This window comes from Streptomyces sp. NPDC048612, assembly GCF_043199295.1.
In the GTDB taxonomy this organism is placed as follows: Bacteria; Actinomycetota; Actinomycetes; order Streptomycetales; family Streptomycetaceae; genus Streptomyces.
The window spans coordinates 68,093-123,990 of record NZ_JBICVV010000024.1; the positions used below are offsets into that span (position 1 = coordinate 68,093).

Here is a 55,898-nt window from a genome sequence, read left to right on the forward strand (position 1 = left end):
GGGCGAGACCCGTACGGACCTGGTTCTGGATCAGCTCACCGACGTTGCGCAGACGACGGTTGCCGAAGTGGTCGATGTCGTCGGTCTCGACAACGATGGAGTTGCCGTTCTCGCCGATCGTCTCGGTCTCGCCCGCGTGCAGCTTGACCAGGTACTTGATCGTCGCGATGACGTCATCGGTGGTCAGCACACCGGCGTCGAGCGGCTCGTCGCCGCCGAGCTTCTTGTTGACCTTGTAGCGGCCGACCTTCGCGAGGTCGTAGCGCTTCGGGTTGAAGTACAGGTTCTCCAGCAGCGTCTGCGCGGCCTCGCGCGTCGGCGGCTCGCCCGGACGCAGCTTGCGGTAGATGTCCAGCAGCGCGTCGTCCTGGCCCTGGGTGTGGTCCTTCTCCAGGGTGGCGCGCATCGACTCGTACTCGCCGAACTCCTCGAGGATCTGCTCGGTGGTCCACCCGAGCGCCTTGAGCAGGACGGTCACGGACTGCTTGCGCTTGCGGTCGATGCGGACACCGACCATGTCGCGCTTGTCGATCTCCATCTCCAGCCAGGCACCCCGGGACGGGATGATCTTGGCGGAGAAGATGTCCTTGTCGGACGTCTTGTCGATGGAGCTGTCGAAGTACACGCCCGGCGAGCGCACCAGCTGCGAGACGACGACACGCTCGGTGCCGTTGATGCAGAAGGTGCCCTTGTTCGTCATGAGCGGGAAGTCGCCCATGAAGACCGTCTGGGACTTGATCTCGCCGGTCTCGTTGTTCGTGAACTCAGCGGTGACGAAGAGCGGAGCCGCGTACGTGAAGTCGCGCTCCTTGCACTCGTCGATGGAGTTCTTCGGGGGCTCGAAGCGGTGGTCGCGGAACGTCAGCGACATCGACCCGGAGAAGTCCTCGATCGGGGAGATCTCTTCGAAGATCTCTTCCAGACCGGACTTGGTGGGGACTTCCTGCCCACTCTCCAGCGCAGCCTCGACGCGACCCTTCCATGCGGCATTGCCGAGCAGCCAGTCGAAGCTTTCGGTCTGCAGCGCAAGGAGGTTAGGAACCCCGAGGGGCTCCTTGATCTTCGCAAAAGAGATGCGCAGCGGGGCGGTGCTGTCGCCGTTGTTCGTATTGGCAGTCGAGGCGTTGCGCGAGGCGGCCAAGAGGGGGTCCTTCCGAGGGCTCGGACTCACTACGCGCGTACCGGTCCCGAATCGAGCAGACTGAGGGAAAGCCCAGATCAGGGCAGATCATTCAGCTTTGCTCGGGCTCGGGTATGCCCCTGGTGACGGGCAGGGAGCAGCTAACAGGCAGCGCAAAGGGTCAGTGTAGCCACTTGGCACACTGATGTCCAGAGCGAGTTTCCGGAGACCGGTTCAGCACCGTGATACCGATCTTCTCCCTCCGGGAGGTCACGCCCTCCGCACCGGAGGAAGTCCTCGTTGTTTGTTCTTCTCAATGCCATGCGCCTGCCGAAAGCCCTGCGCCAGTGGCGCACACCGATGCTTCCCTCTTCGTCCGCGATCCATGCCTCGAACCCTGGATCGCTTCTGCGTCGCGTCCCGAGAATTGCGCGCCGCGTCCGGTTCGTCAAGGCCCCCCACCTCAGGGAGATCGTCACATGGGGGCACGTCCGGGCAACGAAGATCACCATACTCGCACTCAGGCGCGAGGCAATGCAGCCGTGGCGAGCACGCCGAAGGGCGACCACCCGCATGGGTGATCGCCCTTGGCTGCTGTCCGGCGCGCCAGCGGCGCTGTGGACGTGAGTCAGAGACTCAGTGGGGTCACTTGACCTCGACGGAGGCGCCGGCGCCCTTGAGGGACTCGGCGGCCTTCTCGGCGGCGTCCTTGGCGACCTTCTCGAGGACGGGCTTCGGGGTGCCGTCGACGAGGTCCTTGGCCTCCTTCAGGCCCAGGGAGGTCAGCTCACGCACGACCTTGATGACCTGGATCTTCTTGTCGCCCGCACCGGTGAGGATGACGTCGAACTCGTCCTGCTCCTCGGCCTCGGCGGCGGCCGGGGCGGCCGGGGCGCCGGCGGCGGCAACGGCGACGGGGGCGGCGGCCTCGACGTCGAACTTGTCCTCGAACGCCTTCACGAACTCGGAGAGCTCGATGAGGGTCATGCCCTCGAACTGCGCGAGCAGGTCTTCCTGGCTGAGCTTCGCCATGGTGGCGGTCCTTCCACTAATTCGGCTGGTGCCGGATGTACATGTCTGGCGGGCGTACTACGGGCCCGCTGGGCGTCCGAGTGATTACTCGGCAGCCTCGGCGGGAGCCGGCGTACCGGCACCGCCCTGCTCGACCTTGCTGCGAAGCGCGTCCGCGGTGCGGGCGAACTTCGTGAGCGGGGCCTGGAAGGTCGCCGCGGCCTTGGCCGTGGACGCCTTCATGCCACCCGCCAGCTTGGCGAGCAGAACCTCGCGGGACTCGAGGTCCGCAAGCTTCTTGATGTCGTCGGCGGACAGCGCCTTACCCTCAAGGACACCGCCCTTGATGACGAGAGAGGGGTTTACCTTGGCGAAGTCACGAAGACCCTTCGCCGCCGTGACCGGGTCACCGGTCACGAAGGCAACAGCGGTCGAGCCCTCAAGGTGCTCGTCCAGCTGAATCCCGGCCTCCTTGGCCGCGATCTTGGTCAGCGTGTTCTTCACCACACGGTACTGAGCGTTCTCGCCGAGAGAACGACGCAGCTCCTTGAGCTGCGCCACAGTCAGTCCGGTGTAAGAAGTCACAACAGCTGCGTTGGAGTCACGGAGCTTAGAAGTGATCTCCTCAACGGCTGCGATCTTGTCAGACGTCGCCATGAGCCTCGGCCTCCTTCCGGGTGATGAGGACCGCGCAGAAGGGGCTGGGCAAAACAAACGCCCCGGCGCAGGCGCGCGGGGCGTACTCGACCTGGGCGGAATCCGCTCGGGAGTTCATCCATACACACCTGCGCAGGCCGTCCGCAGCTAGCGGATCCTTCGGCCACTGCCCGTCCGGGTTCGGACGCACAGAGACAACCAGCGGTCTTTGGCTTCCGCATACGGTACGGGAGAGCCCTGCGTCAGGCAAATCGACCGCGAGGGGGTGCCTGACGCGCTCCGGGCCGCAGGAGCGCCTTCCCCGAACCGGCCCGCCCCGGAGGTCACATGGGGCGCCGGAGGGCGGCACAGCATGCGTCGGGCCCCGCTCTCCACGTGGGAGAGCGGGGCCCGACAACAGTGGTCACACGCCAGGCGCGCCGATCCGGGAGATCAGACGGCCTCGTCCTCGACGAGGAGGTTGCGGGTGCGGTTGGCGTCCAGCGGGATGCCGGGGCCCATCGTGGTGGTGATGGTCGCCTTCTTGATGTAGCGGCCCTTGGCGGCGGACGGCTTGAGGCGGGTGATCTCCTCGAGCGCCGCGGCGTAGTTCTCCACCAGCTTGGTCTCGTCGAAGGAGACCTTGCCGATGATGAAGTGGAGGTTCGCGTGCTTGTCCACGCGGAACTCGATCTTGCCGCCCTTGATGTCGGTGACAGCCTTGGCGACATCCGGGGTGACGGTGCCGGTCTTCGGGTTCGGCATCAGACCACGGGGACCGAGCACGCGGCCGAGGCGGCCGACCTTGCCCATGAGGTCCGGGGTGGCGACGACGGCGTCGAAGTCCAGACGGCCCTTGGAGACCTCGTCGATCAGTTCGTCCGAGCCGACGATGTCGGCGCCGGCGGCTTCCGCGGCCGCAGCACGGTCACCGGTCGCGAAGACCAGGACCCGGGCGGTCTTACCGGTGCCGTGCGGGAGGTTCACGGTGCCACGGACCATCTGGTCGGCCTTGCGCGGGTCGACACCCAGACGCATGGCGACCTCGACGGTCGCGTCGAACTTGACGGACGTGGTGTCCTTCGCGAGACGGACGGCCTCGAGGGGGGCGTACACGCGCTCCCGGTCGATCTTCGCGTCCGCGGTGCGAAGAGTCTTGCTGCGCTTCACTTCTGCTCCTGGTGCAGTGGGGTGGAGTCGTGGTGCGGACCAGCGCCTGGTCCTGCCACGCGGTGCCGAAACAGGCTGAGGATCAGCCCTCGATCGTGATGCCCATGGAGCGGGCGGTGCCAGCGATGATCTTCTCGGCGGAGTCCAGGTCGTTGGCGCTCAGGTCGGGCATCTTGGTGCTGGCGATCTCGCGGACCTGGTCGCGGGTGATCTTGGCGACCTTGGTCTTGTGCGGCTCGCCGGAGCCCTTCGCCACGCCCGCGGCCTTCAGGATGAGCTTCGCGGCCGGCGGGGTCTTGGTGATGAAGGTGAAGGAACGGTCCTCGTAGACCGTGATCTCCACCGGCACGACCATGCCACGCTGCGACTCGGTCGCGGCGTTGTAGGCCTTGCAGAACTCCATGATGTTGACGCCGTGCTGACCCAGCGCGGGGCCGACCGGCGGAGCCGGGTTCGCGGCACCGGCCTGGATCTGGAGCTTGATAAGCCCCGTGACCTTCTTCTTCTTGGGAGGCATGCTCTCTCCGGGTCCTAGTGAGAGGTGTTTCGCCGATCCACCCGGTCATCCGGATGGAGGCATACCGCACTACGATAACGGGTATGGTCGCGCGGCCAAAAACCGAGCAGGTCAGACCGGCTGTGAGCCCGTCTGACCTGATCGATGTGGCTGGTGTTCCGGAAGAACCTAGTTCTTCTGGATCTGGTCGAAGCTCAGCTCGACCGGGGTCTCGCGGCCGAAGATCTCGACGAGGCCCTTGACCTTCTTCGAGTCGGCGTTGATCTCGTTGATCGTCGCCTGCAGCGTCGCGAAGGGACCGTCGGTGACGGTGACGGAGTCGCCCACCTCGAAGTCCAGCACCTGGACCTCGACCTTGCGGGACGGCGCCGGCTTGCCCTCGGCCGCGGCGGCCTCCTTGGCGGCCTTCTCCTCGGCCTCCGGGGCGAGCATCTTGACGATCTCGTCCAGCGTCAGCGGGTAGGGGTCGTAGGCGTTGCCCACGAAGCCCGTGACACCCGGCGTGTTGCGGACGACGCCCCAGGACTCGTTCGTCAGGTCCATGCGCACCAGCACGTAGCCCGGGAGCTTGTTCTGGCGGATGGTCTTGCGCTCGCCGTTCTTGATCTGGGCGACCTCTTCCTGCGGCACCTCGGCCTGGAAGATGTAGTCCTCGACGTTCAGCGAGACGGCGCGCTGCTCAAGGTTGGTCTTCACGCGGTTCTCGTAACCCGCGTAGGTGTGGATGACGTACCACTCACCGGGGAGGCCGCGGAGTTCGTCACGGAGGGCGGCGACCGGGTCGACCGGCTCCTCTTCCTCCTCGGCGTCTTCGCCGGTGACCTCGTCCTCGTCCTCGACGTGCACCGCCGCGTCCTCGGCGGGCTCGCCGTCGGCGGCTTCCTCGGCGTCCAGCTCGTCGACCTCGTCGGCGGCCTGGACGGTCTCGAGTTCGGTGTCGTCGCCCTGGACCTCGGCCGAGGCAGCCGCGTCCACGTCGGCCGCTGCCGTCTCGGCGGAGTCGGCGGCGTCGTTCAGGTTCGGGTCAGACACGGTGGCTGCTTCTTCCTGGCTTCAAGGGGTTGAACATGCGAAACGGGCGCCCGCTGAGGCGCCCTCCGCGGGATCAGCCGAAGACGTACCCGACGACTCGGTTGATTCCCAAGTCAATCACGGTTACGAGACCGATGATGATGACAACGAAGACGATCACCACGGTGGTGTACGTCGACAGCTGGCTGCGCGTGGGCCAGACGACCTTGCGGAGCTCCGCCACGACCTGGCGGTAGAAGAGCGCGAGGCGGGCGAACGGGCCCTTCTTGCCGCGCTTGCCGCCGCGGCGGGGCTTCTTCTGGGACTCTGCGGTCTCGTCCTCGGAACGACCGCGCTCAGGCATGTCGATGGAGCCCAGGGCGTCCGTCACTCGTCCTCACCTGAATCCGGGTCGTGGCCGTGCCGCGCCCGGTTGAGCCGCACGGCGGTGCATTTCATACGTACGCGTGCACGCACTGTGATGACGAAGTGCGTGTAGCAGGGCCGGAGGGACTTGAACCCCCAACCGCTGGTTTTGGAGACCAGTGCTCTACCAATTGAGCTACGACCCTTTGTGGTTCCCCCAACCTACCGCATGCGGCCGACTGCACTACGTGCGTGCACCGCGGCGGCCTGTTGGGAGCCAACGGTCAGCGAGTGTACGTGTTTCGGAGCCAGGCGTCGAACAGAAACGTGCCGGGTGGTGCCCGCCGACAATGTGCCGGGCCCGTCAGAGGTCTGGGACGATGCGGATATGAGCGCTGCCACTCCTCCCGTTTCGTCCGCCGGTGACCGCCGGGTATCGGCCCGCGTCGGGGCGATCTCCGAGTCCGCGACCCTCGCCGTCGACGCCAAGGCGAAGGCCCTCAAGGCCGCCGGGCGCCCGGTGATCGGCTTCGGTGCCGGTGAGCCCGACTTCCCCACGCCCGACTACATCGTCGAGGCGGCGACCGAGGCCTGCCGCAACCCGAAGTACCACCGCTACACCCCGGCCGGCGGCCTCCCCGAGCTGAAGTCCGCCATCGTCGCGAAGACCCTGCGGGACTCCGGCTACGAGATCGAGGCCGCGAACGTCCTGGTGACGAACGGCGGCAAGCAGGCGATCTACGAGGCGTTCGCCGCGATCCTGGACCCGGGCGACGAGGTCATCGTCCCGGCGCCGTACTGGACCACCTACCCCGAGTCGATCCGTCTGGCCGGCGGTGTGCCGGTCGACGTCGTCGCGGACGAGACCACCGGCTACCGGGTGACCGTGGAGCAGCTGGAGGCGGCGCGTACGGACCGCACGAAGGTGCTGCTCTTCGTCTCGCCGTCGAACCCGACCGGCGCGGTCTACACCCGCGAGCAGGTCGAGGCGGTCGGCCGCTGGGCCGCCGAGCACGGCCTGTGGGTGCTGACCGACGAGATCTACGAGCACCTGGTCTACGGCGACGCCACGTTCTCGTCGCTGCCGGTGGTCGTGCCGGAGCTGCGCGACAGGTGCGTCATCGTCAACGGCGTGGCGAAGACGTACGCGATGACCGGCTGGCGGGTGGGCTGGGCGATCGGCCCCAAGGACGTCATCAAGGCCGCCACGAACCTCCAGTCGCACGCCACGTCCAATGTGTCCAACGTCGCCCAGGCAGCGGCCCTCGCGGCGGTCTCCGGGGATCTGGCGGCCGTCGAGGAGATGAAGGTCGCCTTCGACCGGCGCCGGAAGACCATCGTGCGGATGCTCAACGAGATCGACGGGGTGCTGTGCCCGGAGCCGGAGGGCGCGTTCTACGCGTACCCGTCGGTGAAGGAGCTGCTGGGCAAGGAGATCCGCGGCAAGCGCCCGCAGACCAGCGTCGAGCTGGCCGAGCTGATCCTGGAGGAGGCGGAGGTCGCCGTCGTCCCCGGTGAGGCCTTCGGCACCCCCGGCTATCTGCGGCTGTCGTACGCGCTGGGCGACGAGGACCTGGTCGAGGGCGTGTCGCGCATCCAGAAGCTGCTGGCGGACGCCAAATAGGCGGCTGTCCCGTCCACGGGCCCCGGAAGCGCTGCCGGGGCCCGTACGCGCATTCCACCGGACACCCCTTCGGGAAAGGGCCTACCGGCGCCCGCCCGCATACGGCAAGATCTTCGGATGGAGAGCGTTCGTGCCCGCGGCGGAGCCGCCAGTCGAGACCTGCGCCGACTGCCGAAGGCCCATCTGCACCTGCACTTCACCGGTTCGATGCGGTCCGCGACCCTGCTGGACCTCGCCGACAAGTACGGCGTGCACCTGCCGGAGGCGCTGCGCAGCGGTGAGCCTCCCCAGCTGCGGGCCACCGATGAGCGGGGCTGGTTCCGTTTCCAGCGGCTGTACGACATCGCGCGCTCGTGCCTGCGGACGCCGGAGGACATCCAGCGGCTGGTGCGCGAGGCCGCAGAGGAGGACGTCCGCGACGGGTCGCGGTGGCTGGAGATCCAGGTCGACCCGACCTCGTACGCCCCGCGGCTGGGCGGGCTGATCCCGGCCCTGGAGATCATCCTGGACGCGGTGCGCAGCGCCTCGCGCGACACCGGTCTCGGCATCCGTGTCCTGGTGGCCGCGAACCGGATGAAGCACCCCCTGGACGCCCGTACGCTGGCCCGTCTCGCGGTGCGCTACGCCGACCACGGTGTGATCGGTTTCGGGCTGTCCAACGACGAACGCCGGGGTTTCGCCCGGGACTTCGACCGTGCCTTCGCCATCGCCCGGGAGGGCGGCCTGCTGGCGGCGCCGCACGGCGGCGAGCTGTCGGGGCCGGCCAGCGTCCGGGACTGCCTGGACGATCTGCACGCCGGCCGGGTCGGGCACGGCGTACGGGCCGCCGAGGACCCCGTGCTGCTGCGCCGGCTGGCCTCGCGCGGGGTGACCTGCGAGGTGTGCCCGGCGTCGAACGTGGCGCTGGGGGTCTACGAGAAGCCGGAGGATGTGCCGCTGCGGACGCTCTTCGACGCGGGTGTGCCGATGGCGCTGGGCGCGGACGATCCGCTGCTCTTCGGCGCGCGGCTGGCCGCGCAGTACGAGATCGCCCGCAGCGCGCACGGCTTCTCCGACACCGAACTGGCCGAGCTGGCCCGGCAGTCGGTCCGCGGCTCCTGCGCCCCGCAGGACGAGCAGCAGCGGCTCCTGGCGGAGATCGACGCCTGGCTGGCCGCCTGACGGGCCGGCCCGCGCCCGGCGGGAGGCGGCGCCCCGGCCCGCTTCCTAGAGGCTGACGCCGACCGTGACCGGTTCGTTGACGAGGGTGACGCCGAAGGCCGCCCGTACCCCGTCGCGGACCTCGCGGGCCAGGGCGAGCAGGTCCTCGGTGGTGGCCGTGCCGCGGTTGGTGAGCGCGAGGGTGTGCTTGGTGGAGATGCGGGCGGGGCCGCTGCCGTAGCCCTTGGTGAAGCCGGCCCGGTCGATGAGCCAGGCCGCCGAGGTCTTCACCAGGCCGTCGCCGGCCGGGAAGGCGGGCGGGGCGACGTCGGGGCCGAGGCGGTCCTGGACGCGGCGCAGAAAGGCGGTGTGCTCGGCCTCGGTGAGGATCGGGTTGGTGAAGAACGAGCCCGCCGACCAGGTGTCGTGGTCCTCGGGGTCGAGCACCATGCCCTTGCCGGCGCGCAGGGCCAGCACGGTCTCCCGGGCGACGGTGGCCGGGACCCGGTCCCCCGCCTCCACGCCGAGGGCGCGGGCCGTCTCGGGGTACTTCAGGGGCGCGGAGAGGCCCGCGGCGTCCTCCAGGGCGAAGCGCACCCGCAGCACCACGAACCGGTCGGGGTGCTCCTTGAAGCGGCTGTGGCGGTACGAGAAGCCGCACTCCGCGGCGGGGATCGTGACGGTCTCGCCGAGGCGGCGGTCGTAGGCGACGACCTCGGTGATCGTGGCGGAGACCTCCTGGCCGTACGCGCCCACGTTCTGGATCGGGGTGGCGCCCGCGGAGCCGGGGATGCCGGCCAGGCACTCGATGCCCGCCAGTCCCGCCTCGACCGTACGGGCGACCGCGTCGGACCAGTTCTCGCCCGCGGCGAGTGTGAGGGCCGTGCCGTCGAGCGTGAAGCCGCGGGTGGCGATGCGCAGGGCCGTGCCGTCGAAACCCTTGTCGCCGATGACGAGGTTGCTGCCGCCGCCGATGATCAGCAGCGGGGTACCGGCGTCGTCGGCCGCGCGGACGGCGGCGATCACCTCGTCGTCGGTGGTGGCCGTGATGAGGCGGGTGGCCGGACCGCCGAGGCGGAAGGTGGTCAGCGGGGCGAGGGGGGCGTCGTGGAGTTCCTGCACGCGCCCAAGGGTACGGGGGCGGTCCGGCAGCCCTCGGCCGGACGCCCCCGGGCGGCTCCGCTCAGGCGAGGCGGACCACGGCGCGGGACATGCCCAGCACCTTCTGGCCGGCGCTCATCGCGGTGAGGTCGACGCGGACCGTACGGTCGTCGTCGTCCAGCTTGGCGGCGATCTTGGCGCTGACCTCGATCTGTGCGCCGGTGTCGTCGTTGGGGACGATGACGGGCTTGGTGAAGCGCACCCCGTACTCGGCGACCGCGCCCGGGTCACCGGCCCAGTCGGTGACCACCCGGATCGCCTCGGCCATGGTGAACATGCCGTGGGCGATGACGTCCGGGAGCCCGACCTCCTTGGCGAACTTCTCGTTCCAGTGGATCGGGTTGAAGTCGCCGGAGGCGCCCGCGTACCGGACGAGCGTGGCGCGGCTCACGGGGAAGGACTGCGCCGGGAGTTCCGTACCGACCTCGACGTCGTCGTAGGAAATCTTCGCGGTCATCTCAGGCCTCCTTCTCGGCGCGGGCCACCAGCTTGGTGAAGGCGGTCACGACGTGTTCGCCCGCCTCGTCGTGCACCTCGCCGCGGATGTCGATGATGTCGTTGCCGGCCATGGTCTTGATGGCCTCGATGGTGGAGGTGACGGACAGCCGGTCCCCGCTGCGCACCGGCCGGGTGTAGGCGAACTTCTGGTCGCCGTGCACCACCCGGCTGTAGTCCAGGCCGAGTTGGGGGTCCTCGATGACCTGTCCCGCGGCCTTGAATGTGATGGCGAACACAAAAGTCGGCGGGGCGATCACATCGGAGTATCCGAGCGCCTTGGCCGCTTCTGCGTCCGTATAAGCGGGGTTAGGGTCACCGATCGCCTCGGCGAATTCGCGGATCTTTTCCCGGCCGACCTCGTACGGGTCGGTGGGCGGGTACGTGCGTCCGACAAAAGACTGGTCGAGCGCCATGGGCTCGCAACCTCCCTGTACTGATGGTGATAACGCCGTGAGGCCGCCCCCACGAATGGGGACGGCCTCACGAACGAGCCTGTGTTATCGCGTCTCGCGGTGCGCGGTGTGCGACTTGCAACGGGGGCAGTGCTTCTTCATCTCAAGACGGTCCGGGTCGTTACGCCGGTTCTTCTTGGTGATGTAGTTCCGCTCCTTGCACTCCACGCAGGCCAGCGTGATCTTCGGGCGGACGTCGGTGGCAGCCACGTGAGTGCTCCTTGGACGGACGGGTGGTCGGATTAACGCATAAAAGAGTAGCCGATCGGAGGACCGACCCCACAATCGGCTACTGTCAGTAGCGGTGACCGGACTTGAACCGGTGACACAGCGATTATGAGCCGCTTGCTCTACCGACTGAGCTACACCGCTGTGATGCGAGGGGACCCCGCCCGAAGGCGGGAACCTCACACATCAGAGCCCCAATACGGAATCGAACCGTAGACCTTCTCCTTACCATGGAGACGCTCTGCCGACTGAGCTATTGGGGCGAGCGATGAAGACATTACACGGCCCGCCGCCAAACGTGAAATCCGTATCCGGGCCGTGCCCCAGCCGCCCCGCGCACCACACCGGTACGACTATTTCGCGCCTGCGCGAAGCTCTCCCGGCCGCGGCCTAGGCTCGGAAGAACGCTGCGTGATCTTGCACGCCGGGTGCCTTCGAGGAGCGCGATGTCCGACAGCAGTTCGCCGCAGCCGCAGCCGGGAAAACCCGGCGGGCCCGGCCGGTTCGCCAGGCCGGAAGGCGGGGCGCTGGTGTTGTGCGGCGCGCGGCTCGCGGACGGCCGGACGGTGGACGTACGGCTCGGCGGCGGACACATCGAGGCCGTCGGGACGGCCGGCAGCCTCGCCCCACAGGGCGCCCGCGTCGACCTCGCCGGCTACCTCCTGCTGCCCGCCCCGGCCGAGCCCCACGCGCACTGCGACACCGCCCTGACGGCCGACTCCGACGGGCCCGCGTCCAGTTCACCCGAGGACGTCCAGCGGCGGACGACCGAGGCCGCGCTGCTGCAACTGGGGCACGGCGCCACCGCCTCGCGCAGCCACGTACGGATCGGCGACGTCCAGGGCCTGCGCTCGCTGGAGGCGGTGCTGCAGGCCCGCCGGTCGCTGCGCGGGCTGGCCGATCTGGCGGCGGTCGCGGTGCCGCGGGTGCTGACCGGGGTGGCCGGGGCGGACGGGCTGGCGATGCTGCGGGACGCGGTGAAGATGGGTGCCTCGGTCATCGGCGGCTGCCCGGACCTGGACCCCGATCCGGCCGGGTACGTCGAGACGGTGCTGGAGCTGGCCGGGGAGCACGGCTGTCCGGTGGACCTGCACACCGACGGCGACGATCCGGCGCGGCTGGCACGGTTCGCGGCGATGTCGGGCGGGCTGCGGCCGGGCGTCGCCCTCGGGCCGTGCGCCGGGATGGCGCGGATGCCGCGGAGCGTGGCGGCGCGGGTCGCCGAGCAGCTGGCGGCCGCCGGGGTCGCCGTCGTGTGTCTGCCGCAGGGCGACTGCACCGGCCTGGAGCGGTACGGCTCGCGGGTGTCGCGGCCGGCGCCGGTGCGGCTGCTGCGGGCGGCCGGGGTGCGGGTGGCGGCGGGCAGCGGGGCGCTGCGGGACGTGGCGAACCCGGTGGGGCGCGGCGACCCGTTGGAGGCCGCGTATCTGCTGGCCTCCCTGGGGGAGGCGACGCCGGAGGCGGCCTACGGGACGGTGAGTTCGGCGGCGCGGGCGACGCTGGGGCTGCCGGAGGTGCGGGTCGAGGCGGGCTTCCCCGCTGAGCTGCTGGCGGTGCGCGGGGAGCGGATCGCCGGGGTGCTCTCGCTCGCGTACAGCCGGATCGTGATCCACCGCGGGCGGGTGGTCGCCCGGACCAGCGCGGTGCGGGAGTACTGCGACTCGGCGGCGGACGTGGCGCTGGAGCTGCCGCGGCAGTCGCAGCGCTGAGCCGCGGGCGGGGAGTAGGGCCGCTCCCCGGCCGGTCCCGTACGCCGCGGCGGCGGCACCGCGTACGGTCGGGATCATGCGCATTGTCATCGCAGGTGGACATGGTCAGATCGCGCTGCGGCTGGAGCGGTTGCTCGCCAAGCGCGGGGACGAGGTCGCGGGCATCATCCGCCGGCCGGAACAGGCCGGTGACGTGCTGGCCGCGGGAGCCGAACCGGTGGTCTGCGACCTGGAGTCGGCGTCGGTGGAGGACGTCGCCCGGCACATGGACGGCGTCGACGCGGCCGTCTTCGCGGCGGGCGCGGGGCCGGGCAGTGGCATCGAACGCAAGGACACGGTGGACCGCGGCGCGGCGGCGGTCTTCGCGGACGCGGCGGAGGCGGCCGGGGTACGGCGCTTCCTCGTCGTCTCGTCCATGGGCGCGGACCGTGAGCCCCCCGAGGGCACCGACCCGGTCTTCGCGGCGTATTTGCGGGCGAAGGGCGCGGCGGACGCGGACGTACGGGCCCGCGCCGGGCTGGACTGGACGATCCTGCGGCCGGGCCGGCTGACCAACGACCCCGGCACGGACCTGGTGACGCTGGCCGACGCGACCGGCCGCAGCGACGTGACCCGGGACGATGTGGCCGCCGTTCTGGTGGAGCTGCTCGACGAGCCGGGCACCATCGGCCGGACGCTGGAACTGATCGGCGGGGACGTCCCCGTCCGGGAAGCAGTACGGGCGGTGGCCGGGGGCTGAGGGGCAGTGGCGCCCGCGCGTTGCCGCGGGGGCGCGGCCGCGGTGCCGCGGCTGCCGTGACCGGCGTCGCCGAACTCCGGCGCGGCGGCGGGCCGTCCGGCCCTCGGTGCGCCGCCGGCCGGCCCGCTGTGGGCACGCGGAGTCTGACGGCCAGGACGGCTCCCCGCTTCCGAGGCGGGGAGCCGTGCCGAGGCGGGGCGCTACCGGTTGATCAGGTCGACGCACGCCTTGGCGCTGGAGCCCTTGAAACGGGCGCAGAGCTTGCCGTCCATGAAGGGATTGCCCTTAGGGGTCCAGCTGCCCTTGATCTCGTCGCCGTGGCGCTTGGCGGTCATCGTGTGGGTGCCAGCGGCCCAGTTCGTGATGTAGACCGTCGCCTTGCTGCGGTTCCCGGGCGGGTTGGTCCAGGTGGCGGTGATCGTGCCGGGGTACGTGTTGCCGCTCTCGCCGGTGGTCTCGATGCAGACCTGCGGGCCGCTCCAGTTGTGGGTGCACCCCGAGGCGGCGGCGTGCGCCGCCGGCGCGGCGGTGAGGGTGGCGAGGGCGACGGTGCCGGCCAGGGTCAGTATCCGGGTGCGTGCACGTGATCGCACGGTCTTCTCCCTAAGGGACGTGGGGGGACAGTGGGGCAGAAGCCACGGCCCGCCGCTTTGGCGCGTTCGCGTCAGCGGGCCGGGTAGCGATCACCTTAATGATCTTGGTTTCGTGGACGAAACGGAGCCCGGGCGGGACAGGCGGCGCCGCGCCGCCGCGACCGGCCTCGCCGGACCCGGCAAACGAAAAATCCCCTCCGACCTGCTGTGTCAGCAGGTCGGAGGGGATTTCCTCCACTGTGGCGGCGCCAGGATTCGAACCTGGGAAGGCTGAGCCGGCAGATTTACAGTCTGCTCCCTTTGGCCGCTCGGGCACACCGCCTGGGATTGCTGCCGGGAGTCCCGCTCTGGGCGGTGCTCCGTGGCAACGACGTAAACCATACCTGATCGCCGGGGGTGGTTCGCCACTCGATTCGAGAGCGCTGGATCTTGGGCGGGTGGCTAGGCTGGGCAGGCGGTCCGGGACGGGCCGCACCCCTGATGGATCTACGTACGAGGAGCCAACTCAACATGGCCGACTCCAGTTTCGACATCGTCTCGAAGGTAGAGCGGCAGGAGGTCGACAACGCCCTCAACCAGGCCGCCAAGGAGATCTCGCAGCGCTACGACTTCAAGGGCGTGGGCGCGTCGATCGAGTGGTCGGGCGAGAAGATCGAGATGCGGGCCAACGCCGAGGAGCGGGTGAAGGCCGTACTCGACATCTTCCAGTCCAAGCTGGTCAAGCGCGGGATCTCGCTGAAGGCGCTGGACGCCGGCGAGCCGCAGGCCTCGGGCAAGGAGTACAAGATCTTCGCCTCGATCGAGGAGGGGATCTCGCAGGACAACGCCAAGAAGGTCGCCAAGATCATCCGCGATGAGGGCCCGAAGGGCGTCAAGGCGCAGGTGCAGGGCGACGAGCTGCGGGTCAGCTCGAAGAGCCGGGACGACCTGCAGGCGGTGCAGCAGCTGCTGAAGGGCAAGGACCTGGACTTCGCCCTGCAGTTCGTGAACTACCGCTAGGAGCCCGGTTCTCCGGGTGCCACAGGATGGGGCGGCGCGCTGCGGCGTGCCGCCCCACCTGTGTGCCGGGCGGCGCGAGCGCGCCCCCGAGGAGCGCTTGACCTCAATCTCGGTTGAGCTTGCAGGGTCGTGGCATGACTTCTTCACATGAGGCGCCGGCTCGCTCCGGCGCGTTCCGTACCGATGTGTTTCCGCAGGTCCGGCGGGCGGACGCCGGTGCCGTACTGATCAGTGAGTGGGATGCCGGGAGCCCGGCGGGGCAACGGGCCGTCATGGACGGGGTCGCCCGTGCCTGGGAGGAGACGCCGCTGCCGGCGGGCTTCCTGTCGCGGGTGCTGTTCGCCGGGACGGACGGGCGCCATGTGCTCAACTACGCGCAGTGGACGAGCCACGCGGCACATGAGGAGTTCGTACGGACCGAGAGCACCGGGCTGAGCGGGCGGATCGCGGCCGTGCTGGACGGCGTGGGGGACGTCGGCGACGCCGGTCCCGGGCGCTTCCGGCTGTACCGCAGCATGCTGCCGCACGGGGCGCCGCGGGAGCCGGGCTGTGTCGTACGCGTCGCCTTCCGGACGGCGGGGCACGAGGCGGCGCGGGAACTCGTCGACGGCCTGCTGGAGCTGCTCGGTGAGATTCAGCGGGGAGAGGGCGGGATCGCCTCGCACTTCCACATCGCCGAGGACGGCGACCGGGTCGTCAACTACAGCGAGTGGACGGACCCGGAGTCGCACGAACGGGAGGCCGGCGCCCGGCTGCGGCCCGACGGGGAGGTGCTGCGCTTCATCGGGAGCCTGCCGGGCGTCGAACCGCTGGGGTTCCGCCGGTATGTGGCCCCTCGGGGGCTCGTACGGGTCTGAGGCGAGGGGCCGGGCGGGGGCGGGCGGTCAGCGGGCCGCGAAGGGCTCGTCGGTGGGGACGATGTCGCGGCCGAGCGGCATGAGGGAGATCGGGATCATCTTGAAGTTGGCGATGCCGAAGGGGATGCCGATGATCGTCACGCACAGGACGAGGCCGGTGACGATGTGCCCCAGGGCCAGCCACCAGCCCGCGAAGATGATCCAGATGACGTTGCCGATCGCCGAGCCGGCACCGGCGTCCTGGCGTACGACGGTCGTCCGGCCGAAGGGCCACAGGGCGTAGCCCGCGATCCGGAAGGACGCGATGCCGAACGGGATGGTGATGATGAGGATGCAGCAGATGATGCCCGCGGCCAGGTAGCCGAGTGCCAGCCAGAAGCCGCTGAGGATCAGCCAGAGGATGTTGAGGATGAACTTCATGATCAGCAGCCTTCCACGGGCGCGGCGTAGGACGTAACTGCCGGGTGAGACGCTCGGGACCGGGTGAAGCGTTGCGTTCATGATGCGGCGGCCGGCGGGCGGCGGCCACCGCGGCGGCCGTCCGGCCGGAGAGGCCCGGCCGGAGGGCGGCCGCGGCCGTCAGGGGCGGCGGCCCGCCATCTGTTCCAGCCGGGCGATGCGTTCGCGCATCGGGGGGTGGGTGGAGAACAGCCGGGACAGGCCCTCGCCCGCCCGGAACGGATTGGCGATCATCAGGTGGCCGGCGGTCTCCAGCCGCGGCTCGGGCGGCAGCGGGAGCTGCTGGGTGCCCGCCTCCAGCTTGCGCAGGGCGGAGGCCAGGGCCAGCGGGTCGCCCGTGAGCTGGGCGCCCGAGGCGTCCGCCTGGTACTCGCGGGAGCGGCTGACGGCGAGCTGGACGATCCCGGCCGCGACCGGCCCGAGGATCATGATCAGCAGCATGCCCAGCAGGCCGGGGCCCTCGTCGTCGTCGGAGCGGCCTATGGGAATCAGCCAGGCGAAGTTGACGAGGAACATCACGACGGAGGCCAGCGCGCCCGCGACGGAGGAGATGAGGATGTCGCGGTTGTAGACATGGCTGAGCTCATGGCCGATGACGCCGCGCAGCTCGCGTTCGTCGAGCAGCTGGAGGATGCCGTCGGTGCAGCAGACCGCGGCGTTGCGGGGGTTGCGGCCGGTGGCGAAGGCGTTGGGCGCCTGGGTCGGGGAGATGTACAGGCGCGGCATGGGCCGGCGGGCCGTGGTGGAGAGCTCGCGGACCATGCGGTAGAGCTGGGGCGCCTCGAACTCGCTGACCGGGCGGGCGCGCATGGCCCGCAGGGCGAGCTTGTCGCTGTTCCAGTACGCGTAGGCGTTGGTGCCCAGGGCGACGACGACGGCGATGATCAGGCCCGTACGGCCGAACAGGCTGCCGATGAGGATGATGAGGGCGGACAGTCCCCCGAGGAGTACGGCGGTCCTGAGCCCGTTGTGCCGGCGGTGCACGGTACGCCCTCCAAGCGGTGCGGCAGGGGAACCCTGTGCTCGTGTCTCCACTCTCCAGTGGACCCTTACTCACTGGTCAACGCGAGATGAACGAGCCTGGTTCCCCGGTGCGCGCGCGGCGGCACCGGACGCGGCACGGAACCGCGCCCGGTGGGGCCTGTCGCCGTACGGGTGGGCTGAGGGCCGCTGTGGGCCCCCGGAGGGTGCGGGCTGCGCCGCCCGGCCCCGTTAGAGCAGCGCCCCGGAGGCGAAGCGCAGGACGAGCTGGGGGGCGCCGGAGAGGGCGATGCCGAGCACGGACGCGAGCGCGATGGCGGTGGCGAGGGGCGCCGGGATGCCGGCGCGGGACGGCCGTTCCTCCGCCGGGGCGGTCTCGGGCGCGGCTGCGCCGGCCTCGGCGCCCCGGAAGAGGACCGTGGTCCACTGCAGGTAGTAGTAGAGCGCGATCACGACATTGACCGCCATGACCACCGCGAGCCAGGCCAGCCCCGCGTCGACGGCCACGGAGAAGACCGTGACCTTGGCGAACAGGCCGATGATGCCCGGCGGCAGCCCGGCCAGGCACAGCAGGAAGAAGCCCAGGGCGAGCGCTGCCAGGGGGCGGCGGGCGTAGAGGCCCCAGTAGTCGGTGATGCGGTTGGCGGGGCGCGTACGGGCCACCAGGGCGGCGACGGCGAAGGCGCCGAGGTTCACGGCCGCGTACATCAGGGCGTAGGCGACGGTGGAGCCGATGGCGTGCGCCGGGTCCCGGGTGTAGCCGGCCGCCGCGATCGGCACCAGGAGGTAGCCGGCCTGGCCGACCGACGACCAGGCGAGCAGGCGTACCGCGCTGTGCGCGCGGCGGGGGTCCTGGCGGAGGGCCGCGACATTGCCGACGGTCATGGTGAGCGCGGCGAGGACGGCCAGCGCCGGGCCCCAGACGTCCGCGTACGACGGGAAGCCCTGGACGGTGACGAGGATCAGGCCGGAGAAGCCGACCGCCTTGCCGACCACGGACAGGTAGCCGGCAATGGGGAGCGGTGCGCCGACGTAGGTGTCCGGCACCCAGAAGTGGAACGGGGCGGCGGCTGTCTTGAAGGCGAAGCCGACCAGGGTGAGCGCGACGCCGGCGCTCGCCAGAGTGGCCAGCCGCGGGTCGGGGAGCGCGGTGAGGCCGTGGGCCACCTGGGAGAGGTGGAGGCTGCCGGTGGCCGCGTACAGGAAGCTCACGCCGAGGAGCATCACGGCGGTGGCGGCCACCGAGGACAGGAAGAACTTCAGCGCCGCCTCGGAGGAGAGCCGGTCGCCGCGCCGCAGCCCCACGAGGGCGAAGGCGGGCAGCGAGGCCACTTCGAGGGCGATGACGAGGGTGGCGAGGTCCCGGGAGGCGGGCAGCAGGGCGGCTCCGGCAGCCGAGGAGAGCAGCAGGAACCAGTACTCGCCGGCGGGCAGGTCCTGGTCCCTGACGGTGTCGATGGACAGCAGGGCGGTCAGCAACGCCCCGCCGAGCACCAGGAACTGGATGACCAGGGCGAACGGGTCGGCCACATAGCTGCACACCTCGGGGTGGGCGGGCAGGCAGAAGGTGCGCCGGCCGCCGCCCAGGAGGGGCAGCAGGAGGAGCGCGGAGACCGCGAGGCCCGCGGTGGCGATCCAGCCCAGCAGGGGTTTGCGGGCCGCCGGGAGGAAGAGGTCGGCGACGAGCACCACCAGGGCGACGGCCGCGGTGAGGGTGGGCGGCGCGAGGGCGACCCAGTCGACGGACTGGACCAGAGGGGTGATCGAGCTCATCACTTACCGCCTCCGAGGAGCTGCTGGACGGCCGGGTCGGAGAGGCCGAGGAGGGCCGCGGGCCACAGTCCGGCGAGGACGGTGAGGACGGCGAGGGGGGTCCAGGCCGCGTATTCGTAGCGCGCGATGTCGGGGATCACGGGGGCCGGCGCGGGCTGTCCTGACGGGTCCCCGTCGGCCGGGTCGGCGGTGCCGAGCGGCGCGGTGGGGGCGAGGTGCGGGGTCCCGCCCATACAGACGCGGCGGACGACGAGCAGCAGATAGGCCGCGGTCAGCAGGGTGCCCAGGCCGGCCAGCACCATGAACGTCAGGAAGGCGGGGCGGCTGAGGCCCGGGGCCGGCTGGAAGGCCCCGAACATCGCCAGCATCTCGCCCCAGAAGCCGGCCAGTCCGGGGATGCCCAGGGAGGCGACGGCGGCGAAGGCGAGCAGCCCGCCGAAGCGCGGCGCCCGGCCGTAGAGAGCGGCGCCGGTGCTGCCCGCGAGGGTGTCGAGGTCGGTACTGCCGTAGCGGTCCTTGAGGGCGCCGACGAGGAAGAACAGCAGGCCGGTGATCAGGCCGTGCGCGATGTTGGCGAACAGCGCGCCGTTGACGCCGGTGGGGGTCATGCTGGCGATGCCGAGCAGGACGAAGCCCATGTGGCCGACGGAGCTGTAGGCGATCAGGCGCTTGAGGTCGCCCTTGGCGCCCTTGCGGACGAGGGCGAGGCAGGCGAGCGAGCCGTAGACGATGCCGACGGCGGCCAGCGCCGCGAGGTACGGCGCGAAGGTCCGCATGCCGTCGGGCGTGATGGGCAGCGCGATCCGCACGAAGCCGTAGGTGCCCATCTTCAGGAGGACGCCGGCCAGCAGCACCGAGCCGACGGTGGGGGCGGCGGTGTGGGCGTCGGGCAGCCAGCTGTGCAGCGGCCACAGGGGCGACTTGACGGCCAGTCCGATGCCGATCGCGAGCACCGCGAGCACCTGAACCGTGTGGCTGAGCTGGGCGTTCGGGCCGTTGTCAGTGGCGAGTGCCACCATGTCGAAAGTGCCGGACTTCACACCGATGAGGAGGAGGCCGAGCAGCATCACGACGGAGCCGAGCAGCGTGTAGAGGATGAACTTCCAGGCCGCCGCCTGCTTCCCCGCCCCGCCCCAGCGGGCGATGAGGAAGTACATCGGGATGAGGACCATCTCGAAGGCGAGGAAGAAGAGCATCAGGTCGAGGACGGCGAAGGTGGCGAGGGTGCCGGCCTCAAGAGTGAGCAGCAGGGCCACGAATGCCTTGGGGGACGGGCCCGTCGGCATGTGGAAGTAGGAGTAGAGCGCGCAGAGGAAGGTCAGCAGCGCGGTCAGGACGACGAGGGGGAGCGAGATGCCGTCGACGCCGAGGTGGATGCGGATGTCGAGCGCCGGAATCCAGCTGATGTCGGTGGTGGCCTGCATACGGGCCGGGTGGTCGTGGTCGAAGCCCACGGCCAGGGCGATCGCCGCGGCGAGCACGGCGCCGGTGACGGTCACGCCGTGGCGCAGCACGGCCTGGCCGGGGTTCCTGCCCTTCAGCCCGGGCGGGGCCGGGAGCAGTGCGGCGAGCGCGCCGGCCAGGGGGAGGACGACGACGGCCGCGAGGAGAAGCTGCATAGCGGTGTGATTCACGGGTCAGGCCCTCCTCAGGGGTTCGGCTCCGGCGAGGCAGGCCACGGGGGCTGTCGGCTGGGCGTGCGGGGGTCGGCCCCCGGGGGATGGCGGCACGGTCAGGCTCCCGTGCCCGTGGCGACGAGGACGGCGGCGACGGCCAGCACGAGCGAACCCGCGAGCAGCGCGCCCAGGTAGGTCTGCACGTTCCCGGTCTGGGCCCGGCGGACGGCGGCGCCCAGCCAGCCCGGCGCGGCTCCGGCACCGCGGACGTAGGTGTCGACGACCTCGCGGTCCAGGAAGCGGACGAGCGTGGCGGCGGCGCGTACGGGCCGGACGAACAGCGCGGTGTAGACGGCGTCGAGGTGGAAGCCGACGGCGGCGTGCGGCTGCAGCGGGCCGAGGAGGAGCCGGCCGGGGTCGGCCGGGTCCGGGGCGGCGGCGACGCTTCCGTAGACCGGGGCGTGGGTGGCGATGGCCGTCTCCTCGGCGAGCCCGGGCGGGGCGTCGGGGTCGGTGACGACCGCGCCGATGGGGGTGCGGGCGGCCAGCGCGGTGGTGTGGCGCCAGGCCGCGTAGGTGGCCAGGCCGCCGACGAGGGCGATACCGGTGCCCAGGACGGAGGTGGTCAGGGTCGGCGCGAGCGAACGGCCGTCGAACCAGTCGGGCAGCAGGGGGGCGGCGAGACCGAGCGCGACGGTGGGGACGAAGAGCACCCACAGCACGGCGTTCATGACGACGGGCTGCGGGCCGTGGTCGGGGACCTCGACTCCCTTGCCCCGGAAGGCCAGCAGCCACAGACGCGTGGCGTAGGCCGCGGTGAGGAGGGCAGTGAGCAGTCCGGAGACCAGGACGGTCCAGCCGGCCGCGCCGGGGATGCCGTGCGCCGCACCGGTGGCGGCGTGCTCGGCGGCGCCCAGGACGGCTTCCTTGGAGAAGAAGCCGGCGAACGGCGGGATCGCGGCGAGCGCGAGCAGGGCGACGGTGACGGTCCAGTAGGCGTCCGGGATGCGCCGGGCCAGGCCGCTCATCCGGGACATGGCGGCCAGCGAGTTGGTGCCGGCGGCGTGGATGATCACGCCGGCGGCGAGGAAGAGGAGGGCCTTGAACGCACCGTGCGAGAGGAGGTGGAAGACGGCGGCGCCGCGGTCGCCGACGGCCAGCGCGCCCAGCATGTAGCCGAGCTGGCCGACCGTCGAATAGGCCAGGACCCGCTTGATGTCGTCCTGGGCCAGCGCGGCGAGACCGGAGCCGACCATGGTGATCGCGGCCATGACGGCCATCACCACCAGCGCGGCCGCGGAGGCCGCGAAGACGGGGAGGAGACGCGCCACGACATAGATACCGGCCGCCACCATCGTCGCGGCGTGGATCAGCGCCGAGACGGGCGTCGGGCCGGCCATCGCGTCCGGGAGCCAGGTGTGCAGCGGGAACTGCGCCGACTTGCCCGCGACGCCGGCCAGCAGCAGCAGCGCGATCAGCGTCGGATGGTCCAGGCCGCCGCTGGCGACGGTGCCGAGGATGCCGGTGATGCGGAAGGTTCCGGCGTCGGCGGCCAGCGCGAAGATGCCGAAGAGGAACGGGACATCACCGAGCTTGGTGACGAGGAAGGCTTTGAGGGAGGCGGCGCGGGCCGCCTCGGTCTCCCAGTAGTGGCCGACGAGGAAGTAGGAGCACAGGCCCATGACTTCCCAGCCGACCAACAGCAGCATCAGGTCGCCGGTGTAGACGACCAGCAGCATCGCGGAGGTGAAGAGCGAGACCAGCGCGGCGTAGGAGGGATAGCGCGGGTCGTCGCGCAGATAGGCGGTGGAGTAGAGCTGCACACAGGTGGCCACGAGCCCGACCAGGACGGCGAGCAGCGCGGCGAAGCCGTCGATGTGCAGGGCCAGGTCGATGGGGATCGAGCCGGTCGGGGTGAGCCGGGTGGCGATGTCGGTGGCCGGTCCCGCGCCCTGCCCGACCGCGACGGTCACCGCGAGCGCGGCCGCGGCCAGCGTCGGCAGCACGGCCAGCGGCCGGACGAATCCGGGCGCCCGGCCGCCCAGGAGGAGACCGGCGACGGCCCCGAGGAAGGGCAGGAGGGGAACGAGAACGGCAGTGGTCGTGAGGGTCACGCGGCGGCCTCCGCCGTGGTGTCCGGCCGCGGGTCCGTGTCCCCGGCGTCCGCCTGCTCGGCGAGGTCACGGAGCCGGTCGATGTCGGAGCTGCCGCGGTTGCGGTAGACGAGCAGCACGATCGCCAGCCCGATGCCGATCTCGGCGGCGGCGATGGCGATGGTGAACAGGGTGAGCGCCTGGCCGGTGTGCAGGGTGTCGCGCAGCCAGACGTCGAAGGCGACGAGGTTGAGGTTGACGGCGTTGAGCATCAGCTCGACGGACATCAGCACCAGGATCGCGTTGCGGCGGGCGAGCACGCCGTACAGGCCGGTGCAGAAGAGGAGGACGGCGAGGACGGCCGGGTAGGCGAGATGCATCAGCGCTGCTCCTCTCGGGGGGCGGCCGCGGCGCGGGAGGCACCGTTCGTGAGGTCCGCCGCGGCGGACCGGCCCTCGCCCGTCCGGCGGGACAGCACGATCGCCCCGACGAGCGCGGCGAGCAGCAGCACGGACAGCGCCTCGAAGGGCAGCACCCAGTACTGGAAGAGGGTGCGCCCGGAGGCCTCGGTGGAGCCCTGCGCGGCGCCCTCGAAGCTGATCCAGGTGGCGCGGAAGGCGTCCACGACCACCCAGACCAGCGCGGCGGCCGAGGCGAGGGCCACCGTGAGCGCGGCCCAGCGGTTGCCCGAATCGGCGTCCGGGGAGCGGCCGATGGGCGCCCGGGTGAGCATCAGCCCGAAGAGCAGCAGGACGACGACCGAACCGACGTAGATCAGCACCTGCACCCAGGCGATGAACTCGGCCGTGAGGAGGAGGTATTCGACGGCGATCCCGCCGAGGGCGACGACCAGCCAGAGGGCGGCGTGCACCAGCTGCCGGGTGGTGACGGTGATGACGGCCGCGCCGAGCGTGGCGATGCCGACGAGGACGAAGGCGATCTCGACACCCGTGGGTGAGAGAAAGCCGGGGCCGGCGGCGGCGAGCGTCACTGTCCCTCCCCTGGGGTGTCCGTTCGGTCCTGGTCCTCACCCTGGGCCGCGGCTTCGGCCTGCGCCTGGGCCTCGGCGGCCTGCTGGGCGGCGAGCTTGTCCGCGGCCTTGTGGGCGGCGGCGAGTTCCTTGGGCTCCTCGGCCGCCGGGTCGAGCGCCGGGGGCTCGGGCACCGTCCACATCCACTCGCGGAGCTTGTCCCGCTCATGGGTCAGCTCACGGATGTCCGTCTCGGCGTACTCGAACTCCGGTGACCAGAAGAGCGCGTCGAAGGGGCAGACCTCGATGCAGATGCCGCAGTACATGCACAGCGCGAAGTCGATCGCGAAGCGGTCCAGCACATTGCGGCTGCGCTCCCGGCCCCCGGGGGCGGCCGGCGGCACCGTCTCCTTGTGGGAGTCGATGTAGATGCACCAGTCCGGGCACTCACGGGCGCACAGCATGCAGACCGTGCAGTTCTCCTCGAACAGACCGATGACGCCACGGGTACGCGGCGGGAGGTCGGGCTGGACGTCCGGGTACTGCGCGGTGACCGATCGTTTCGTCATCGTCCGGAGGGTGACGGCCAGCCCCTTGGCGAGACCGGAACCGGGGAAGCTCATGACGAGATCACCACCTTGATGACGCCGGTGAGGGCGATCTGGGCGAGGGCGAGCGGGATGAGGACCGTCCAGGCGAGCTTCTGCAGCTGGTCCTCGCGCAGCCGCGGGTAGGTCACCCGCAGCCAGATGACGCCGAAGGCGAGGATCACGGTCTTCAGCAGCGTCCACAGCCAGCCCAGGCCGTCGGCGCCGAACGGGCCGTGCCAGCCGCCCAGGAAGAGGACGGAGGTCAGGGCGCAGAGGACGACGATGCCCGCGTACTCGGCGAGGAGGAAGAGCGCGAAGCGCAGTCCGGTGTACTCGGTGTAGGCACCGAAGATGATCTCCGAGTCGGCGACCGGCATGTCGAACGGCGGCCGCTGCAGCTCGGCGAGGCCCGCGGTGAAGAAGACCACCCCGCCGACGATCTGCCAGGGCACCCACCACCAGTGGAAGGCCTCGATGATGCCGGGCAGCGAGAGCGTGCCGGCCGCCATCGCCACGGAGGCCGCGGCGAGCAGCATCGGCAGCTCGTACGCCAGCAGCTGCGCGGCCGTCCGCAGACCGCCGAGCAGCGAGAACTTGTTGGCCGAGGCCCAGCCCGCCATCAGCGAGCCGAGCACCCCGACGCCCATGACGGCGAGCACGAAGAAGATGCCCGCGTCCAGGGCCTGGCCCACGGCATTGTGCGGGCCTATCGGGATGGCAACCAGGACCAGGAGGTACGGCAGCAGGGCGACGGCGGGCGCGAGCTGGAAGATCCGCCGGTCGGCACCGGCCGGCACGATGTCTTCCTTCTGCGCGAACTTCACCCCGTCGGCGACGAGCTGCGCCCAGCCGTGGAACCCGCCCGCGTACATCGGCCCGAGCCGGCCCTGCATATGGGCCATGACCTTGTGCTCGGTCTGCCCGATGACCAGGGGGAAGACCAGGAAGACGACGAAGACGGCGAGCAGACGCAGCGCGATGTCGAGAGCGTCGCTCATGGGGTGTCGCCTCCTGCCGGGTCCTGGGGTGCGTCGTGGGGCGCGCCGTCCTGCCGGGGCCGGGGTGCGGGCTCCGGGTCAGGGGCGGCCGACGGTTTCTGCTCCGGGGCGTCCGGGGTGGCGGGCGGTTCGGGCTCCGTGGTGGCCGGGGGCCCGGGCTCCGCCTTCTTCTGCGGGGGCTCCGGGGTCGCCGGGGCGGCCGTCGTGGCGTCCGGCGTCTCCGGGGCGGCCGTCGTGCCGGGCTCGCGCTTCGGCTCGGGCTCGGGCTCCGGCTGCGCCTTGCGCTCCGGCTCGTCGAAGGCCGGACGGGCGTGGTGCCAGGGCGCGTCGGAGGAGCGCGGCGCCTTCGCGGGGGCCGCCGGAGCCGGGGCGTCCTGGGCGGGCGCCTCCTTCGCCGGGGCGTCGGTCGCCGGGGTGTCCTTCGGCTTGGTCTCCTTCGGCGGGGCCGCGGGCGCCGGGGCCTCAGTCGCCGGAGCCGCGGTCGTCGCGGCCTCCGCGGTCGCGGCCTCCGCGCTCGGGGCCGCGTCCGCCGTCGCTCGCCGCTGGCCGGCCGAGCCCTCGCTCGCCGAACGGGTACGCCGTGCCGGGCGCTCCGGCCGCTCGGCAGGCGCCGGGGCGGCCGGGGCTCCGGCCCCCTCCCCCGTCGCCTGCTGGCTGGCCGAGCCCGTGCCCGCCGTACGGGTACGCCGTGCCGGACGCTCGCCCGCCGCGCCGCCGGCCGCCCGCGCACCCCGCGCCGGACGCGCGGGCGCAGGCGGCAGCTGGCCCTTCAGCGGGCCCCACTCGTTCGGGTCCGGGACTCCCGGGGGCAGCATCTGACGCCGCTTGGGCCCGCCGTGCTCGGACTCCCCCGGTTCCTTGGCGCCGGGCCACGCCTTGGCGACCCGCGCCGCAAGTACGAAGTCCTTGCGCAGCGGGTGGCCTTCGAAGTTGTCGGGGAGCAGCAGCGGTGCGAGGTGCGGGTGGCCGGTGAAGTCGACCCCGAACATCTCGTGGGTCTCCCGCTCGTGCCAGCCCGCGCCCGCGTACACCTCGACGGCGGTGGGCAGCACGGCCGCGTCGTGCGGCACGGTCGTCCGCACGATCAGCCGGTGGACGGTACCGGGGCGCGCCACCTCCGCGAGGTGGGCACAGATCCGGAAGCCGGTGCCGGGCTCGTCGACGGCGCTCAGCCAGTCGAAGTAGCGGCAGCCCAGGGTGTCGCGGGCGGTCGTCAGCGCGGCGAGCCAGCCGTCCGCGGGGACGTCGACGGTCAGCAGGTCGTACGCCAGCTCCGCCGTGGCCCCGGCCCCGAAGATCTCGCTCGCCGGGTGCGGCAGCCAGCCGACGACCGGCTCGGCCGGAGCCGGCTCGGACTGCTCGGCCTGGTCGGCCTGCTCACTCGGAGCCGCCGGCTGCTCGGCTGCCGCCTGGTCAGAGGCCGTTGCCTGGCCGGGGGTTCCCGGCTGGGCGGGGGTCCCCGGCTGCCGCTCGGGCTGCTCGCTCATCGCGGTTCCTCCCCCGTCGGCTTCGGCGCGTCCGCGGACCCCGGCGCGTCCGCCGGCTTCGGCGCGGGCGGCGTGACCAGCCCGCTGCGCAGCGCGGCCGCCGAGGGCCGGGCGGCGCCGCCCTTCGCGTACCGCTCGCCCAGCGACTCGCGCGCGATCTTCTCCTGGAGCTTGAGGATGCCCTGCAGCAGCGCCTCCGGCCGCGGCGGGCAGCCCGGGACGTACACATCCACCGGGATGATCTGGTCGACGCCCTTGGTCACGGAGTACGAGTCCCAGTAGGGGCCGCCGCAGTTGGAGCAGGCCCCGAAGGAGATGACGTACTTCGGCTCCGGCATCTGCTCGTAGAGCCGCTTGACCGCGGGCGCCATCTTGTCGGTGACGGTGCCGGACACGACCATCAGGTCGGCCTGGCGGGGGCCGGGCGCGAACGGGATCACGCCGAGCCGGATGAAGTCGTGCCGCGCCATGGAGGCGGCGATGAACTCGATGGCACAACAGGCCAGGCCGAAGTTGAAGACCCACAGGCTGTAGCGGCGGCCCCAGTTGAGGACCACCTTCATCGGTTCGGGCGCCAGCCGGGCGAGGGTGCCCAGGCGCCGGGGCTCCGGCAGGAACTCGGGGGCGGCGCCTGCGGCCTCGGCCGCGGAGCTGTTGGCGGCGGGGGTCACGTCCATTCCAGGACGCCCTTCTTCCATGCGTAGAGCAGGCCGACGGCGAGGAAGCCGAGGAAGATGAACATCTCCACCAGCGTCACGCCGCCGAAGCCAGGGGCGGCGAAGACCGTTGCCCAGGGGAACAGGAAGATCGAGTCCACGGCGAAGATGACGTAGAGGAACGCGTAGACGTAGTAGCGGACCTGGGTGTGTGCCCAGCCCTCGCCCACCGGGTCCACGCCGCACTCATACGTCAGCAGCTTCTCCGGCGTCGGCACCACGGGCCGCAGCAGCCGCCCGGCACCGAAGGCCACGGCGACGAAGAGCACACCGATCAGGGCGATGAGCCCGACGACCGAGTAGCCCTGGAAGTAGTCCGCGGCGACGGTGGTGCGTACGGTCGCGTCCGGCACGTCCGCCCCTCGCTCCCTGACTGTGATTGTTCAACGACTTCGACGATCTGTACGGACCGGAGTCTAGGCCCTGCCCCGGCCCCGGTGAGCAGCCGGATCGTCGCGGCTGGTGGGGTTGTCCCCACTTCGCCCCACCTGGGTGGCCGGCAGCGTAAAGCAAGCGCCCGGTTGTCTCAGAACTTGTCTCACGGACCGGACTGAGGGGAGGCCGGGGGATGGGACGGGCGGCGCGGCGGGCGGCCCCGGGGCCGGGGCGGGAGGCGGGGCGGGAGCGGCCCTGGGTCAGTGGATCGGGCCTCCGTCGAACGGGCTCCGGCGGTCGGGAGCGGCCGGCATCGGCGCCGGGGTCGGGGCCGGGGCCGGGGTCGGGGCCGGGGCCGGTCCCGTTGGCGGCGTGGGAGCCGGCGGCGGCGACGGGGATGCCGACGCGGGCTGCGACGGAGGCTGCTGGTGCTGCGGCTGCGGTGAGGGAGCCGGGGGCTGGATGGGCGTCTGCGCCTGAGGGGGCTGCGGCGCCGGGGGCTGCGGGTGCTGCTGGGGTGCGGGAGCCGGGTGCGCGTTCTGCGGCGGGTAATACGGAGCCTGGGGACCGGGCTGGGTCTGCGGACCGGCCGACGGCTGCGGGCCCGACGGCGGCTGCGGCCGCTGCGGCTCCTGGTACGGCGCGGAGACCGTCGCCTGCCCCGGGACGTACACCGGTGGCTGCCCCGGCCGGTGCACCGCCGTCTGCCGTTGTTGCTGCTGCCGGCCCGGTTCCCGCGAGAGCGCGCGGTCCATCACTTCGGCCGTGATGCGCGCCGCCGCCTCCCGCGTCCGTTCGCCGAGCAGCTCCGTACGGATCGCGCCGCCGGCCGCCAGATGGCGGTCGTACGGCAGCGGCAGCACGGCCGCACCGCCGGCGCCGAGGTGTTCGGCGGCCCGGCGGACGTCGACGCCGCTGTCCGGTGAGGTGTGGGTGAGCACCACGACCGTGGTGGGCAGCAGACCGGAGTGCAGCCCTCCGACCCAGTCCAGTACGGAACGGGTGGCCGCCACGCCCTCCGGGGTCGCGGGGGTGACCAGTACGCGGGCCTGTGTCGTCACCAGCGCGGTGCGCGCCACTTCGGCGGGCAGCGTCTCGCAGTCCACGACGGTGGCCGCGAAGTGACGGCGGAGCGAGGTCATCACGACCCGGTAGGCGTCGAGGTCCAGCCGGGTGCCGATGGCGCCCTGACTGCCGGGCAGCAGCCAGCCGCCGCCCGCGAACGGGAGGAGGTAGCCGGTCAGATCCGTGATCAGCATCGCCGGATCGACGATCTGCGCCAGATCGCTGCCCGACCACCGCACCTCGCGTGCGCCGAGCCGGTGCGGCAGCGTGCCGAGCGCCGGATCGGCCTCGACGGCGAGGACCGGGTCGGAGCGGTAGTGCGCGAGGGTGAGCGCGAGCAGGGCCGCGACGGTGGACTTGCCGGCGCCGCCCCGGATGCTGGACACGGCGATCTGCCGGCCCGTGGTCACCGGCTGCTGGATGGCGTGCGCGGCCTGGGTGACCGCGGCCGTCTCGGCGGCCGGCGAGGAGGCGAAGACCCGGCGCAGCGCACGGCCCGCACGCCGGGCCAGGGGGTCACCGCGGCGCGGCCGGGGCTGACCGTCGGCCAGTTCCGGCGGCAGCAGGGGCACGGAGAGCGGCGTACGGGCCGGCAGCCCCGACCGCCCGTAGCGGCCGGGAGCGGGCGCGGAGGCGTGCGGCGGGGGCGGGGGAAGGGAAGGCCCCGGGGCCGATTCCGAGGGAGCAGGAGACGAAGGGGCGACGCCGGGTGGCGGGACCGGTACGGAGGGCTGCGCGGGCACAGACGACTGTGTAGGCGCAGCAGGCGGCGCAGGCACGGACGCCTGCGCAGGCACGGTGTACGGCACGTGCGCGGACGACTGAGCGTGCATGGACGGCTGAGCGTGCATGGACGGCTGAGCCTGCGCAGGCGCCTGGGCGTACGCGGACGGCTGGGCATACGCAGACGGCTCGGCAACTACGGACGGCGAGCCCGCCCCGTCGACCGCCGACGGCATCGGGCCGGGCACACCTGGGGCCTCGGGCGTGCCCAGGGCCCCGGGCGCGCCCGGAATCCCCGGCCCGCCCGTGTATCCCGGCGTTCCCGCCGCGGTTCCCTGCACGGCCGGGCCGCCGCCCGCCTCGCTCATCGCTCCCGCCTCGCCCGTCATACGCCACTCGCCGCTCTCGCCCGTGTTTCCCGCCGCGCCCGGCTCCTTGGCCAGAGAGACCCCGGGAGTCGTGTTCCTCGCCTGCACCGCCTCCGCTTCCCCTCTCCTGCTCCGTCCCGCTTCCGCTTCCGCTTCCGCGTCCTGCGGGTGGCACTCCGCCGATGACATGGCCCCTCCACCGCCTTTCCGGGTCAGGATGCGCCGAACAGCAGGCCGTAGAGGCCCAGGGCCCCGAGGGTGACCGGAATCAGCGCCACCACGCTCACCGACTCGGCGAGGTCCAGCCACCGCCACAGCCGGGCGCGCGTCGGCTCCGGCAGCCGCACCGTGAGCACCGCGACCGGCAGCACCGCCAGCAGGCCCAGCACGAACAGCGCGAGCCCCGGTGCCCCGCCGTCGGTGCCCCAGAGCAGCACCAGCCGCACGCAGACCGCCAGTCCGGCCGCCAGCAGGGCGACGACCTCCACCGCCAGCGGATAAGCGCGGGCCCGTGAGCACAGCACCCCGCACAGCAGCAGCGCGGCGAGCACGGTCCAGAGACCGGGGGTCTGCAGCGCGAGCACCCCCGCCGCACCGGCCGAGGCCGCCGCGACCACCGTGGCCGGGACGAGCTCCCGGTGGCCGGCGCCAAGCGCGCCCGCCACCTGGTGCCGGCTGACCGGGGTACCGCCGGAGCGCGCGTCGTCGAGCCGGGTCAGGCCGGCGGTCCGCAGGGCGAGTCGCGGCAGCTGCCCCAGGGCCAAGACGGAGACGAAGCCGAGCACAACTCCCGTACGGGCGGGGGTGGTCAGGGCCAGGCCCAGCTCCCAGGCTCCCACCGCGAGCGCGAGCGAAGCGGCGCCGGTCAGGCCGCCGCGCACCGGCCCCGTACGGAGCCCGAGGAGCGCGAGCACGGCCGCCACGGTCAGCCCGGCGGCGGCGAGCCGGGCGGCGCCGTCCGGGAACGCCTGCCAGGCCGCGGCCACCCCGAGCACCCCGCCGAGCAGCAACAGGGCGGCTCCCGGGGCGTGTCGGCCGAGCCGCGCGGCGCGTGCGCCGGCCGCGGCACCGGCGGCGGTGACGAGCACAGCGGCGAGGCCGAGCCAGGGGGCGCTGCCCCCATGGGCGTACCACCGGCCCGCGCAGACCCCGGTGACCGCCGCGAGCAGCACGCTCGCCGTCACCGCCGTCCAGACCCTGCTGTGTTCGCCCCAGCCCCAGCCGCGGACGTCGAGGGGGGCGGCCACCGCGTCGGTGAGGTCCCCTGCGGCGGAATCCGGCCGGTCCGCGGCGCCCTCCGGCTTCAGCAACTGGCCGTCGTTACCCCGCGCCATCGCCCCTCGCCCCTCCCGTTGTGCATCGCCACACCTTACGGTCCCGCCGACGCGCCGTGTCCACCACTCCGCTCCCGGGAACGGGACCGTGCCGCGACCCCGCCCCGTCCCGGCACAGACGCCGTGACCTGCACCGGGACGCCCACCGCGGAAGGGGGAGGGGGCAAACCCCACCACAGGCCCCCCAGTTACCCCATGGCACCCCGGACGGCGGCCGGGCAGGCTGGGGCGCATGACGGAGAGTTCCCGACCCGCTGCTGCCGAGGACGCCCCTGACGGCGCCTCACCCCCACCGCCCAGAGCCGCGCTCAGCGGCCCGACATGGCGGGAGATCGCCTATCTGCTGGCCAACTTCCCTTTGGGCATCCTGGCGTTCACGGTGCTCCTGGTGTGGGTCGGGACGGGCATCGGGCTGTCCTTCATCGTGATCACGCTGCCGCTGCTGGCCTCGGGGCTGAGGGCGTGCCGGGAATACGGGCGGCTGGAGCGGGCCCGGGCGCGGACCCTGCTCGGGGTCCGTATCGAGGAGCCGAGCCGCCTGCGGCCGGGGGCCCCGGGATTCGTGCCGTGGTTGTGGACGGCGCTGAAGGACCCGGTCGCCTGGCGGCACGCGCTGTTCATGTTCGTCCGGCTGCCATGGGCCGTCCTCACCTTCACGGTCGCCCTTCCGCTGCTCTTCCTGGGGTGGCCGGTGCTGCCGTGGGTGGCGCGCTGGCTGACCAACGTGGACCGGGCGATGGTGCGCGGGCTGCTCTCGCCGTCGGACGAACTGGAGCGGCGGATCGCCGAGCTGGAGTCGGACCGGGTGACGGTCACCGACACCGCGGCCGCGGACCTGCGGCGCATCGAACGGGATCTGCACGACGGCGCCCAGGCCCGGCTGGTGGCGCTCGCCATGGGGCTCGGCCTGGCGAAGGAGAAGCTGCTGGAGGGCAGGGCCGACGCGAGCGTGGCGGCGATGGTGGACGAGGCGCACGGCGAGGTGAAGCTGGCACTCCAGGAGCTGCGGGACCTGGCCCGGGGCATCCATCCGGCGATCCTCACCGACCGTGGGCTGGGGCCCGCGCTGACCTCACTGGCCGGGCGCTGCACGGTGCCGGTGACGACGGCCGTGGACCTGGCCGAGCGGCCCGCGCCCGCCATCGAGGGCATCGTCTACTTCACCGTCTCCGAGCTGCTCCAGAACGTCTCCAAGCACAGTGCGGCACGGCAGGCGTCCGTCGAGGTGTGGCGGTCCGCGGGGGACGGGCGGCGGGCGGGCGGCCGGCTGCTGATCCAGGTGTCGGACGACGGGAGGGGCGGGGCGCGGCTGGACGGCGGCAGCGGGATGGCCGGGCTCGCCGAGCGGCTGGGGTCGGTGGACGGGCTGTTCGTGCTGGATTCACCGGCGGGCGGGCCCACGCGGGTGACGGCGGAACTGCCGTGGCGGGCGCGGACGGAGGCCGGGGACGGGCCGGTGCGACGGCGGGGCGGGGCGCGGGCGTGAGGGTGCGCCGGCCCGTCCGGGTGCCGGGGCGAGGCGGCGGCCGGTGGCCGGCCACAGGTCCGGGGGTGGGGATAACCCCAGTCGGAGACTGCGAAGAGCCTCATGGTGCGGGGGACGCCGTTCGCGGACGCTGGTCATGGCGGAAAAGGCCGCGCGGAGCGGCTGACCAGACGGCCGCGCCGGCAGGGCATGGCCGCGCCCGGCAGAACGGATGAGGAGACGATGGATACCGCATACGCACCACATCCCCGCGGCTCCGGGGTGCCCAGGGCCCTGCGCGCCCCGTTCTCCGGGCGCGCCTGGCGGGAGTTCCTCTACCTCCTCCTCAACCTCCCGATGTCCCTCCTGATGTTCACGTACGCGGTCACGGTGGTCACGATGGGCGCCGGCCTGCTGATCACCTTCGTGGGCATCCCGGTGCTGGCGGGCGGCCTGGCGGGCAACCGCGCGCTGGGCGCCCTGGAGCGGGCGCGGGCCCGTGCCCTGCTGGGGCTGGACGTCGCCGATCCGGAGCCGCCCCGGGCCTCCAGGCCGGGCCTGCTGGGGTGGGTCGGGGCCGTGCTGAAGAGCGGGGTGTCCTGGCGGCACCTGGTCTACTCCGTGGTGCACCTGCCGTGGGCCCTCTTCTCCTTCGTCTTCTCGCTGACCGTCTGGTCCGTGGGCTGGGTGCTGCTGGTCTATCCCCTGTGGCGCTGGGCCTTCCCCGGCACGCTCGACGCCTGGGACACCCACCTGTGGGTCGACACCGGCAGCAGCTTCTACGTCGGCACCCCGGCGGAGATCGGGATCACCAGCGGGACCGGGCTGCTGATGGTCCTGGCCGGGCCGTGGGTGATGCACGGGCTGACGCAGGTGGACCGGGTGCTGGTCCGCGGCCTGCTGGGGCCGTCCCCGCTCGCCACCCGGGTGTCACAGCTGGAGTCGGACCGCGGGGTGGTGGTGGACACCGCGGCGGCCGACCTGCGGCGCATCGAGCGCGATCTGCACGACGGCGCCCAAGCCCGGCTGGTGTCGCTCGCCATGGACCTGGGGCTGGCCAGGGAGAAGCTGGCGGAGGACCCGGAGGCCGCGGCCAGGATGGTGGACGAGGCGCACGGCGAGGTGAAGGTCGCGCTCCAGGAGCTGCGGGACCTGGCCCGCGGGATACATCCGGCGATCCTCACCGACCGGGGCCTGGGCCCGGCGCTGTCGGCCCTGTCCGCGCGGTGCACGGTGCCGGTGACGGTGACCGTGGACCTGGACCGACGGCCGGCCGCGGCGATCGAGGGCATCGCCTACTTCACCGCCTCCGAGCTGCTCCAGAACGTCTCCAAGCACGCCCAGGCCACCAGCGCCACGCTGGACGTCTGGTGCACCGCCGACCGGCTCATAGTGCTGGTCGCGGACAACGGCCGGGGCGGCGCGCACACCGGCAGCGGCACCGGGCTGGCCGGCCTCGCCGAGCGGCTGGACGCCGTCGACGGCCTGCTGGTGGTCGACTCCCCCGTCGGCGGCCCGACCTGCGTCACCGCCGAACTGCCGTGGCGCGGCTGACCCCCGGACGGCACTGAGCGGGCCCGGTCAGCCCCGCCCGGGGCCGGCCCGGCCCCCGCCCGGCTCCCCCGCCCCTTTCCGAGCGATCCCTTTTCCACAGCGATCCCCGCTCCCGCCCCACGTCCGTCCGGATGCTGGGATGCTGGGGCCCGCAGGGACGGAACGGGATGGACAGGGGGATCTGAGCCGTGGACGACAAGGTGCGGGTGGCCATCGCCGAGGACTCGGTGCTGCTCCGGGAGGGCCTGACCAGGCTGCTCACCGACCGGGGGCACGAGGTCGTGGCCGGTGTGGGGGACGCCGAGGCGCTGATCAAGGTGATCGGTGAGCTGGCCGACGAGGGGGCGCTGCCGGATGTGGTGGTGGCGGACGTACGGATGCCGCCGACGCACACCGACGAAGGGGTGCGGGCCGCGATCCGGCTGCGCCGGGACCACCCCGGCCTGGGCGTGCTGGTCCTCTCGCAGTACGTCGAGGAGCAGTACGCGACGGAGCTGCTGGCCGGTTCGAGCCGGGGCATCGGCTATCTGCTCAAGGACCGGGTGGCCGAGGTGCGGGAGTTCGTCGACGCGGTGGTCCGGGTCGCCGGGGGCGGCACCGCCCTGGACCCAGAGGTGGTGGCGCAGCTGCTGGGCCGCAGCCGTAAGCAGGATGTGCTGGACCGGCTGACACCCCGGGAGCGGGAGGTGCTGGGCCTGATGGCCGAGGGCCGGACGAACTCCGCGATCGCCCGGCAGCTGGTGGTCAGCGACGGTGCGGTCGAGAAGCACGTCAGCAATATCTTCCTGAAACTGGGCCTGGCGCAGAGTGACGGGGATCACCGAAGGGTGCTCGCGGTCCTCACCTACCTCAACTCCTGAGGATCTGACACCCTGCCAGATGGGCTGTTCGAGGTGTTTTCCGCCCAGGCCGAGGGCTTTGGGCGTAGAACCAATGGAGGAGTCCGGAGCGTCATGAACAGAGGGGTCACGGGGGCGGTGATTTCATGACAAAACGCAGCAGATCGCTGTCTCAGGCCGACGTCCACCATGCGATCGGCCCAAGGAAGGCCACCCTTACCCACGTACGATGGTTATGGGACAACCGGTCGGTACGACACGTCCCGAGCCCTGCCTCCGGCGGGGACGCCGCACCCCTCGAGGGAGGTCCGAAGCAGTGACCAGCCAGGTCAGTAGCCCAGCCGAGCAGACCGACGCAGCGCTTGTCGGGGAACAACGCGCTTCCGGCAACGGCGGTGAAGGCAAAGAAGTCCGACGCCTGGACCGGGTGATCATCCGGTTCGCCGGTGACTCCGGTGACGGTATGCAGCTCACCGGCGACCGGTTCACCTCCGAGACGGCGTCGTTCGGCAACGACCTGTCCACGCTGCCCAACTTCCCCGCCGAGATCCGGGCCCCCGCCGGGACCCTGCCGGGCGTCTCCAGCTTCCAGCTGCACTTCGCCGACCACGACATCCTCACGCCCGGTGACGCACCGAACGTGCTGGTCGCGATGAACCCGGCGGCGCTGAAGGCGAATCTCGCCGATGTCCCGCGGGGCGCGGACATCATCGTCAACACCGACGAGTTCACCAAGCGCCCGATGGCGAAGGTCGGCTACGCCACCAGCCCGCTGGAGGACGGCTCGCTGGAGGCCTACAACGTCCACCCGGTGCCGCTGACCACGCTGACGATCGAGGCGCTCAAGGAGTTCGGGCTCTCCCGCAAGGAGGCCGAGCGCAGCAAGAACATGTTCGCGCTGGGGCTGCTGTCGTGGATGTACCACCGGCCGACCGAGGGCACCGAGAAGTTCCTGCGGGCGAAGTTCGCCAAGAAGCCGGACATCGCGGAGGCGAACGTCACCGCGTTCCGGGCGGGCTGGAACTTCGGTGAGACCACCGAGGACTTCGCCGTCTCCTACGAGGTCGCACCGGCCACGAAGGACTTCCCGACCGGCACCTACCGCAACATCTCCGGGAACCTCGCACTGTCCTACGGGCTGATCGCGGCGGGCCGGCAGGCGGATCTGCCGCTGTACCTGGGCTCGTACCCGATCACCCCGGCCTCCGACATCCTGCACGAGCTGTCCAAGCACAAGAACTTCGGTGTGCGGACGTTCCAGGCGGAGGACGAGATCGCCGGTATCGGCGCGGCGCTGGGCGCGGCGTTCGGCGGCGCGCTCGCGGTGACCACCACCTCGGGCCCCGGTGTGGCGCTGAAGTCGGAGACCATCGGCCTGGCGGTCAGCCTCGAACTGCCGCTGCTGATCGTGGACATCCAGCGCGGCGGGCCCTCGACCGGGCTGCCGACGAAGACCGAGCAGGCCGACCTGCTGCAGGCGATGTACGGACGCAACGGCGAGGCCCCGGTGCCGATCGTGGCGCCGAGGACGCCCGCCGACTGCTTCGACGCGGCGCTGGAGGCGGCCCGGATCGCGCTGGCCTACCGCACACCGGTCTTCCTGCTCTCCGACGGCTATCTGGCCAACGGCTCCGAGCCGTGGCGGATTCCGGACGTCGGGGAACTGCCCGATCTGCGGGTCCAGTTCGCCTCCGGCCCCAATCACCAGCTGGCGGACGGCACCGAGGTGTTCTGGCCCTACAAGCGCGACGAGCAGACACTCGCCCGCCCCTGGGCGGTGCCGGGCACCCCGGGCCTGGAGCACCGCATCGGCGGCATCGAGAAGCAGGACGGCACCGGGAACATCTCCTACGACCCCGCCAACCACGACTTCATGGTGCGCACCCGCCAGGCGAAGGTCGACGGCATCGACGTCCCCGACCTGGAGGTCGACGACCCCGCCGACGACAGCGGCCAGGGAGCCAGGACGCTCGCCCTGGGCTGGGGCTCGACCTACGGGCCGATCACCGCGGCCGTCCGGCGCGTGCGGCGGGCCGGCGACCGCATCGCCCAGGCCCATCTGCGCCACCTCAACCCCTTCCCGCGGAATCTCGGCGAGGTCCTGGCGCGTTACGACAAGGTGATCGTGCCGGAGATGAACCTCGGACAGCTCGCCACCCTGCTGCGCGCCACCTACCTCGTGGACGCGCACTCCCACACCCAGGTCAGCGGAATGCCGTTCAAGGCCGAGCAGCTCGCGGAGGTCTTTAAGGAGGCCATCAATGACTGAGGCGATCTCGGAGCGGCCCTCGCAGATCGAGGCGCTCTCCCTGGTGCCCAAGGCCGACGCCAAGCAGTCCATGAAGGACTTCAAGTCCGATCAGGAAGTGCGCTGGTGCCCCGGCTGCGGTGACTACGCCGTCCTCGCCGCCGTGCAGGGCTTCATGCCCGAGCTCGGCCTGGCGAAGGAGAACATCGTCTTCGTCTCCGGCATCGGCTGCTCCTCCCGCTTCCCGTACTACATGAACACCTACGGGATGCACTCCATCCACGGCCGCGCCCCGGCCATCGCCACCGGCCTGGCCTCCTCGCGGCGCGATCTGTCGGTGTGGGTCGTCACGGGTGACGGCGACGCGCTGTCCATCGGCGGCAACCACCTCATCCACGCCCTGCGGCGCAACGTCAACCTCAAGATCCTGCTGTTCAACAACCGGATCTACGGTCTGACCAAGGGCCAGTACAGCCCCACCTCCGAGGTCGGCAAGATCACCAAGTCGACGCCGATGGGCTCTCTGGACGCGCCGTTCAACCCGGTCTCGCTGGCGCTCGGCGCCGAGGCGTCCTTCGTGGCCCGCACCGTCGACTCCGACCGCAAGCACCTCACCTCGGTGCTGCGCGAGGCCGCCGCCCACCCCGGCACGGCGCTGGTGGAGATCTACCAGAACTGCAACATCTTCAACGACGGCGCCTTCGAGGCCCTCAAGGACAAGGAACAGGCCCAGGAGGCCGTGATCCGGCTGGAGCACGGGCAGCCGATCCGCTTCGGCGCCCTGGCCCCCGACGGCTTCGGCTCCAAGGGCGTGGTCCGCGACCCGGCCACCGGCGACCTCAAGGTCATCGACGTCCGGGAGGAGGGCACCGGCGGCGTGCTCGTGCACGACGCCCACAGCCCCTCCCCCACCACCGCCTTCGCGCTCTCCCGGCTCGCCGACGCCGACACCCTCCACCACACGCCCATCGGGGTGCTGCGCAGCGTCGACCGGCCCGTCTACGACACCCTCATGTCCGACCAGCTGGACGCCGCCATCGAGCAGAAGGGCAAGGGCGACCTCGCCGCCCTGCTCACCGGCAACGACACCTGGACCGTCGTCGGCTGACCCACCGGCCCCAGGGGTGCCCCCGGAAGCGTCGTACGGCGCTCCCGGGGGCACCCGTTCGTTGTGCCCCCGTCCCTCACGCCCGCGACGGCCGCTCCCGCTCGCGCGCCCCGCGCCGGTCCCGCTCCCGTGCCGTGCCGGTGCCGCCGCGGCGGGCGATGCTGAAGGGTGATCCCGCACCAGACATCCGTACGCCCGTCATAGACGATCGTCTAGGGCAGGCGTACGGTCGGGGGCCTCAAGCCAGCGACGCCCACAGGGGGTAACTCATGAGCTTCGTCGTCACCGGTGCCACCGGGGCACTCGGCCGGCTCGTCATCGAGGAACTGCTCCGGCGCACCGCACCGGGCGAGATCGTCGCCCTCGCCCGCGACCGGGCCAGGGCCGAGGACCTCGCGGCCCGCGGGGTGGAGGTCAGGAGCGCGGACTACAGCCGTCCCGAGAGCCTCCAGGGCGCCTTCGCGGCCGGTGACCGGGTGCTGTTCATCTCCGGGAACGAGGCGGGGCAGCGCCTCACCCAGCACCGCACGGTCATCGACGCCGCACGGGAGGCGGGCGTCGGGCTGCTGGCGTACACCAGCGTGCTGGGCGGGCCGGCCGCCACCTTCTCGATCGCCGAGGAGCACCTCGCCACCGAGCAGGCGCTGCTCGCCTCCGGGGTGCCGTACTCCCTGCTGCGCAACGGCTGGTACCACGAGAACTACACGGGCGCGCTGGCCGGCACCCTCCGGACCGGCGCCGTCGTCGGCAGCGCGGGCGAGGGCCGGGTGGCCACCGCCGCGCGCCGGGACTACGCCGAGGCCGCCGCCGAGGTCCTCACCGGCGACGGCCAGGAGAACACCGTGTACGAGCTGAGCGGCGACACCGCCTGGACGATGGCCGAGTACGCGGCCGAGGTCTCCCGGCAGACCGGCCGGCGCATCCCGTACCGCGATCTGCCGCCGGAACGGTATGTGGCGCTGCTGGTCGAGGCGGGTGTACCGGCGCTGGGCGCACAGCTGGTCGCCGACGCGGACACCGGGATCGCCCGCGGCGAGCTGGGCGCGACGCCCGGGGAGCTGTCCGGGCTCATCGGCCGTCCGACCACTCCGGTCGCCGAGGCGATCGCGGAGGCGCTGAAGGGACTGGAGGGGCAGCAGGGACTGCCCGTCTGACGCGGCCCCGCACCGGGAGCGCCGCCCGGACGGACTGTCATGGCCGTATGCCAAGACAGGCATGACAGCCGGTCCGGGCGGCGCTACGTTCACAGGGCCGGCGCAGCACCACCAGGAGGGTCCCCTTGCAGCCTCGAAGCGATCAGCGCACCGGACTCGCCTACGGCATCGCCGCCTACACCATGTGGGGCCTGCTGCCGCTCTACTGGCATCTGCTGGACGACGCCGCGCCGTCCGAGATCCTGGCCCACCGCATGGCCTGGTCGCTGCCGGTCGCCGTCGTCCTGCTGGCCGTGCTCCGCCGCTGGTCCTGGATCGGACCGCTGCTGCGGCAGCCCCGGCGGCTGGGCATGGTCCTCGTCTGCACCCTCGTCATCTCGGCGAACTGGTTTCTCTACATCTGGTCGGTCAACTCCGGGCACGTGCTGGAGGCCTCGCTCGGCTACTTCATCAATCCGCTGGTCAGCATCGCCTTCGGCGTCCTGGTGCTGCGCGAGCGGCTGCGTCCGCTCCAGTGGGCCGCGGTGGCGACCGGCGCGCTGGCCGTCCTGGTGATGACCGTCGCCTACGGCCGGATGCCCTGGATCGCGCTCGCACTGGCCTTCTCGTTCGCGACGTACGGGCTGGTCAAGAAGGGCATCAAGCTCGACGGGATCGAGGGTTTCAGCGCCGAGACGGCCCTCCAGCTGCTGCCCGCCGTGGGCTTCCTGGTCTTCCTCGGGGTGCGCGGCGAGGCCGCCTTCACAACCGGCGGGGTGGGCGGGGCGCTGCTGCTGTCGGGCTGCGGTGTCGCGACGGCGATACCGCTGATCTGCTTCGGCGCGGCCGCCGTGCGGCTGCCGCTGAGCACGATCGGGATGCTGCAGTATCTGGCGCCGACCTTTCAGTTCGTGCTGGGGCTCACGGTCTTCCACGAGACGATGCCGCCGGAGCGCTGGGCCGGGTTCGCGCTGGTGTGGCTGGCGCTGGCGGTGCTGACCTGGGACGCGCTGCGTACCGCACGGCGGGCGCGGACGGCGCTGGCCGAGGCCGCGGCCCGGGCGGGCGAGGCGGCCGCGGCCGGGGCGGCACCGGCCGCGGAGACCGGCCCGGCGGGGGCACCGCACACCGCGGAGCAGCCGGCGGGGCCCCGGCCCCCGGGCCGCACCCGGTGAGGTCCCGGCCAGGATCTGCACGGTGATCAGCGGGCCGGCCGCGGTCGCCCTCGCTGCGATGCCGCTGCGGGTGAGCGTGACCTCGCCCCACGGGCGAGCGGCGCCCCGTCGCCGACACCTCGTCCGGACCGTCCACGGGCTGCGCCGCGCCACCCTCGCAGGGGTGGCGCGGCGCAACCGCGTGGCCGTGGTGGTGCGTTACTTGGCGGCGTTCGCCGCGTGGATCAGGGTCTGCTTGTCGACGGCGCCGACGTAGACCGTGCCGTTGTCCGTGACCAGGGCGTTGACCAGGCGGGTGCTGAAGACCCGGCCGGAGCCGAACGAGCCGTTGACCTTGGTGCCGATGCTGTCCAGGAACGCGCCGGCGTCGCCGCCCAGGCCCTTGTCCTTGCCCTTGCCCTTGTCGTCGCCGGACGGCAGACCGGGGCCCTCGCCCTTGATGGTGGCGATGGACGTCCAGCCCTTGCCGATGATGTCCGGCCCGTCCGTGTCCTTGGCGAGCTGCTCGCGGGACGAGGTGTCCTTGCCGTGCTCGCGCTGCGCCGCCGCGCTCTCCTTGTCGCCGTCGACGACCTTGGCGCCCTTGGGCGGGGTGAAGGAGAACGTGCTCGCGGCGGGCTTGGCGAAGTCGACCGTGGTGAAGCCGACGTCGACGGCGGCCGCGCCTCCGCTCTTGGGCGTCAGGGTGAACTTCAGCGGCGTGCCGTTCTCGGCGTCCACCGCGACCCGGATCGAGCCGACCGTGGAGCCGCTCTGCTTGGGCTTGATGAGCAGCTGGTAGGCGTCCCGGCCGGCGACCTTGGCGGTGCCGTCGACGGTGACCGAGGTCGTGTCCCCGGCTGCCTTCAGGGCCTGCTTCGCGAGGTCCTGCGGGGTCGCGGTCTTCAGGTCCTTGGGCAGGCCACCGGGGGCCCGGTCCGACGTGCCGGAGCGGCTGTCGGGCGCGCTGCTGTGCACGGCGGTCTTGCTGCCGCCGTCGTACGCCCAGACGTCCTTGCCGTGGTGGACGAGGCTGTACTCGGCGCCCTTGTCGATGACCGACACCCGCTGCTTCTCGGGGCCGTCGGCCGCGACGCGCAGGGTGTGCGCACCGGACGCCAGCTCCATCAGCTTGTTCTGGGGCGACGCGGAGGCACCGTCGCCGCCCTTCCCGCCGCCCCCGGCGCCGCCGAAGCCGGCCGCTCCGCCACCGGCGCCCGGCAGGGCCGGCAGCCCCAGGTCCGTGGTGATCCGGACCGTGCCGGAGAGCTGCTGGACGTCCGACTTGGCGACCTTGGCTATCAGGTCCTGCGCCGAGATCTTCGGCAGGTCCGGGGAACCGGAGCCGGCGAACGCCGGGACCAGCCCGATCGTGATCGCCGCCACCCCCGCCACCGCGACCGGCACGCCGTAGCGCACCGCCTTACGGCGCCCCGGGGAGTGCTCCCCGTCCCATCCGTCGGTGCCCTGGGTCGGTTCGTTCCGTGGCATCTGCCCTACCTCCGTCGTGTCCGGCGGCTGCTGTGCTGTCCACGCGTTCCCCCCTGGGGCACATGGTTACCTGTCCGCCGCGCTCAGGTGGTTCCATCTCACCAAACCGCCCGGCGGGAAACGTCAGCCCGCGGGAGCAACTCGTCCTACCTCTGAGGTATGACGCACGATCACCTCAGGTCGCAGACCGTACGACAGGAGGCGGAGGGTTCCCTAGGGGATGCGGCGGCGGGCCGTAGGGGATGCGGCGGCGGGCCCTGGGTCACGACCCGTCCGGAGGGCTCAGCCCGCCCGGTGCACCACGGCGTCGCAGAGCCCTTCGAGGGCCGACTTGGCCATGCACGAGGGCAGCGGCGCGAGCATCGCGCGGGCCTCCTCCGCGTAGCGCACGGTGTCCCTGCGGGCCTCTTCGAGCGCGGGGTGGGCGCGCAGACCGGCCAGCGCCTCGGCGTGCCGGGCGTCGTCGGTGAGGTCGCCGGCCAGCAGCTCGCACAGCGCGCGGTCCTCGGGGGTGCCGGCGGCGCTCTCGGCGCGCGCCCGGAGCCGCAGCACCGGCAGCGTCGGGATGCCCTCGCGCAGGTCCGTGCCGGGTGTCTTGCCCGACTCGTGCGAGTCGCTGGCGATGTCCAGGACGTCGTCGGCCAGCTGGAAGGCCGTACCGAGCCGCTCGCCGTACTGGGTGAGGATGTTGACCGTCGCCTCTTCGGCGCCCGACATCATCGCGCCGAAGCGGCAGGCGACGGCGACCAGCGAGCCGGTCTTGCCGGCGAGCACGTCCAGGTAGTGGTCGATCGGGTCGCGGCCGTCACGCGGGCCGGCGGTCTCCAGGATCTGGCCGGTCACCAGGCGTTCGAACGCCTCGGCCTGGATGCGGACCGCCTCCGGTCCGAGGTCGGCGAGGATGTGCGAGGCGCGGGCGAAGAGGAAGTCGCCGGTCAGCACCGCGACGGAGTTGCCCCAGCGGGCGTTGGCGCTGGCCACCCCGCGGCGCACCTCGGCCTCGTCCATCACGTCGTCGTGGTAGAGCGTCGCCAGATGCGTGAGCTCCACGACGACGGCGGAGGGCACCACACCCGGGCTGTAGGGGTCACCGAATTGGGCGGCCAGCATCACCAGCAGCGGCCGGAACCGCTTGCCGCCCGCGCGCACCAGATGCTGCGCGGACTCGGTGATGAACGGCACGTCGCTCTTGGTGGCCTCCAGCAGGCCCTCCTCGACAGCCGCCAACCCGGCCTGGACATCGGCCTCAAGAGCCTGGTCCCGCACGCTCAGCCCGAAGGGCCCGACGACGGTCACGAGGGGTACTCCTGTCTGCTGACGATCAAACTGAATGTCGATCTGTCGCTGTCTCCACCATTGGCCAGCGTATCCGGTCGCAGTTCGATCACCGTGAGCGCCCGCCCCCCGAACCGCCCGGGAAGCACGGCGACCCCCCGGCCGGGATGTTCCGGCCCCTCTGTTGACGCGGGTACGAGACGGCGGCGCGGGACAACGACGGCCAGCATCCCCGGTCCGCTTCCGCTCCGGCAAGGCCCCGCGGACCGGCCATGGCCGGAAATCCCCCGCACCGTCGCCGCCCGGCCCCCAGGGGCGCACCGGGTGACCGCCGCCCGTCGAAAGCGCCATGTTCCAGGACGACTTCCGCCGCCGCGCAGGCCGCCGCCCGACCGTACGGGGCGCCCCGCCTCACCCGTACGCCCGCGCCACCGCCCGTGCCAGCCGCGGCGAGGCGAACTCCGTGCCGCACACGAAGCGCATCACCGGCCCGAACGAGGCGGCCGCCGGCAGCCCCGTGAAGTACAGCCCCGGCACGGACGAGCCGAGACCGGCGTCCAGCAGCGGCCCCCCGGCCCGCGCCACGATCCCGGTGCGCAGCCCTTGGCCCAGGAAGTCCAGCGCCGCCAGATCCATCCGGTAGCCGGTCGCGGCCAGCACATGGTCGGCGACGACCTCCCCGCCCTGCCCGTCGGCGCCGCGCAGCGCCAGCACGGGGCGGCCGTCGCGCACCGTGGCCCGGACGAGCCGCCGCCCCTGCGTCACCCGCACCCGGTCGGTGAAACGCTCCCGCAGCCACCACGCGCCCCGCGGGCCGGGCGTCCGGCGCCCGAGATACCGCCGGGCGGGCACCGGCAGCCGGCGGAAGGCTCCGGCGTGGTGCGTCAGCGCGTACCGCGACCAGGCGTGGCCGAACGGCGGCCGCAGCCGCCACCGGTTCTCCGGCGGCGTGCCGAAGCCCACCGCGGCGGGGCCGCGCGCCACCACCCGGACGGCCGCCGCGCCCGTCTCGGTGAGCAGAACCGCGCTCTCCAGCGCCGACTGCCCGGCACCGAGCACGACCACGTCCCGGCCGGCCAGCGCGGACAGGTCGTGGTGCTGCGAGCTGTGCGAGACCGGCCCGGTGGCGGAGGGGCCGTCCGGGAGCGCGCCGGCCAGTTCCGGCGGGAGCTGCGCCTGCCCGGTCAGGCCGGTGGCGATCACCACCGCCCGCGCGCCGGCCTGCTCACCGCTGTCCAGCTTCAGCTCGAAGCCGTCGCCCCGCCGGTCGACCGAGACCACCCGGACCTGCTCCAGTCCGGGGACCAGCCGCCGCTGCACCCACTGCCCGTAGCGGACGTAGGCCTCCACGGGGATCAGGTCCCGGTCCGAGCCGTAGGGCCCCTCCCCCGTCGCCGCGCAGAAGTCGGCGAGGGTGTGGCCGGGGTGGGGAACGGCGATGCCCGACGCCGCGGGCGCCGTCGTCAGCAGCATGCCCGCGGGCATGCCGGTGCGCCAGCTCACCATCGGCTCCCCGAAGACCCGCACCGGGACACCGAGGGCCTGAAGGTGCGCGGCCGCGGAGAGGCCGTACGGACCGGCCCCGATGACCGCTACCGGAGTGCTCACGTCGGTCCCTCCCTCGGGTGGAGAACGGCGGCCACCGCCGGCCAGGGAAGGAAATTAGGGCTGAATTGCGCAGTGTGGCAAGGCTTTTCCGGACATGACGGATGCGTGGGGCGCGGCATTCCGCGCACCCGGCCACCGTCTGCGTACGTATCCGCGCCCTCGCGCCCCGGGACCGCCCCGCCGCCCACCGCCCGGCCGTAATCTGATCGACGGCCCCACGGCCCGCGGGCCACCAGGCCCCGGCCGCCCACCGGCGACGACGCACGCGAGGAGCTGTCCATGCCCGAGCAGAGCCCGTTCGACCTGGCGGAAGGCGATCCCTTCGGCCCGCACAACCTGCCCTACGGCGTCTTCAGCACCGCCGAAGCGCCCGGCCGGCGCCGCCTCGGCGTCCGCTACGGCGACCAGGTCCTCGACCTGAGCGCCCTGCCGAGCGCGCTGCCCGCCGCCATCCACCCGCACGCCGAACTCCTCGCGGCGCCGACCCTCAACCCGCTGCTGGCCGCCGGCCGTCCCGTCTGGCAGCAGATCCGGGCGGCCGTCCACAGCGCCGTGACCGACCCCGCGCACCGCGACGAGGTGGCGCCGCTGTTCCACCCGCTGGACGGGGTCACGCTGCACCTCCCCTTCGAGGTCGCCGACTACGTCGACTTCTACGCCAGCGAGCACCACGCCACCAACGTCGGCCGGATCTTCCGCCCCAACGACGCGGCGCTGACCCCCAACTGGAAGCATCTGCCGATCGGTTACCACGGCCGGGCGGGCACCGTGGTCGTCACCGGCACCCCGGTCGTCCGGCCGCACGGCCAGCGCAAGGCCCCCGCGGACGAGGCGCCCTCCTTCGGCCCGTCCGGCCGCCTCGACATCGAGGCCGAGGTCGGCTTCGTCGTCGGAGCGCCCTCCACGCTCCACGAGTCCGTCGCCCTGGGCTCCTTCCGCGACCACGTCTTCGGCGTCTGCCTGCTCAACGACTGGTCCGCGCGCGACATCCAGGCCTGGGAGTACGTGCCGCTCGGCCCCTTCCTCGGCAAGTCCTTCGCCACCTCCGTCTCCGCCTGGATCACCCCGCTCGACGCCCTCGACGAGGCCCGTACGCCGCCGCCCGCCCGGGACCTGCCGCTGCTGCCCTATCTCGACGACGCGGACGCGGAGCCGGGCGGCATCGACATCCGTATCGAGGTGCGCCTCAACGGCGAGACGGTCTCCCGGCCGCCGTTCTCCGCCATGTACTGGACGGCCGCCCAGCAGCTCGCCCATATGACCGTCAACGGCGCCTCGCTGCGCACCGGCGATCTGTTCGCCTCCGGCACCGTCTCCGGGCCCGACCCCGACCAGCTCGGCTGCCTGCTGGAGCTCACCCAGGGCAAGGGCCCCTACCTCCAGGACGGCGACGAGGTCACCCTCACCGCCTGGGCGCCCGGCCCCGGCGGCGTCCGGATCGGCCTGGGCGAGGTCACCGGCCGCATCCTGCCCGCGGGATGACCGGCGGCCCGCGCGGCCTCCCGTAGGAGCGCGCCGGCCGGGCGGGGCCGCATACCGGGCCCGCCCGGCCCGCGGCGCCCACCCCGGCCCCCAGGGCACCGCGGGGGCGCCGCCTCGTCACAGCCGCACACCAAGTCCGTACCGGCCCTGCCGCAATCGGGGCGACGGCCCGGACGGCGGCCCGGAGCCGCTGCTAGCCTCACGTCTCCTGTCCCACAACGGAGGAGACGTACGTGCGCAAGGCAGCGCAGATCGCCGGGGCGGCAGCCATCGCCGCGATGCTGCTCAGCGGTTGCGGAAGCAGCGGCGGCAACGACAACGGCACCGACAGCAAGCCGAGCAAGTCGCCGGACCACGCGCCGTCGACTCCGGACAAGCCCGCGGACTCCGCCGCGTTCGAGGGCGCCTGGAAGGCGGGCACCGAGAAGAGCCCGCTGATCCTCGTGATCCAGAAGGGCACCGTCGCGTTCAGCAACGGCCACAAGGCCGCCTGTCTGGGCAAGGTCCAGGAGATGGCCGGGATGACCATGGCCGCGCTCAAGTGCACGGACGGGGACACCACCCGCACCATGGGCACCCTCAAGCCGGGCGCGGACGGCAAGACCCTGTCCGTCGACTGGAAGAACGGCCCCACCGAGAAGTACACCAAGTCCAGCGACGGCAGCGTGAAGATCCCCGACATGCCGGAGATGCCGAGCGGGATGCCCAAGAGCTGACCCGCGCGCCACGCACACGGCCGCCGCCCGGAACCCCCCGAGGGTTCCGGGCGGCGGCCGTCGCCGTACCGCGCGCCGCTGCTCAGCGCACGAAGACCCCCGCCTGGCCGGCCAGGTCGAGGAAGTACTGCGGCGCCAGGCCGAGCACCAGGGTGACCGCGACACCGATCGCGATGGCCGTGGTCGTCAGCGGGCTGGGCACCGCGACGGTCGGGCCGTCCGCCTTGGGCTCCTGGAAGAACATCAGCACGATGACGCGGATGTAGAAGAACGCGGCGATGGCCGAGGAGAGCACACCGACCACCACCAGCCAGCCCGCCCCGCTCTGCGCCGCCGCCTTGAAGACGGCGAACTTCCCGGCGAACCCGGAGGTCAGCGGGATGCCCGCGAAGGCCAGCAGGAAGACCGCGAAGACCGCGGCCACCAGCGGCGAACGCCGGCCGAGCCCGGCCCACTTGGACAGCTGGGTGGCCTCGCCGCCGGCGTCCCGCACCAGGGTGACCACGGCGAACGCGCCGAGCGTCACGAAGGAGTAGGCACCCAGGTAGAAGAGCACCGAGGAGATGCCCTCCTCGCTGGTGGCGATGACACCGGCGAGGATGAAGCCGGCGTGCGCGATGGAGGAGTAGGCCAGCAGCCGCTTGATGTCGGTCTGGGTGATGGCGACGATCGCCCCGCCCAGCATCGTGATGATCGCGACGCCCCACATCACCGGCTGCCAGTCCCAGCGCATCCCCGGCAGGACGACGTACAGCAGGCGCAGCAGCGCGCCGAAGGCCGCGACCTTGGTGGCGGCCGCCATGAAGCCGGTGACCGGGGTCGGGGCGCCCTGGTAGACGTCCGGGGTCCACATGTGGAACGGGACCGCGCCGACCTTGAACAGCAGTCCCATCAGCACCAGCGCCGCGCCGATCAGCAGCAGCGCGTCATTGCCCATCGTGCCGGCCAGCGCCGGATCGATCTGCTTGGCGCCGTCCGAGATCACCTCGGCGATCCCGGCGTAGGTGACGGTGCCCGCGTAGCCGTACAGCAGGGCCACGCCGAACAGCAGGAAGGCGGACGAGAAGGCGCCGAGGAGGAAGTACTTCACCGCGGCCTCCTGCGACAGCAGCCGCTGGCGGCGGGCCAGCGCACACAGGATGTACAGCGGGAGAGAGAAGACCTCCAGCGCGATGAAGAGGGTCAGCAGGTCGTTGGCCGCCGGGAAGACCAGCATGCCGCCGACCGCGAACAGGGCGATCGGGAAGACCTCGGTGGTGGTGAACCCGGCCTTGACCGCGGCCTGTTCGGCGGCGCCGCCCGGGACGGCCGCGGCCTGCGCCGCGAAGGAGTCCACGCGGTTCCCGTGCGCCGCCGGGTCGAGCCGGCGCTCGGCGAAGGTGAAGACGGCGACCAGGGACACCAGCAGGATGGTGCCCTGCAGGAACAGCGCGGGCCCGTCGACGGCGAGGGCGCCCATGGCGGCGATGTGCGCCTTGGTCGAGCCGAAGCCGCCGGCCGCCAGCCCGATCACCGCGGCGAACGCGGCGGCCAGCGCCACCACGGCCAGCAGCAGCTGGGAGTGGTATCGGTGCCGGCGCGGCACGAAGCCCTCGATGACGATGCCGAGCACCGCCGCACCCAGGACGATCAGCGTCGGTGCCAGCTGGGTGTACTCGATGTGCGGCGCCGGGATCTTGCCCGGTGCACCGGCCGCCACTGTCCACAGGCTGTGGACACTTGCCACGGAACTCACTTCGCGGCCTCCACGTCTTGATCATGCACGGCACGCCCGGAACGGCCCCCGCCGGGCCCGGCGTCCACCTGCACGGCGGGCTTGGGGTCCTTCTTGTCCACGACGGACAGGGTGTGGCCGACCGCCGGATCGACGAGGTCGGTGAGCGGCTTCGGGTACACCCCGAGGAAGAGCAGCAGCGCGATCAGCGGCGCCACCACCACCAGCTCCCGCACCCGCAGGTCGGGCAGGCGCTGCACCTCCGCCTTCACCGGCCCGGTCATCGTCCGCTGGTAGAGCACGAGGACGTAGAGCGCGGCGAGGACGATGCCCAGGGTGGCGACGATGCCGACCACCGGATAGCGGCTGAACGTGCCGACCAGGACCAGGAATTCGCTGACGAACGGCGCCAGACCGGGCAGCGACAGGGTGGCGAGGCCGCCGATCAGGAACGTCCCGGCGAGGACCGGGGCGACCTTCTGCACACCGCCGTAGTCCGCGATCAGCCGCGAGCCGCGGCGGCTGATCAGGAAGCCGGCCACCAGCATCAGCGCGGCGGTCGAGATGCCGTGGTTGACCATGTAGAGCGTCGCGCCGCTCTGGCCCTGGGTGGTCATCGCGAAGATGCCCAGGATGATGAAGCCGAAGTGGGAGATCGAGGCATAGGCGATCAGCCGCTTGATGTCCCGCTGGGCCACCGCCAGCAGCGCGCCGTAGAGCACGCTGATCAGCGCGAGCACCAGGATGGCGGGCGTCGCCCAGCTGCTGGCCTCCGGGAAGAGCTGGAGGCAGAAGCGGAGCATCGCGAAGGTGCCGACCTTGTCGACCACCGCGGTGATCAGCACCGCGACCGGTGCGGTGGACTCGCCCATGGCGCCCGGCAGCCAGGTGTGCAGCGGCCACAGCGGCGCCTTCACCGCGAACGCGAAGAAGAAGCCGAGGAAGAGCAGCCGTTCGGTGCCGGTGCCGATGTCCAGCTTCCCGGCCGCCCGGGCCTCGACGATCTGCTGGAGCGAGAAGGTGCCGGTGCCGAGTTGGTCGGCGGTGACGGCGTACAGCCCGATCACCGCGGCCAGCATGATCAGTCCGCCGGCGAGGTTGTAGAGCAGGAACTTCACCGCGGCGTACGAACGCCGGCTCGCGGCCTGCTCCTCGCCGTCCCCGCCCGCCCGGTCCCCGAAGCCGCCGATGAGGAAGTACATCGGGATCAGCATGGCTTCGAAGAAGATATAGAAGAGGAAGACATCGGTGGCCTCGAAGGAGAGGACCACCATCGCCTCGACCGCCAGGATCAGCGCGAAGAAGCCCTGGGTGGGCCGCCAGCGCCGGTTGGGCTCGGCCTCCTCCAGGGGGTCGGCGTCATGCCAGCCGGCCAGGATGATGAACGGGATCAGCAGGGTGGTCAGCGCGATCAGGGCGACCGCGATGCCGTCCACACCGAGTTCGTAGCGGACACCGAAGTCGCTGATCCAGGCGTGCGACTCGGTGAGCTGGAACGGGCCCTTCGCTCCGGGGTCGAAGCGGAACGCGACCACCAGCGCCAGCGCGAAGGTGACCAGCGAGAACGCCAGCGCGAGCCATTTGGCCACGGTGCGCTTGGCGGCGGGCAGCGCGGCGGTGGCGATCGCACCGGCCGCCGGCACCACGGCCACCGCCGTCAGCAGGGGAAACGACATGGCTCACACACCCCTCATCAGCAGGGTCGCGGCGACGAGGACGGCGGCCCCGCCCAGCATCTGCACCGCGTACGAACGGACGAATCCGGTCTGCAACCGGCGCAGCAGGCCGGAGAGTCCGCCCATCGACGCCGCCGTGCCGTTGACCGCGCCGTCCACGAGGGAGCGGTCGAACCGGACGAGCGTGCCGGTGAGTTCTTCCCCGCCGCGGACGAAGACGACGTGGTTGAAGTCGTCCTGGAGCAGGTCGCGGCGGGCGGCCCGGGTGAGCAGCGAACCGCGCGGGGCCAGCGCCGGAACGGGCTTGCGGCCGTACATCAGCCAGGCGATGCCGACGCCGATGAGCAGCACCACCATCGTCGCGGCGGTGACCGTGGTGGCGCTGACCGGGGAGTGGCCGTGCGCGAACGAGGTGACCGGCTCCAGCCACTTCACGAAGGCCTCGTTGATGCTGAACAGCCCGCCCGCGCAGACCGATCCGACGGCCAGCACGATCATCGGGAGCGTCATGACCTTCGGCGACTCGTGCGGATGCACCTCGTCGGGGTTCCAGCGCTTCTCGCCGAAGAAGGTCATCAGCATCACCCGTGTCATGTAGAACGCGGTGATCGCGGCGCCCAGCAGGGCCGTGCCGCCGAGAATCCAGCCCTCGGTGCCGCCGCGGGCGAACGCCGCCTCGATGATCTTGTCCTTGGAGAAGAAGCCGGACAGACCGGGGAAGCCGATGATCGCCAGATAGCCGAGGCCGAAGGTGACGAAGGTGACCGGCATGTACTTGCGCAGGCCGCCGTAACGGCGCATGTCCACCTCGTCGTTCATCCCGTGCATCACGGAACCGGCGCCGAGGAAGAGGCCCGCCTTGAAGAAGCCGTGGGTGACCAGGTGCATGATCGCGAAGGCGTAGCCGATCGGGCCGAGGCCGGCGGCCAGGATCATGTAGCCGATCTGCGACATCGTCGAACCGGCCAGCGCCTTCTTGATGTCGTCCTTGGCGCAACCGACGATCGCACCGAAGAGGAGCGTGACCGCACCGACCACGACCACCGCAAGCTGGGCGGTCGGGGCGGCGTTGAAGATCGCCCCGGAGCGGGTGATCAGGTACACCCCTGCGGTGACCATGGTGGCAGCGTGGATCAGGGCCGAGACCGGGGTCGGGCCCTCCATCGCGTCGCCGAGCCAGGACTGCAGCGGCACCTGCGCCGACTTGCCGCAGGCGGCCAGCAGCAGCATCAGCCCGAGGGCGGTCAGCTTGCCCTCGGAGGTGTCACCGGTCGCGGCGAGCTCCGGGCCGAAGGCGAAGGTCCCGAACGTCGTGAACATCAGCATGATCGCGATGGACAGGCCCATGTCGCCGACGCGGTTGACGAGGAACGCCTTCTTGGCGGCGGTGGCCGCGCTCGGCTTGTGCTGCCAGAACCCGATGAGCAGGTACGAGGCGAGGCCGACGCCCTCCCAGCCGACGTACAGCAGAAGGTAGTTGTCGGCCAGGACGAGCAGCAGCATCGCCGCGAGGAAGAGGTTGAGGTAGCCGAAGAAGCGGCGGCGCCGCTCGTCGTGCTCCATGTAGCCGATCGAGTAGATGTGGATCAGCGAGCCGACACCGGTGATCAGCAGGACGAAGGTCATGGACAGCTGGTCGAGCTGGAAGGCGATGTCGGCCTGGAAGCCGCCGACCGGAATCCAGCTGAACAGGTGCTGGTGCAGGGCACGGTCCTCGGCGCCCCGGCCGAGCATGCCGGCGAAGAGCGCCACCCCGACGGCGAACGACGCCACCGAGAAGAACGTGCCGATCAGGTGGCCGGTGCGGTCGAGGCGGGTGCCGCCGCACAGCAGCAGGGCCGCACCGACCAGCGGTGCCGCGACGAGCAGCGCGATCAAGTTCTCCACTTTGTGCGACCCCTTACAGCTTCATCAGGCTGGCGTCGTCGACCGAGGCCGTATGACGGGTGCGGAAGATCGACACGATGATCGCCAGACCGACCACGACCTCGGCCGCGGCGACGACCATCGTGAAGAAGGCGATGATCTGGCCGTCCAGATTCCCGTGCATCCGCGAGAAGGTGACGAAGGCGAGATTGCAGGCGTTGAGCATCAGCTCGATGCACATGAACACCACGATGGCGTTCCGCCTGATCAGCACCCCGGCCGCGCCGATGGTGAACAACAGGGCGGCGAGATAGAGGTAGTTGACCGGGTTCATTTCTTGGCCCCCTCCGTGCGCTCCTTCGATGCCGCGCCACCGGACGACGGCGGGCCGGGCTCGTCCTCGGTGCCCCGGCCCAGCCAGTCCTCGGAGCGCCGCTCCAGCGCCTTGAGTTCGGCGAGCGAGGCACCGGAGACATCGCGGATCTGGCCGCGCTCCCGCAGCGTCGGGTTGACGCTCAGCTCGGAGACGGTGCCGTCGGGCAGCAGGCCCGGGATGTCCACGGCGTTGTGCCGGGCGTAGACGCCCGGAGCGGGCAGCGGCGGCACCTGCTTGCCCTCGCGGATACGCGCCTCGGACTGCTCCCGCTGCGTCTTCGCGCGTTCCGTGCGCTCCCGGTGGGTGAGCACCATCGCGCCGACGGCCGCCGTGATCAGCAGCGCGCCGGTGACCTCGAAGGCGAAGACGTACTTGGTGAAGATCAGCGCCGCCAGGCCCTGCACGTTGCCGCCGGCGTTGGCCTCGCCCAGGCCGTTGAACTCCCTGAGCGAGGCGTTGCCGATACCGGCGATGAGCAGGACGCCGAAGCCGAGGCCCGCGCCGGCGGCGAGCCAGCGCTGGCCCTTGAGCGTCTCCTTGAGGGAGTCCGCCGCGGTGACCCCGACCAGCATGACGACGAACAGGAACAGCATCATGATCGCGCCCGTGTAGACGACGATCTGGACGACGCCGAGGAAATAGGCGCCGTTGGCGAGGTAGAAGACCGCCAGGACGATCATGGTCCCGGCGAGTGACAGGGCGCTGTGCACGGCGCGCCTCATCAGGATCGTGCACAGCGCGCCGACGACGGCGACGGTGCCCAGGAGCCAGAACTGCACGGCCTCGCCCGTGGAGGTCATCGAGGCCGCGGCGGCGAGGCCGGTCATGCGCTCGCCTCCTTCGCCTGCGTGTCCCCGTCGGCCTTCTCGCCCTTGGAGACCGCGGCCTGACGGACGGTCCCCGGCGCGGCCTCGGTCACCAGGCCCTTGTAGTAGTCCTTCTCCGTCATGCCGGGGTAGATCGCGTGCGGACTGTCGACCATCTGCTCGTCCAGGCCCGCGAGCAGCTCTTCCTTGGTGTAGATGAGCGACTCACGGGACCGGTCGGCGAGTTCGTACTCGTTCGTCATGGTCAGCGCGCGGGTCGGACAGGCCTCCACGCACAGGCCGCACAGGATGCAGCGCAGATAGTTGATCTGGTAGACGCGGCCGTAGCGCTCGCCCGGGGAGTAGCGCTCCTCGTCGGTGTTGTCCGCGCCCTCGACGTAGATCGCGTCCGCCGGGCAGGCCCAGGCGCACAGCTCGCAGCCGATGCACTTCTCCAGCCCGTCCGGATGGCGGTTGAGCTGGTGCCGGCCGTGGAAACGCGGCGCCGTCGGCTTCTTCTCCTCCGGATACTGCTCGGTCAGCCGCTTCTTGAACATGGCCTTGAAGGTCACGCCGAAGCCGGCCACGGGGTTCTGGAACTCAGGCACCGTCGCCCCCCTTTCCGTCGTTTCCGATTCCGTCACGGACAGTGTCCGCCCCGCCACTGACAATCAGCTCCCGCTCCCGGCGCGGCCTGCGGCGCGGCACCGGCGGCAGGCTCTGTCCGGGCAGCGGCGGCACGGGGAAGCCGCCCGCCATGGGGTCGAAGGCCCCGTCGCCGTCCGGCTCCTCCTCCTTCTCGGCCCGCCGGAAGAAGTCCACGACGAGCGAGATCAGCAGCAGTCCGACGGCGCTGCCGGCGACATACAGCACGATCTGGGAGAAGTTGTAGCCCTCGTTCTTCAGGGCCCGGACGGAGGCGACCAGCATCAGCCAGACCAGCGACACCGGGATGAGGACCTTCCAGCCCAGCTTCATGAACTGGTCGTAGCGCACCCGGGGAAGGGTGCCGCGCAGCCAGATGAAGAAGAACAGCAGCAGCTGCACCTTGAGGGTGAACCAGAGCAGCGGCCACCAGCCGTGGTTGGCGCCCTCCCAGAAGGTGGAGAGGGGCCACGGCGCCCGCCAGCCGCCCAGGAAGAGGGTGATCGCGACGGCCGAGACGGTCACCATGTTGATGTACTCGGCGAGCATGAACATCGCGAACTTGATGGACGAGTACTCGGTGTTGAAGCCGCCGACGAGGTCGCCCTCGGACTCCGGCATGTCGAACGGGGCGCGGTTGGTCTCGCCCACCATCGCGACGATGTAGATGATGAACGACACCGGCAGCAGCAGGAAGTACCACCGGTTCTGCTGCGACTCCACGATGGTCGACGTCGACATCGACCCGGAGTAGAGGAACACCGCCGCGAACGACATCCCCATCGCGATCTCGTACGAGATCATCTGCGCGCACGAGCGCAGCCCGCCGAGCAGCGGATAGGTCGAGCCGGAGGACCAGCCCGCCAGCACGATGCCGTAGATGCCGACCGAGGCCGTGGCCAGGATGTAGAGGACGCCGATCGGCAGGTCCGTCAGCTGCATCGGGGTGCGGACCCCGAAGACGGAGATCTCGTTGCCCGCTGGCCCGAAGGGGATCACCGCGATCGCCATGAAGGCCGGGACGGCCGCCACGACCGGCGCGAGCAGGTAGACCGCCTTGTCGGCCCGCTTGACGACCAGGTCCTCCTTCAGCATCAGCTTGATGCCGTCGGCCAGGGACTGCAGCATCCCCCAGGGGCCGTGCCGGTTGGGGCCGATGCGCAGCTGCATCCAGGCGACGACCTTGCGTTCCCAGACGATCGAGAACAGCACCGTCAGCATCAGGAAGGCGAAGCAGAACACCGCCTTGATGAGGACGAGCCACCACGGGTCACGGCCGAACATCGACAGGTCCTCCTGGGCCAGCGGGGTGCCGGCGGCCAGGTGACCGAGCTGCTGGATCATGCGTCCACCTCCTCGGCCG

At 71.7% G+C, this 55,898-nt stretch carries 53 protein-coding genes and 4 tRNA genes (2 of these 57 running past the window's edge); 15 read left to right on the forward strand and 42 right to left on the reverse strand.

Translation table 11 applies throughout. The annotated features are described in order from the left end of the window. From rpoB to ACGFN2_RS29305, 9 genes are all read right to left on the reverse strand, one after another. On the reverse strand, positions 1–1,141 hold the beginning of the coding sequence (rpoB, locus tag ACGFN2_RS29265) for a DNA-directed RNA polymerase subunit beta (RefSeq protein ID WP_362605920.1). 2,342 nt of this gene lie to the left of the window's left edge; 1,141 of the gene's 3,483 nt are visible here — the first part of the coding sequence; the start codon lies at positions 1,139–1,141; its stop codon lies off the left edge, out of view. 624 nt (positions 1,142–1,765) lie between these two features. After that, on the reverse strand, positions 1,766–2,152 hold the full coding sequence (rplL, locus tag ACGFN2_RS29270) for a 50S ribosomal protein L7/L12 (protein WP_362605916.1): 387 nt from the start codon (positions 2,150–2,152) through the stop codon (positions 1,766–1,768). An 84-nt stretch (positions 2,153–2,236) separates the two neighbouring features. Further along, positions 2,237–2,788 carry a 50S ribosomal protein L10 gene (rplJ, locus tag ACGFN2_RS29275; RefSeq protein ID WP_362605914.1) on the reverse strand — a complete coding sequence of 184 codons (552 nt, stop codon included), beginning with the start codon at positions 2,786–2,788 and terminating at the stop codon, positions 2,237–2,239. Continuing rightward, positions 2,775–2,906 carry a hypothetical protein gene (locus ACGFN2_RS29280; RefSeq protein ID WP_362605912.1) on the reverse strand — a complete coding sequence of 44 codons (132 nt, stop codon included), beginning with the start codon at positions 2,904–2,906 and terminating at the stop codon, positions 2,775–2,777. The genes rplJ and ACGFN2_RS29280 overlap by 14 nt, the downstream gene beginning before the upstream one ends. Before the next feature lie 314 nt (positions 2,907–3,220). Next, complete coding sequence (rplA, locus tag ACGFN2_RS29285; RefSeq protein WP_362605909.1) at positions 3,221–3,937, reverse strand: 50S ribosomal protein L1; 717 nt, start codon at positions 3,935–3,937, stop codon at positions 3,221–3,223. A gap of 82 nt (positions 3,938–4,019) precedes the next feature. Next, entirely contained in the window at positions 4,020–4,454 is a 435-nt protein-coding gene (gene rplK / locus ACGFN2_RS29290) for a 50S ribosomal protein L11 (RefSeq protein WP_362605907.1), read from the reverse strand. 168 nt (positions 4,455–4,622) lie between these two features. Beyond that, positions 4,623–5,486: a transcription termination/antitermination protein NusG gene (gene nusG, locus ACGFN2_RS29295; protein WP_362605904.1), complete on the reverse strand. Its 864-nt coding sequence runs from the start codon at positions 5,484–5,486 to the stop codon at positions 4,623–4,625. A 73-nt stretch (positions 5,487–5,559) separates the two neighbouring features. After that, on the reverse strand, positions 5,560–5,856 hold the full coding sequence (gene secE / locus ACGFN2_RS29300; RefSeq protein ID WP_018090919.1) for a preprotein translocase subunit SecE: 297 nt from the start codon (positions 5,854–5,856) through the stop codon (positions 5,560–5,562). A gap of 108 nt (positions 5,857–5,964) precedes the next feature. Then, positions 5,965–6,037 (reverse strand) — tRNA-Trp (locus tag ACGFN2_RS29305). A 182-nt stretch (positions 6,038–6,219) separates the two neighbouring features. On the opposite strand from ACGFN2_RS29305, the gene ACGFN2_RS29310 reads away from it, so the two are divergent. Both ACGFN2_RS29310 and ACGFN2_RS29315 read left to right on the forward strand, forming a co-directional pair. Beyond that, positions 6,220–7,455, forward strand: coding sequence for a pyridoxal phosphate-dependent aminotransferase (locus ACGFN2_RS29310; RefSeq protein WP_393365520.1), 1,236 nt, complete (start codon positions 6,220–6,222; stop codon positions 7,453–7,455). A 117-nt stretch (positions 7,456–7,572) separates the two neighbouring features. Next, positions 7,573–8,616, forward strand: coding sequence for an adenosine deaminase (locus ACGFN2_RS29315; protein WP_362605898.1), 1,044 nt, complete (start codon positions 7,573–7,575; stop codon positions 8,614–8,616). A gap of 45 nt (positions 8,617–8,661) precedes the next feature. On the opposite strand, the gene ACGFN2_RS29320 is transcribed toward ACGFN2_RS29315, so the two are convergent. From ACGFN2_RS29320 to ACGFN2_RS29345, 6 genes are all read right to left on the reverse strand, one after another. Continuing rightward, positions 8,662–9,717 carry a UDP-N-acetylmuramate dehydrogenase gene (locus ACGFN2_RS29320; RefSeq protein ID WP_393365523.1) on the reverse strand — a complete coding sequence of 352 codons (1,056 nt, stop codon included), beginning with the start codon at positions 9,715–9,717 and terminating at the stop codon, positions 8,662–8,664. 61 nt (positions 9,718–9,778) lie between these two features. Beyond that, positions 9,779–10,213, reverse strand: coding sequence for a MaoC family dehydratase (locus tag ACGFN2_RS29325; protein ID WP_393365525.1), 435 nt, complete (start codon positions 10,211–10,213; stop codon positions 9,779–9,781). A 1-nt stretch (position 10,214) separates the two neighbouring features. Beyond that, positions 10,215–10,667, reverse strand: a complete 453-nt coding sequence (locus ACGFN2_RS29330) for a MaoC family dehydratase N-terminal domain-containing protein (protein WP_362605890.1) — start codon at positions 10,665–10,667, stop codon at positions 10,215–10,217. An 84-nt stretch (positions 10,668–10,751) separates the two neighbouring features. Then, complete coding sequence (gene rpmG / locus ACGFN2_RS29335; protein WP_030986111.1) at positions 10,752–10,916, reverse strand: 50S ribosomal protein L33; 165 nt, start codon at positions 10,914–10,916, stop codon at positions 10,752–10,754. Between the two features lie 89 nt (positions 10,917–11,005). Next, a tRNA-Met gene (locus ACGFN2_RS29340) sits at positions 11,006–11,078 on the reverse strand. Between the two features lie 46 nt (positions 11,079–11,124). Continuing rightward, positions 11,125–11,197 (reverse strand) — tRNA-Thr (locus ACGFN2_RS29345). A gap of 183 nt (positions 11,198–11,380) precedes the next feature. On the opposite strand from ACGFN2_RS29345, the gene ACGFN2_RS29350 reads away from it, so the two are divergent. Both ACGFN2_RS29350 and ACGFN2_RS29355 read left to right on the forward strand, forming a co-directional pair. After that, positions 11,381–12,643 carry an amidohydrolase family protein gene (locus ACGFN2_RS29350; protein ID WP_362605887.1) on the forward strand — a complete coding sequence of 421 codons (1,263 nt, stop codon included), beginning with the start codon at positions 11,381–11,383 and terminating at the stop codon, positions 12,641–12,643. 76 nt (positions 12,644–12,719) lie between these two features. Then, positions 12,720–13,382: an SDR family oxidoreductase gene (locus ACGFN2_RS29355; protein ID WP_393365527.1), complete on the forward strand. Its 663-nt coding sequence runs from the start codon at positions 12,720–12,722 to the stop codon at positions 13,380–13,382. A 200-nt stretch (positions 13,383–13,582) separates the two neighbouring features. On the opposite strand, the gene ACGFN2_RS29360 is transcribed toward ACGFN2_RS29355, so the two are convergent. Both ACGFN2_RS29360 and ACGFN2_RS29365 read right to left on the reverse strand, forming a co-directional pair. Beyond that, the gene (locus tag ACGFN2_RS29360; RefSeq protein ID WP_362605882.1) at positions 13,583–13,975 is read right to left on the reverse strand and encodes a hypothetical protein; all 393 of its coding nucleotides are present in this window, start codon (positions 13,973–13,975) and stop codon (positions 13,583–13,585) included. A gap of 240 nt (positions 13,976–14,215) precedes the next feature. Next, positions 14,216–14,297, reverse strand: a tRNA-Tyr gene (locus ACGFN2_RS29365). Between the two features lie 188 nt (positions 14,298–14,485). Between ACGFN2_RS29365 and ACGFN2_RS29370 the strand changes: the two genes are divergently transcribed. Then, positions 14,486–14,974 carry a YajQ family cyclic di-GMP-binding protein gene (locus tag ACGFN2_RS29370; RefSeq protein ID WP_018090929.1) on the forward strand — a complete coding sequence of 163 codons (489 nt, stop codon included), beginning with the start codon at positions 14,486–14,488 and terminating at the stop codon, positions 14,972–14,974. Positions 14,975–15,108: 134 nt separating this feature from the next. Continuing rightward, complete coding sequence (locus ACGFN2_RS29375) at positions 15,109–15,831, forward strand: antibiotic biosynthesis monooxygenase (RefSeq protein ID WP_362605879.1); 723 nt, start codon at positions 15,109–15,111, stop codon at positions 15,829–15,831. A 27-nt stretch (positions 15,832–15,858) separates the two neighbouring features. On the opposite strand, the gene ACGFN2_RS29380 is transcribed toward ACGFN2_RS29375, so the two are convergent. The 14 genes from ACGFN2_RS29380 to ACGFN2_RS29445 form a co-directional block, all read right to left on the reverse strand. After that, positions 15,859–16,251 (reverse strand): YccF domain-containing protein, encoded by a 393-nt coding sequence (locus ACGFN2_RS29380; protein WP_362605876.1) that lies wholly within the window; start codon positions 16,249–16,251, stop codon positions 15,859–15,861. Positions 16,252–16,410: 159 nt separating this feature from the next. Then, entirely contained in the window at positions 16,411–17,274 is an 864-nt protein-coding gene (gene htpX, locus ACGFN2_RS29385) for a zinc metalloprotease HtpX (RefSeq protein ID WP_362605873.1), read from the reverse strand. 228 nt (positions 17,275–17,502) lie between these two features. Then, positions 17,503–19,044: an NADH-quinone oxidoreductase subunit N gene (locus ACGFN2_RS29390; RefSeq protein ID WP_393365530.1), complete on the reverse strand. Its 1,542-nt coding sequence runs from the start codon at positions 19,042–19,044 to the stop codon at positions 17,503–17,505. Continuing rightward, positions 19,044–20,663 carry an NADH-quinone oxidoreductase subunit M gene (locus ACGFN2_RS29395; RefSeq protein WP_362606021.1) on the reverse strand — a complete coding sequence of 540 codons (1,620 nt, stop codon included), beginning with the start codon at positions 20,661–20,663 and terminating at the stop codon, positions 19,044–19,046. Before ACGFN2_RS29395 ends, ACGFN2_RS29390 begins: the two co-directional genes overlap by 1 nt. A 113-nt stretch (positions 20,664–20,776) precedes the next feature. Then, positions 20,777–22,774 (reverse strand): NADH-quinone oxidoreductase subunit L, encoded by a 1,998-nt coding sequence (locus ACGFN2_RS29400; RefSeq protein WP_393365532.1) that lies wholly within the window; start codon positions 22,772–22,774, stop codon positions 20,777–20,779. Continuing rightward, positions 22,771–23,133 carry an NADH-quinone oxidoreductase subunit NuoK gene (gene nuoK / locus ACGFN2_RS29405; RefSeq protein ID WP_362605864.1) on the reverse strand — a complete coding sequence of 121 codons (363 nt, stop codon included), beginning with the start codon at positions 23,131–23,133 and terminating at the stop codon, positions 22,771–22,773. The genes ACGFN2_RS29400 and nuoK (ACGFN2_RS29405) overlap by 4 nt, the downstream gene beginning before the upstream one ends. Further along, positions 23,133–23,744 (reverse strand): NADH-quinone oxidoreductase subunit J, encoded by a 612-nt coding sequence (locus ACGFN2_RS29410; RefSeq protein WP_393365534.1) that lies wholly within the window; start codon positions 23,742–23,744, stop codon positions 23,133–23,135. The genes nuoK (ACGFN2_RS29405) and ACGFN2_RS29410 overlap by 1 nt, the downstream gene beginning before the upstream one ends. Next, positions 23,741–24,346, reverse strand: a complete 606-nt coding sequence (locus ACGFN2_RS29415) for an NADH-quinone oxidoreductase subunit I (RefSeq protein ID WP_362605859.1) — start codon at positions 24,344–24,346, stop codon at positions 23,741–23,743. Before ACGFN2_RS29415 ends, ACGFN2_RS29410 begins: the two co-directional genes overlap by 4 nt. After that, complete coding sequence (locus ACGFN2_RS29420; protein WP_393365536.1) at positions 24,343–25,311, reverse strand: NADH-quinone oxidoreductase subunit H; 969 nt, start codon at positions 25,309–25,311, stop codon at positions 24,343–24,345. The genes ACGFN2_RS29415 and ACGFN2_RS29420 overlap by 4 nt, the downstream gene beginning before the upstream one ends. Then, positions 25,308–26,798: an NADH-quinone oxidoreductase subunit C gene (locus ACGFN2_RS29425; RefSeq protein ID WP_393365538.1), complete on the reverse strand. Its 1,491-nt coding sequence runs from the start codon at positions 26,796–26,798 to the stop codon at positions 25,308–25,310. Before ACGFN2_RS29425 ends, ACGFN2_RS29420 begins: the two co-directional genes overlap by 4 nt. Next, positions 26,795–27,475, reverse strand: a complete 681-nt coding sequence (locus ACGFN2_RS29430; RefSeq protein ID WP_393365540.1) for an NADH-quinone oxidoreductase subunit B — start codon at positions 27,473–27,475, stop codon at positions 26,795–26,797. Before ACGFN2_RS29430 ends, ACGFN2_RS29425 begins: the two co-directional genes overlap by 4 nt. Beyond that, positions 27,466–27,867, reverse strand: a complete 402-nt coding sequence (locus tag ACGFN2_RS29435) for an NADH-quinone oxidoreductase subunit A (RefSeq protein WP_362605850.1) — start codon at positions 27,865–27,867, stop codon at positions 27,466–27,468. The genes ACGFN2_RS29430 and ACGFN2_RS29435 overlap by 10 nt, the downstream gene beginning before the upstream one ends. A gap of 282 nt (positions 27,868–28,149) precedes the next feature. Next, on the reverse strand, positions 28,150–29,526 hold the full coding sequence (locus ACGFN2_RS29440; protein WP_393365543.1) for a MinD/ParA family protein: 1,377 nt from the start codon (positions 29,524–29,526) through the stop codon (positions 28,150–28,152). A gap of 731 nt (positions 29,527–30,257) precedes the next feature. Continuing rightward, a complete protein-coding gene (locus ACGFN2_RS29445) occupies positions 30,258–31,379 on the reverse strand; it encodes a secretion protein snm4 (RefSeq protein ID WP_393365545.1) in 1,122 nt (373 codons plus the stop codon). A gap of 232 nt (positions 31,380–31,611) precedes the next feature. Between ACGFN2_RS29445 and ACGFN2_RS29450 the strand changes: the two genes are divergently transcribed. From ACGFN2_RS29450 to rarD, 7 genes are all read left to right on the forward strand, one after another. Next, the gene (locus ACGFN2_RS29450) at positions 31,612–32,865 is read left to right on the forward strand and encodes a sensor histidine kinase (RefSeq protein WP_393365547.1); all 1,254 of its coding nucleotides are present in this window, start codon (positions 31,612–31,614) and stop codon (positions 32,863–32,865) included. 222 nt (positions 32,866–33,087) lie between these two features. Next, positions 33,088–34,398, forward strand: a complete 1,311-nt coding sequence (locus tag ACGFN2_RS29455) for a sensor domain-containing protein (protein WP_362605840.1) — start codon at positions 33,088–33,090, stop codon at positions 34,396–34,398. 200 nt (positions 34,399–34,598) lie between these two features. Further along, positions 34,599–35,258, forward strand: a complete 660-nt coding sequence (locus ACGFN2_RS29460; protein ID WP_362606018.1) for a response regulator transcription factor — start codon at positions 34,599–34,601, stop codon at positions 35,256–35,258. A 295-nt stretch (positions 35,259–35,553) separates the two neighbouring features. Continuing rightward, complete coding sequence (locus ACGFN2_RS29465; RefSeq protein WP_393365549.1) at positions 35,554–37,506, forward strand: 2-oxoacid:acceptor oxidoreductase subunit alpha; 1,953 nt, start codon at positions 35,554–35,556, stop codon at positions 37,504–37,506. Beyond that, positions 37,499–38,593, forward strand: coding sequence for a 2-oxoacid:ferredoxin oxidoreductase subunit beta (locus ACGFN2_RS29470; protein ID WP_362605834.1), 1,095 nt, complete (start codon positions 37,499–37,501; stop codon positions 38,591–38,593). Before ACGFN2_RS29465 ends, ACGFN2_RS29470 begins: the two co-directional genes overlap by 8 nt. A 269-nt stretch (positions 38,594–38,862) precedes the next feature. Continuing rightward, a complete protein-coding gene (locus ACGFN2_RS29475) occupies positions 38,863–39,747 on the forward strand; it encodes an SDR family oxidoreductase (RefSeq protein ID WP_393365551.1) in 885 nt (294 codons plus the stop codon). A gap of 125 nt (positions 39,748–39,872) precedes the next feature. Then, positions 39,873–40,901: an EamA family transporter RarD gene (gene rarD / locus ACGFN2_RS29480; RefSeq protein WP_362605829.1), complete on the forward strand. Its 1,029-nt coding sequence runs from the start codon at positions 39,873–39,875 to the stop codon at positions 40,899–40,901. A gap of 198 nt (positions 40,902–41,099) precedes the next feature. Here rarD and ACGFN2_RS29485 read toward each other — a convergent pair whose 3' ends face one another. From ACGFN2_RS29485 to ACGFN2_RS29495, 3 genes are all read right to left on the reverse strand, one after another. Continuing rightward, positions 41,100–42,371, reverse strand: a complete 1,272-nt coding sequence (locus ACGFN2_RS29485; RefSeq protein WP_362605827.1) for a DUF2092 domain-containing protein — start codon at positions 42,369–42,371, stop codon at positions 41,100–41,102. 282 nt (positions 42,372–42,653) lie between these two features. Next, positions 42,654–43,667 carry a polyprenyl synthetase family protein gene (locus ACGFN2_RS29490; RefSeq protein ID WP_362605825.1) on the reverse strand — a complete coding sequence of 338 codons (1,014 nt, stop codon included), beginning with the start codon at positions 43,665–43,667 and terminating at the stop codon, positions 42,654–42,656. Positions 43,668–44,057: 390 nt separating this feature from the next. Next, entirely contained in the window at positions 44,058–45,254 is a 1,197-nt protein-coding gene (locus ACGFN2_RS29495) for an FAD-dependent oxidoreductase (protein ID WP_393365554.1), read from the reverse strand. Between the two features lie 279 nt (positions 45,255–45,533). Between ACGFN2_RS29495 and fahA the strand changes: the two genes are divergently transcribed. Together fahA and ACGFN2_RS29505 are read left to right on the forward strand one after the other, a co-directional pair. After that, positions 45,534–46,736: a fumarylacetoacetase gene (fahA, locus tag ACGFN2_RS29500; RefSeq protein ID WP_393365556.1), complete on the forward strand. Its 1,203-nt coding sequence runs from the start codon at positions 45,534–45,536 to the stop codon at positions 46,734–46,736. A 233-nt stretch (positions 46,737–46,969) separates the two neighbouring features. Beyond that, positions 46,970–47,452: a hypothetical protein gene (locus tag ACGFN2_RS29505; protein WP_362605816.1), complete on the forward strand. Its 483-nt coding sequence runs from the start codon at positions 46,970–46,972 to the stop codon at positions 47,450–47,452. An 82-nt stretch (positions 47,453–47,534) separates the two neighbouring features. Here ACGFN2_RS29505 and nuoN read toward each other — a convergent pair whose 3' ends face one another. The 8 genes in view from nuoN to ACGFN2_RS29545 are tightly spaced (at most 13 nt apart) and all read right to left on the reverse strand, a layout consistent with a single transcriptional unit that may run on beyond the window. Further along, entirely contained in the window at positions 47,535–49,187 is a 1,653-nt protein-coding gene (nuoN, locus tag ACGFN2_RS29510; RefSeq protein ID WP_362605813.1) for an NADH-quinone oxidoreductase subunit NuoN, read from the reverse strand. After that, positions 49,184–50,842 carry an NADH-quinone oxidoreductase subunit M gene (locus ACGFN2_RS29515; protein WP_393365559.1) on the reverse strand — a complete coding sequence of 553 codons (1,659 nt, stop codon included), beginning with the start codon at positions 50,840–50,842 and terminating at the stop codon, positions 49,184–49,186. Before ACGFN2_RS29515 ends, nuoN begins: the two co-directional genes overlap by 4 nt. Positions 50,843–50,845: 3 nt before the next feature. Continuing rightward, a complete protein-coding gene (gene nuoL, locus ACGFN2_RS29520; protein WP_393365561.1) occupies positions 50,846–52,729 on the reverse strand; it encodes an NADH-quinone oxidoreductase subunit L in 1,884 nt (627 codons plus the stop codon). A 13-nt stretch (positions 52,730–52,742) separates the two neighbouring features. Beyond that, positions 52,743–53,042: an NADH-quinone oxidoreductase subunit NuoK gene (nuoK, locus tag ACGFN2_RS29525; RefSeq protein WP_006604821.1), complete on the reverse strand. Its 300-nt coding sequence runs from the start codon at positions 53,040–53,042 to the stop codon at positions 52,743–52,745. Beyond that, complete coding sequence (locus ACGFN2_RS29530) at positions 53,039–53,911, reverse strand: NADH-quinone oxidoreductase subunit J (RefSeq protein ID WP_393365564.1); 873 nt, start codon at positions 53,909–53,911, stop codon at positions 53,039–53,041. Before ACGFN2_RS29530 ends, nuoK (ACGFN2_RS29525) begins: the two co-directional genes overlap by 4 nt. Then, entirely contained in the window at positions 53,908–54,498 is a 591-nt protein-coding gene (nuoI, locus tag ACGFN2_RS29535; RefSeq protein WP_362605801.1) for an NADH-quinone oxidoreductase subunit NuoI, read from the reverse strand. Before nuoI ends, ACGFN2_RS29530 begins: the two co-directional genes overlap by 4 nt. Next, a complete protein-coding gene (gene nuoH / locus ACGFN2_RS29540; protein ID WP_393365566.1) occupies positions 54,491–55,879 on the reverse strand; it encodes an NADH-quinone oxidoreductase subunit NuoH in 1,389 nt (462 codons plus the stop codon). The genes nuoI and nuoH overlap by 8 nt, the downstream gene beginning before the upstream one ends. Further along, positions 55,876–55,898 carry the 3' end of an NADH-quinone oxidoreductase subunit G gene (locus ACGFN2_RS29545; protein ID WP_393365568.1) on the reverse strand. It continues 2,509 nt past the right edge of the window, so only the last 23 of its 2,532 coding nucleotides appear in the window; the start codon falls outside the window, past its right edge; it ends in the stop codon at positions 55,876–55,878. Before ACGFN2_RS29545 ends, nuoH begins: the two co-directional genes overlap by 4 nt.

What these genes read in the sequence shown, in the direction of transcription:
- rplL (WP_362605916.1), bottom strand. Translation starts at nt 2,152, where the DNA reads ATGGCGAAGCTCAGCCAGGAAGACCTGCTCGCGCAGTTCGAGGGCATG.
- rplJ (WP_362605914.1), bottom strand. Translation starts at nt 2,788, where the DNA reads ATGGCGACGTCTGACAAGATCGCAGCCGTTGAGGAGATCACTTCTAAG.
- ACGFN2_RS29280 (WP_362605912.1), bottom strand. Translation starts at nt 2,906, where the DNA reads ATGAACTCCCGAGCGGATTCCGCCCAGGTCGAGTACGCCCCGCGCGCC.
- rplK (WP_362605907.1), bottom strand. Translation starts at nt 4,454, where the DNA reads ATGCCTCCCAAGAAGAAGAAGGTCACGGGGCTTATCAAGCTCCAGATC.
- ACGFN2_RS29310 (WP_393365520.1), top strand. Translation starts at nt 6,220, where the DNA reads ATGAGCGCTGCCACTCCTCCCGTTTCGTCCGCCGGTGACCGCCGGGTA.
- ACGFN2_RS29315 (WP_362605898.1), top strand. Translation starts at nt 7,573, where the DNA reads ATGGAGAGCGTTCGTGCCCGCGGCGGAGCCGCCAGTCGAGACCTGCGC.
- ACGFN2_RS29325 (WP_393365525.1), bottom strand. Translation starts at nt 10,213, where the DNA reads ATGACCGCGAAGATTTCCTACGACGACGTCGAGGTCGGTACGGAACTC.
- ACGFN2_RS29330 (WP_362605890.1), bottom strand. Translation starts at nt 10,667, where the DNA reads ATGGCGCTCGACCAGTCTTTTGTCGGACGCACGTACCCGCCCACCGAC.
- ACGFN2_RS29350 (WP_362605887.1), top strand. Translation starts at nt 11,381, where the DNA reads ATGTCCGACAGCAGTTCGCCGCAGCCGCAGCCGGGAAAACCCGGCGGG.
- ACGFN2_RS29355 (WP_393365527.1), top strand. Translation starts at nt 12,720, where the DNA reads ATGCGCATTGTCATCGCAGGTGGACATGGTCAGATCGCGCTGCGGCTG.
- ACGFN2_RS29370 (WP_018090929.1), top strand. Translation starts at nt 14,486, where the DNA reads ATGGCCGACTCCAGTTTCGACATCGTCTCGAAGGTAGAGCGGCAGGAG.
- ACGFN2_RS29375 (WP_362605879.1), top strand. Translation starts at nt 15,109, where the DNA reads ATGACTTCTTCACATGAGGCGCCGGCTCGCTCCGGCGCGTTCCGTACC.
- ACGFN2_RS29380 (WP_362605876.1), bottom strand. Translation starts at nt 16,251, where the DNA reads ATGAAGTTCATCCTCAACATCCTCTGGCTGATCCTCAGCGGCTTCTGG.
- ACGFN2_RS29390 (WP_393365530.1), bottom strand. Translation starts at nt 19,044, where the DNA reads ATGAGCTCGATCACCCCTCTGGTCCAGTCCGTCGACTGGGTCGCCCTC.
- ACGFN2_RS29395 (WP_362606021.1), bottom strand. Translation starts at nt 20,663, where the DNA reads ATGCAGCTTCTCCTCGCGGCCGTCGTCGTCCTCCCCCTGGCCGGCGCG.
- nuoK (WP_362605864.1), bottom strand. Translation starts at nt 23,133, where the DNA reads ATGCATCTCGCCTACCCGGCCGTCCTCGCCGTCCTCCTCTTCTGCACC.
- ACGFN2_RS29415 (WP_362605859.1), bottom strand. Translation starts at nt 24,346, where the DNA reads ATGAGCTTCCCCGGTTCCGGTCTCGCCAAGGGGCTGGCCGTCACCCTC.
- ACGFN2_RS29420 (WP_393365536.1), bottom strand. Translation starts at nt 25,311, where the DNA reads ATGAGCGACGCTCTCGACATCGCGCTGCGTCTGCTCGCCGTCTTCGTC.
- ACGFN2_RS29425 (WP_393365538.1), bottom strand. Translation starts at nt 26,798, where the DNA reads ATGAGCGAGCAGCCCGAGCGGCAGCCGGGGACCCCCGCCCAGCCGGGA.
- ACGFN2_RS29430 (WP_393365540.1), bottom strand. Translation starts at nt 27,475, where the DNA reads ATGGACGTGACCCCCGCCGCCAACAGCTCCGCGGCCGAGGCCGCAGGC.
- ACGFN2_RS29445 (WP_393365545.1), bottom strand. Translation starts at nt 31,379, where the DNA reads ATGGCGCGGGGTAACGACGGCCAGTTGCTGAAGCCGGAGGGCGCCGCG.
- ACGFN2_RS29450 (WP_393365547.1), top strand. Translation starts at nt 31,612, where the DNA reads ATGACGGAGAGTTCCCGACCCGCTGCTGCCGAGGACGCCCCTGACGGC.
- ACGFN2_RS29455 (WP_362605840.1), top strand. Translation starts at nt 33,088, where the DNA reads ATGGATACCGCATACGCACCACATCCCCGCGGCTCCGGGGTGCCCAGG.
- ACGFN2_RS29470 (WP_362605834.1), top strand. Translation starts at nt 37,499, where the DNA reads ATGACTGAGGCGATCTCGGAGCGGCCCTCGCAGATCGAGGCGCTCTCC.
- ACGFN2_RS29475 (WP_393365551.1), top strand. Translation starts at nt 38,863, where the DNA reads ATGAGCTTCGTCGTCACCGGTGCCACCGGGGCACTCGGCCGGCTCGTC.
- ACGFN2_RS29485 (WP_362605827.1), bottom strand. Translation starts at nt 42,371, where the DNA reads ATGCCACGGAACGAACCGACCCAGGGCACCGACGGATGGGACGGGGAG.
- fahA (WP_393365556.1), top strand. Translation starts at nt 45,534, where the DNA reads ATGCCCGAGCAGAGCCCGTTCGACCTGGCGGAAGGCGATCCCTTCGGC.
- ACGFN2_RS29515 (WP_393365559.1), bottom strand. Translation starts at nt 50,842, where the DNA reads ATGTCGTTTCCCCTGCTGACGGCGGTGGCCGTGGTGCCGGCGGCCGGT.
- nuoK (WP_006604821.1), bottom strand. Translation starts at nt 53,042, where the DNA reads ATGAACCCGGTCAACTACCTCTATCTCGCCGCCCTGTTGTTCACCATC.
- ACGFN2_RS29530 (WP_393365564.1), bottom strand. Translation starts at nt 53,911, where the DNA reads ATGACCGGCCTCGCCGCCGCGGCCTCGATGACCTCCACGGGCGAGGCC.
- nuoH (WP_393365566.1), bottom strand. Translation starts at nt 55,879, where the DNA reads ATGATCCAGCAGCTCGGTCACCTGGCCGCCGGCACCCCGCTGGCCCAG.